Source organism: Streptomyces sp. NPDC024632, from assembly GCF_055559175.1.
In genome coordinates this window covers 1-56,593 of record NZ_JBVHLD010000006.1, presented here as the reverse complement: position 1 = coordinate 56,593, position 56,593 = coordinate 1, and the positions used below count along the sequence as shown (strand labels likewise).

Genomic DNA, 56,593 nt, shown 5'->3' with positions numbered 1-56,593 from the left:
CCGTCGTCGTGCTGTCCTCGACCGCGGGCCTGGCCACGTACGAGGGCGGCGGCGGTTACGTGGCCGCCAAGCACGGCGCGCACGTGATCGCCGAGACGCTGCGCCTGGAACTGAACGGCAAGCCGGTGCGCGTCATCGAGATCGCGCCCGGCATGGTGCGTACCGACGAGTTCGCCCTGACCCGCTTCCGCGGTGACGCCGACCGCGCCGCCGCCGTCTACGCGGGCGTCGCCGAGCCGCTGACCGCCGACGACGTGGCCGACACCGTCTCCTGGGCGGTGACCCGGCCCGCGCACGTGAACGTCGACCTCCTGGTGCTGCGCCCGCGCGCGCAGGCCAGCAACTACAAGGTGCACCGCGAGGAGCCGCAGTGATATCCGAGCCGGAGCTGACGGGCGGCGGACCCCACGAGCGCGGCGAGCCGGACTACGGGGTGCTCGGCACGCCCGACGCCGCCGATACGGCCGACGGTCCCGGCGCCTCGGGCCGCACGGCCGACCTCGTCGTGGACTTCGAGGGCGGCCCGCCCCCGCCTCCGGCCGCCGCCTCCCGCGTACGACCGCCGTGGGTGTGGGTGCTCGGCGCGGCCGTCGTCACCTCCGCGCTGTGGGCGGGCGGCCTGTTCGTGTACGACCGGGGCCACAGCGACCTGCCGGACCTGCACGGTTACCACATCGCCGACAGCCCCTGCGAGGGCCCGACCCTCCAGCCGCTGACCGCCGCCGTTCGGGCCAACAGCCCGGGGAAGCTCTCGGTGGAGACGCCCGAGACGTCGTCGCCCGCGATGCAGCACCTCGGCCCCGCCCTCGACCAGGTCGCCTGCGACTTCTCCACCCAGGCGCCGTACGCGCGGGGCGCCACGATGTCCTACATCGTCGCCGTCGCCGTCGACCTGCACAAAAAGACCGATCCCCGCGTCGAGTTCGAGGACCAGGTGCGGATGATGACCGGCAGCCTCCAGGCCGCGAGCGAGGTCTCGTCGGTGCCGGGACTCGGCGACCAGGCGTACTTCCTCACGCGCAGCGACGAGGGCCAGGAGCTGAAGATCCTGCACGGCGGCGCGGTCATCTCGCTCACCCTCAACGCCTACAGCGACGTCAACGTCTCCGAGGACACCATCAACGGCCTCGACGGGGGCGGCTATCCGCTCTCCCCCGACCTCGTCCAGTACCAGCCCGCGCTGATCGAGACGGCGCGGAACATCATGGGCGTGCTCCGGAAGTAGCCGCGGGCCGCGTGTCGCCCTCATGACGTTCCCTGCGGGCACGGCGTACGCGGCGCGCGAGCCGTACCGCCCGCGCCGTCACCGGCTGCCCGATCAGGACACCGGCCAGGACGAGCGCCAGGCCGCCCCACTGCTGCCCGCCCAGCGTCTCGGCCGCGACCAGCGTCCCGAGCAGGACGCCGGTGACCGGGTTGAGCAGGCCGATCAGCCCGACCCCGGCCGCCGTGAGGTGCCGCAGCCCGGTGAACCAGGCGGCGAAGGCGACGGCCGTACCGACCGTGGTGACGTAGCCGAAGCCGAGCAGCGCGCGGCCGTCCAGGGCGGGCGGCGCGCCCTCGGCCGCGGCGGCGACCGGCAGCAGGACGAGCGCGCCCGCGACGAGCTGCCAGGCCGTGGAGGACAGGACGTCCACGGCGCCGCCCCAGCGCTTGGCCAGGATGTAGCCGATCGAGGACATCGTCATGGCGGCGACGGACGCGAGCAGGCCGAGCGGGTCGATGCCGTCCGAGCCGTCGAGCACCATCAGGCACACGCCCGCGATGCCGACGCAGGCGCCGAGCAGCGGCAGCGCGCGCGGGCGCTCGGACAGCAGCGGCCAGGCGAGCAGCGTCATCACGACGGGCGAGGTGGCCATGACGGTGGACGCGACGCTGGTCGGCAGGAGCTGCGCGGCGACGTACACGAGCGCGAAGAACGCGCCCATGTTGAGCGTGCCGAGCACCAGCGACTTCCACCACCACGCGCCGCGCGGCGCCCGCCTGCGGACCGCCAGCAGGAGCAGCCCGGCGGGCAGGGCGCGCAGCACCGCGCCGTACAGCGGGTAGTCGGCGGGCAGCGCCTCGCGGGTGACGTAGTACGTCGTGCCCCAGGCGACCGGGGCGACGGCGGTGACGAGGGACCACCGCACATTAGCTTCCATGGAAGCTAATGTAGCTTCCTCGGAAGGTATTGTGGAGGGCATGAGCGCACGCAGATCGCTGGACTCGCCCGAACCGCTCGATCACGTCGCCCGGATCCAGCGGGAGTGGGCCCGCGAACGGCCCGACGTGGACGTACGGCCGCAGGGCGTCATCGGCCGGCTGCACCGGCTCGCGGGCCGCCTCACCGAGGAGCTGTGCGTCGTCTACCGCGAACACGGCCTCGGCGAGGGCGACTTCGACGTTCTGGCCGCGCTGCGCCGCGCGGGCGCCCCCTTCGAGCGGGCGCCCTCGGAGCTGGCCGAGCACACCATGGTCACGACCGGCGCGATGACCAAGCGGATCGACCGCCTGGAGCGCGCGGGTCTGGCGACCCGGCGCCCCAGCGAACTCGACGGCCGGGGCCGGGTGGTCGCGCTCACCGCGCACGGCCGCGAGGTCATCGACCGCGCCTTCACGGCCCACATGGCCAATGAGCGCCGCCTGCTGGGCGCCCTGACCGGCGACGAGGCCGCGCAGCTCGAAGCCCTGCTGACGAAGTGGCTGGCCCGGGTCGAACCGCCCGGCGAGTGACCCGGCCGGTCCGTGGCGGACTCAGTCCTCCGGGTCGAGGTCGACGCGCATCGTGAGCAGGTTGGTCCCGAACGCCCGGACCGCCGCGCTGTTGAACTTCGGCAGCCGCTTCAGCCGCTCACGCGGGTCGTCGTCGTCCACGAGGGTGGCCGTGCCGGCGTGCCACTTGCCCTTGATCTGTACGCGGACGCGCGGGTCCGCCTCGATGTTCCGCACGTACTGCGACTGCCGGCCGAATTCGCTGACCCACCAGAAGGTGGTCCCCTCCAGCGCGCCCCCCACCGGCGTCCGCCGCGGCTTCCCGCTGACCCGCCCGGTCGTCTCCACCACCGCCGCCCCCGGCGTGAACGCCGCCGTCCGCCGCGCCACCGGATTCACCACCCACCGCTGCCCCCAGACCACCAGCCCACGACCCGCCACACCCACCACTCCCTCATCCACCCGCACCAACCCAACACCCCCACTTCTACCCCCCACCCACCCCAACCCCCCGCCGACCCCTCGGCACCCCCCCGCCTCCGGCGGACACCCCCGGCCGGGGCGGGGTTGCACAGGGTGGACACGGAACCGTCGCCGGATGGCGGGATGGTGCTGATGTGGTGTGGGTTGACGTGAGCATGTTTGGCGGAGCCACATCATTGGGGATGATTCCTGCGGCGTTCTTCGCGCGTAGATCCTTACGACAGCAGGGCCGTTGACGCTGGAGCCGCTTGATGCAACACCCTGTGCAGCCAGAGATCAGAGCGTTACCCCGTCCCCCCACTCACCCCCACACCCCCCACCCTCACCCCCCACCGTCACCGCCATCGCGGTCTACCGCTCAGAGCCATCTTGACATGTCCACCTCAGCGCACCCCGGCGCAACTCGTTGCTGAAGTGATCGCTGAAGCGATCGTCCCGCCGATGGAGGTTCCGTGAACCGCACCAAGTCCCTCTCCATGCTGGCCACGTTGGTCATGGGCGCCGCCCTGGCCCTCGTGGGCGTCAGCCCGGCCCACGCCGCAGGCCCCGCCTATGTCGCCCTGGGCGACTCGTACTCGGCCGGAAACGGCGCGGGAAACTACGACAGCGCCAGCGGCGACTGTCACCGCAGCTTCAGCGCCTACCCGTACCTGTGGAAGAACGCGCACGCCCCGTCCTCCTTCGCCGACACCGCCTGTTCCGGCGCGGTGACCTCGGACGTGCTGAACAACCAGCTCGGCCCCCTCAACTCCTCCACCGGCCTGGTCACCATCACCATCGGCGGCAATGACGCGGGCTTCTCCGACGTCATGACCGCCTGTGTGACCGGCTCCGACAGCGACTGCGTCAACCGGGTGAACACGGCGGAGAACTTCGTCAGGAACACGCTGCCCGCCCGCCTCGACGCGGTCTACAACGCGATCCACGCCAAGGCCCCCTCGGCGCACGTCGTCGTCCTGGGCTACCCCGACATGTACACCCTCAACACCTTCTGCGTCGGCCTCAGCGCCACCAAGCACGCCAAGATCGACGAGGCCGCCGACGTGCTCGACACCACCACCGCAGCCCGCGCCGCCGCGCACGGCTTCTCCTTCGGCGACGTCCGCTCCACGTTCAAGGGCCACGAGCTGTGCTCGGGCGACGCCTACCTCCACTCGCTGGTCATCTCGCCGAGCTGGGAGTCGTACCACCCGACCGCGACCGGCCACTCCAGCGGCTACCTGCCGGTGCTCAACGCCAACGACTGACGCCCGCCCCGACCCGGCCGAAGGCCCCCCGCCCGCTCAACCCCCCACCGGGCAGGGGGCCTTCGCGTACGCACGTCGCGGCAGCGGCGGCCTCAGAATTCGACGTCCTTCGTCGCGACCGTCCCCGCCGTGCGGCCGGGGGCCGCCTGGAAGCTCCAGTAGAGATTGGTGTGGGCGATCACCTGGGCCGGGGGCGGCGCGCCCCACTCGGTCAGATCCTCCGTCGTGTGGGCGTCCCCGACCAGCGTCGTGTCGTATCCCCGCACGAACGCGCCGTGCAGCGTGGAGCGGACGCACGCGTCGGTCTGGCCGCCGACGACGATCAGGCGCCCGACGCCGAGACCGGCCAGGACCTCCTCCAGGTCGGTGTCCTCGAAGGAGTCGCCGTACACCTTGTCGATGTGCGGCTCGGCGTCGTCCGCGCCCAGTTCTGGCGCGATCCGCCACGGCTCGCTGCCTTTCGTCCGGTCCTCGCCGGAGTCCTGGACCCAGACCACCGGGGCCTGTTTCTCCCGCGCCCGCGCGACCAGCGCGGCGATGTTGGCGACCACCGCGTCCCGTTCGTGGCAGCCGTCGAGCACGCCCACCTGCGAGTCCACCACGAGGAGTGCGGTGTGCGGCCGGTTCTTGAGAGTGGTCATGGTCTTTCCCCCTTGCTCACGCGCCGTTCTGCCCACGCCCTGTGTCGCACAGAGCGTCACGTCGGGCGTCACGTCCTGCGTCACGTCCTGCGTCACGCTCCGTGCCGGTCTCCGCCACCGTAACCCCCGCCACTGACAACGGGCCCGACGATCTCTTTGCCGTATCGAGCCGCGCATTCAGGTGATTCCGGTACGAAGGGCGATTTTCAGCCACCTAGTATCTGGTTCCGTGACAGACGGGAAGAGCCGGCGGCGACCGGCCGACCACACCAGCGGGACGGGCGGCAGCGCGACCGACGTGGTGGTCCTCGGGGCCGGTCCCGCCGGGCTCGTGCTCGGCAACATCCTTGTGGACCGGGGGATCGACTGCGTCGTGCTGGAACGGGCCGGGGCCGCGCGGGTGCGGACCCGTGCGCGCGCCGGATTCCTGGCGGCCAACACCGTACGGATTCTCGAACGGCACGGCCTCGCCGAGGGGTTGCGGCGGCGCGGGCAGCCCCACAGCACCTGCGAGTTCCGTACCGAGGACGGCCGGTTCCGGCTGGACTACGGCGCGCTCGGACAGCGCGAACCGCACACCGTCTACCCCCAACAGGACCTGGTGAGCGACCTGTTGACCCGGTTCCAGGAACGGGGCGGGCAGATTCGTTTCGGCACCGAGGCCGTGGCCGTACGCGACGCCGACGGCGAGCGGCCCGAGGTCGTCGTGCGCGAGGCCGACGGACGGCCGGGCCTGTGGCGGGCGCGGTACGTGGCCGGTTGCGACGGGCGGCACGGCGCCGCCCGGCGTTCGCTGCCGCCCGGCGCCGTCCGCCACCACCGCGATCACGGCGTGACCTGGCTCGGTCTGCTCGCCGAGGCGCCGCCCAGCCTGGACGCGGTCGGATACGCGGTGCACGAGCGTGGGTTCGCCGGGCACATGGCCAGGACCAGCGAGGTCACCCGCTACTACCTCCAGTACGAGCGCGGCGCCCCGGCCGACGCGTGGCCGGCGGAGCGGATCTGGGACGAGCTGGAACTGCGCATGCGGGCGCGGGAGTTCGGGCCGCTGCGGCGCGGCCGGTTCGTCCAGCGGTCCGTCGTCGACCTGGAGTCCGACGTGCTCGAACCCCTGCGCCACGGCGCGCTGTTCCTCGTCGGCGACGCCGCCGGTCTGATCAGCCCGTCCGCCGCGAAGGGCGCCAATCTGGCCGTACTCGAAGCGGCGGTCCTGGCCGACGCCCTGGCCGCCGCTCTCACGGCCGGGGACCCGCGCGGCCTCGACGCCTACTCGGCGCGCTGCCTGACGCACATCTGGCGGGCGCAGGAGTTCTCGCACTGGATGATCGGGCTGCTGCACGGCCCGACCGGCGCGGACGGCGAGTCGCTGTTCCACAACTCCCTGCGCCGCGCCCGCCTCGCCTCACTGCGCACGTCGCGCAGCCAGCAGGACTGGTTCGCCGAGCACTACGTCGGCGTCTAGCCGTTCCGGCCCGCCGCCCCAACCACCCGCCCGCACAACGCCGTTCACGCACGCCCGTACGTGCGGCCGTATCCCGCACCGCCGCATCCCGTACCGCCGCATCCCCGCACCCGTCTCGCGTACACCCGTACGCGGACGACCGAACCCCGGAACGAATGAGGGTCCCCCCGCACATGATCACGGCACTGTCGGGCGAGACGTCCGACGCGTCCCGCCTGCGCGCGACGGTCGACTTCGTCAAGGAGCAGGACACCGCCACGCTGCTCCGGCTCCTGCTTCCCGGGCTCGACGGCCCGGAGTTGCGGGCGCTGGCGGAGCGCTGCGCCTTCTCGCACGCGGCGCTGCTCGTCTTCCCGTCCGGCCGGGCGGAGTTGGAGGCCACGCTCGCCGACTGCGGGCTGGTCGCGGACGCGCCGCCGACGCCGAGCGTCGTCGTACGCGAGCGGCTGGCCGTACGGCACAAGCGGCGCGCGGCGGAGCTGGACGTCGCGATTCTGCGGCCCGCGGTGGAGTGCCGGGACGGGGTACGGCGGACGGTCGAGGTGTTCGCGCTGACCGTGCCACCGGGCTCCGGCCTCGGCGAGGTCGCGGCGTACGAGCGGGCGCGGCAGCACGAGACGCATGTCGCCTTCGAGGTCGAGGCGCCGGACCCGCTGGTGCTGCGCGGTCTGTGCGCGGCCTTCGGGCAGTACGGCGCGACGCCCGACGGCGGCGGCTACAACCCGCACGAGAACGGCACGGTGTTCTACTTCGCCGCGCCCGCCGAGGCCAAGGCCGGTTACGGGCGGGTGGAGTTGTACGTGCCGGGCGACCACCGCGACCTGCTCGACGCGCACTTGGAGGCGCATCGGGCGCGGCAGCCCGCCGAGACCTTGCTGCGGCTGCTGACCGGGGCGTGGACGACGCAGGCGCTGGCCGCGTTCGCGCGGCTGGAGGCGGCGGACGCGATGGACGGGGAGCGGGGCATCGGCCTGGCCGAACTGGCCCACACGGTCGGCGCGTTGGCACCCAACCTGGCCACCTTGCTGCGGTACCTCACCATGCTCGGCGTGGTGAGCGAGGACCGCGACGGCTTCCGGCTCACGGACACCGGCGGGCTGCTGCGGGCGGACGCCGAGGGGTCGATGCGGTCGCTGGCGCTGATGTACGGGGGGCCGTTCTACGCGTCCTTCGCCGGGCTCGACCACACCGTGCGCACCGGACAGGTCGCCTTCGAACGGCACTTCGGCGAGAACCACTTCGAGCACTTCGCCCGCGATCCCGAACTCGCCGGGCTGTTCGACCAGTCGATGGCCGCCGGCGCCCGGATGTTCGACCCGCTGCCCGACCACCCGGTCCTCGTCGCGGCGGCCGGAGGGGCGGCCGAAGCGGCGGCCGAAGAAGCCGAGGGAGCCGAAGGAGCCGCCGTGGTCGACATCGCGGGCGGCAACGGCGAACTGCTCGGCCGAATCCTTTCCGCACACCCCCGCCTGCGCGGTGTCCTGCTGGAGCGCCCGCACACCGTCGAGACCGCCCGCCGCCTGCTCGGCGCGGCCGGTCACACCGAGCGGTGCGCCTTCCTCCCGGGCTCCTTCGCCGACGTGCCCGCGGGCGGCGACGTCTACATTCTGTCCCGCGTCCTGCACGACTGGGACGACGACCGCTGCCGCGAGATCCTGCGGCACTGCGCCCGCGCGATGTCCCCGGCCGCCGAACTGCTCGTCGTGGAACGCGTCCTGCCCGACGACGGCTCGGCCTCCCTGGCCACCGCCTGGGACCTGCACATGATGTGCAACGTCGGCGGTCGCGAACGCCGCGCCGACCACTACGCCCGGCTGTTCGCCGACGCGGGCCTCACCCTTGTCGGCCGCTCGCCCCTCCCCCTGGACGGCACCGTCCTGCACGCCCGCAGGGCCTGAGCCGTGCCCCCGCACACGAAGCCATAGCCGTAGCCGAAGCCATAGCCGTAGCCGTAGCCGTAGGAAGGAACCCGCCACGGGGGCACGGCTCCAGGAGCCGTGCGCCCGACGCGTCAGCCCTTGACGCAGACGACCTGCTTCAGCTTGGCCACCACCTCGACCAGGTCGCGCTGCTGGTCGATGACCTGGTCGATGGGCTTGTAGGCGGCCGGGATCTCGTCGACGACGCCGGAGTCCTTGCGGCACTCGACGCCGCGGGTCTGGTCCTCCAGATCGCGGGTGGTGAAGCGGCGCTTGGCCGCGTTCCGGCTCATGCGGCGGCCGGCGCCGTGGGAGGCGGAGTTGAACGCGGCGGAGTTGCCGAGGCCGCGGACGATGTAGGAACCGGTCCCCATGGAGCCGGGGATGATGCCGTGGTCGCCGGAGCCCGCGCGGATGGCGCCCTTGCGGGTGACCAGGAGGTCCATGCCGTCGTAGCGCTCCTCCGAGACGTAGTTGTGGTGGCAGGAGATGACCTCGTCGAAGGTCGGCCGGGCCTTCTTGAACTCCTTGCGGATGACGTCCTGGAGGAGCGCCATCATGATGGCGCGGTTCTTCTTGGCGTACTCCTGCGCCCAGAACAGGTCGTTGCGGTACGCGGCCATCTGCGGGGTGTCCGACACGAAGACCGCGAGGTCGCGGTCGACCAGGCCCTGGTTGTGCGGGAGCTTCTGCGCCTGGCCGATGTGGAACTCGGCCAGCTCCTTGCCGATGTTGCGGGAGCCGGAGTGCAGCATCAGCCATACGGCGCCGGACTCGTCGAGGCAGACCTCCACGAAGTGGTTGCCGCCGCCGAGCGTGCCCATCTGCTTGGTCGCGCGGTCGGCGCGGAACCTCACGGCCTCCGCGAGCCCGTCGAAACGGTCCCAGAAGGAGTCCCAGCCGGAGGTCGCCATGCCGTGGAAGCGGCCGGGCGCGACCGGGTCGTCGTGCATGCCGCGTCCGACCGGAATCGCCTGCTCCACCTGGGAGCGCAGCCGGGAGAGGTCGCCGGGCAGGTCGTTCGCCGTCAGGGAGGTCTTGACCGCGCTCATACCGCACCCGATGTCGACGCCGACCGCCGCGGGGCAGACCGCGCCGTGCATCGCGATGACGGAACCGACCGTGGCGCCCTTGCCGTAGTGGACGTCCGGCATGACGGCCAGGCCCTTGATCCACGGCAGCGAGGAGACATTGCGGAGCTGCTGCATCGCGACGTCCTCGACCGTGGTCGGGTCCGTCCACATCCGGATCGGCACCCGGACACCCGGCACCTCGGTATAAGACATGACAATCCCCCGTAAACGGCAAAATCAAGGATGCCTCACGCGATAAAACCGCCCCAAGAGGTGGTTTGGGTGAAGCTTGCGGTAGACATTGTGTCCACGGCGCACCCGCTCACGCCAAAGGTTTAGCGCGCGGGAGCGGCAGAACCTGAGGGGAAGGGGGCCCGCCCAGTGCGGTCCACGCGAAGTGTCCCGGCGGCGCGAGGTGCCCAGGCGACGCGACGTGCTCCGGCGGCACGCGGCCTCCCGGCCGCCGTCGGCACGGCCGTGACCGCGGTGGCGCTGGCCCTGGCCACGCTCGGCGCGTGCACCGGCGGCGGGGACTCGGCGGGTTCCGCCTCGGACCAGAAGGCGCAGCTCGCGGGCGGCGGCAGTGCGAGCACGGTCTCGCCCGCGCCGCCCGGCAAGTACCAGACGCTGCCCGCCCCCTGCACGGCCGTCGGCCAGGAGCTGCTCAAGTCCCTGGTCCCCGCCGTCCCCGACGTCGCGGGCTCGGAGTCGCTCACGTACGACACGGACCGCCGGGTCGGCTGCTCCTGGCGCGGCACCCGGGCCGACGGCACGTCGAACACCCTGAAGATCGACCTCGAACGCGTCGTGTCGTACGACCCGGCCGTCAGCGACGAGGTCCAGGCCGACCTCGACTTCTCCAACGAGGCGACCGACGCCTCGATCCCGCCGCTGTCGTCCTCCGCCACCCCGAGCGGCCAGCAGACGACCGCCACGCCGACCGGCGGTACGACGAACGGCAACAATTCCACCACCGGCAGCGGTACGAACGGCGGCAACGGTACGAGCACGGGGTCGGCGACGAGTTCCGGCACGGCCGGTGGCGGCGGCACCGACCTCCTCCCCCGCCGCCTCACCGATGTGGGAAACGCCGCATTTATCAATGACGTCCTCAAGCCCCACGCACAGCCTCCCCGCCGCGACGTGACACTGGTTTTCCGCACCGCCAACGTCCTGGTGACCGTCACTTACGCGGAGTCGTCACCCCGTGGCAGTACGCCACCGGACAGCGCTGACCTGCAAAAAGGCGCCCAGCAGGTCGCGGAGCAGCTCCTGAGGAAAGTCAAGGACTGACCGGGGGCCGACAGCGCGGCCCTTTAGGGTGACCCCCATGGAACGTCGACACACCGCCTCCCGCCTCGCTCTGCTGCTCGCCTGTGCGGCCGTCCCCGCGATGGCTCTCGCGGGATGCTCGTCCGGTTCGGGATCATCCGACGCGAAGTCCTCGGCCTCCTCCTCCACGGGTTCCGGCCCGTCCGGCGGCTCGGCCACCCCGACCCTCGCGCCCGCGAAGTTCGCCGCGCTCCCGGCGTCCTGCAAGGCGATCACGCAGGCCACCGTGGACGCGCTGGTGCCGAAGGCCAAGACGCCCGGCGGCACCCCGGTGAAGTCCGACGACATCACCTCGCGCGCCGGCTGCTCCTGGACGGGCAACGGCAAGGACGGCTACCAGTACCGCTGGCTGTCGGTCACCCTTCAGCGCTTCACGTCCTCCACCGCGCTCGGCACGGCCGAGGACCAGGCGGAGAAGCGGTACACCGAGCAGGTCGGCACGTTGAACCAGGTCCCCGGCGCGGCCTCCGCCACCCTCACCGGCCTCGGCGACCAGGCGGCCTCGGTGGTCAGCAAGGCCACCGTCGCGAAGGTCACCTCGCAGAACGACTCGGTGGTCGTCCGCAGCGGCAATGTCGTGGTCCTGGTGGAGTTCAACGGCGCGGGCCTCGAAGGCAAGAAGAACCCGTCGGCCGGCGACGTACAGAGCGGTGCGCAACGGGCGGCGAAGGAGGCCGTCGCGGCGGTCGCGGCGGCGAACGCGTAACAACTCCCGCTCCCCTCGCCCCGGTATTCGCGCGTTTGTACGGCGTTCGTTCGTCAACGCCGCGCCTCTCCTTCTCACCCGTATGGCAGTCTGGGGCCCGCCGGAGCCGGTACGGCTCCGGTCCGCCAGTGAGGCTGGAGCCAAGGGGTAGGAGGGGTCGCGGGTGGCCGCGATACGTTTGACCCGGACGCACCGCATATTGATCGGCGTGGTCGTCACCGGAGCGGTGGTGATCGCGGGGATCGGCTTCGCCGGTTCGTACGCGGCCGTGCGCTCGCTCGCCCTGGACAAGGGCTTCGGCTGGTTCGCGAACGTCTTCCCGATCGGCGTGGACGCGGGCATCGTCGTCCTGCTCGCGCTCGACCTGCTGCTGACCTGGCTGCGCATCCCGTTCCCGCTGCTGCGGCAGACCGCGTGGCTGCTGACGGCCGCGACGATCGCCTTCAACGGCGCCGCCGCCTGGCCCGACCCGCTCGGCGTCGGCATGCACGCGATCATCCCGGTGCTGTTCGTGGTCTCGGTGGAGGCCGCCCGGCACGCGATCGGGCGGATCGCCGACATCACCGCCGACAAGCACATGGAGTCGGTGCGCATCACGCGCTGGATCCTCGCCCCCATCCCCACCTTCCGGCTGTGGCGCCGGATGAAGCTGTGGGAACTGCGGTCGTACGAGGAAACGATCCGGCGCGAGCAGGACCGCCTGGTCTACCGGGCGCGGCTGCGGGCGCGGTACGGCGTCGCCTGGCGTCGCAAGGCCCCGGTCGAGGCGATCATGCCGCTGCGGCTGGCGAAGTACGGGGTGCCGCTGGCGGAGACGGCCGACGCCGGACTCGAAGCGGCGGGCATCGAGATCACGCGCCCCGCCAAGGAGTTGACGGCCGGGCCCGAGTCGGCCGCGCCGACCGCGGCGGAGGCCGCGGAGCCGGTGACGGCGGCGCCGTCGAAGGCCGCCGCGAACGGGACGGTCAACGGGGCGGTGAACGGAGCCGTGAACGGGGCGGTGAACGGCCATGTGAACGGCCACGCCCTCCCGAACGGCGTTCCCGACCTCGCGGCCGAGGCGGCCGCGGCCCTCGCGGAGGCGGCCCGGCAGCAGCAAAGCGCCCAGCAGAACGGACTCGCGGGCGGACAACCGGGCGGACAGCAGGCGGGGCACCAGGACGGGCGGCAGTTCCAGCCGCAGTCGGAGTTCGAGCACCAACAGGCGTACGAGCAGCGGCAGTTCGAACAGTTCCAGCAGTATCAGCAGTACAACCAGCAGCCGTACCCGCAGGAGTGGCCCCAGCAGGACACGCCGGGCGCGCACGACAGCCCGTGGTTCGCCGCCGCCCAGCTCCAGGCCCAGCGCGAGCAGCAGGCGTTCATGGCGCAGCAGATGCAACAGGCCCAGCAGCAGGGGCAGCAAGGGCAGCAGGGCCAACAGATCCAGCAGCAGCCGGAGCCGGAGCAGCCGCAGATCATGGTCCCGGCCGGCCCCAACCGGTCGCGCCCGCTGGGCGGTTCCGGACTGAACGGCAGCGCCGCCGCCGCGCAGCAGCGCTTCCAGCAGGGCCCCGAGCCGCAGTACGCCGCTCCGGAGCCGGAAGCGGTGCCCGCACCCGAGCCGGAGCAGCCTCCGGCGCCGGAATTCGTCTCGGGCCTCGAATTCCCCGACGGCATCTCGCAGGACGAGGCGTTCTTCGGCGCCTACCGCCGCTACGTCCGCGAATTCGGCACCTTCCCCAACGCCCGGCAGTTCGCCCGCTACCTCTCCGACATGTACACCGGTACGCCGCCGGAGGAGCGCGAGCTGGTCCCGTCCCTGCGCGACCTGCGCTACCGCTTCCAGTCCGAGTCGGACACCGAGCACATCCCGTAGACCGGGGGCCGTGAACCACAGGCCGCAGGCCGGGGGCCACGCATACGACGGGGGCGGAACCGCGGTCGCGGTCCCGCCCCCGATGCCGTACGAGCCCTTACGCGCCCGCGCCCTCGCCCGCGCCCAGCAGCGTGCGGACGCGGTCGGCGCCCACCGCGAGGAGCAGCGTCGGAAGGCGCGGACCGGTGTCGCGGCCGACCAGCAGCTCGTAGAGCAGGGCGAAGAACGACCGCTGGGCGACCTTCAGCTCAGGAGTCGGCTTGGCGTCCGGCTCAAGACCGGCCAGCACCTTGGGCACGGCGTAGACGAGGGTCGTCAGACCGTCCAGCGACCAGTGCGAGTCGAGGCCGTCCACCAGGAGCTTGAGCCCGGCGCGCTCGCTGTCGCCGAGGGCGGCGAGGCGGGCGGTGTCGGGCTCGGCGCGCACCACGGTGCGCTGCTCGGCGGGCACCTGGGTGGTGATCCAGGACTCGGCGCGGTCGAGCCGGGGCCGCACCTCGTCCAGCGAGCCGATCGGCCGGTCCGGGTCCAGCTCGGTCAGGATGCGCAGCGTCTGGGCCTCGGCGCCCGCGGTGATGTCGGCGACGGACGCCAGCGTGCGGTACGGCAACGGCCGTGCGGTACGCGGCAGCTCACCGGCGGCGGTGCGGGCGGCCCTGCTGTGCGCGGCGACGTCGGCCGGGAGCGCGGTGCCCTCGGCGACCTTCCGCTCCAGCGCGTCCCACTCGTCGTAGAGCCGCTGGATCTCCTGGTCGAAGGCGATCTTGAAGGACTGGTTGGGGCGGCGGCGGGCGTAGAGCCAGCGCAGGATCTGCGGCTCCATGATCCGCAGCGCGTCGGCGGGGACGGGCACACCGCCCTTGGACGACGACATCTTGGCCATGCCGGAGATGCCGACGAAGGCGTACATCGGGCCGATCGGCTGCTTCCCGCCGAAGATCGGGCCGACGATCTGCCCGCCGACCTGGAACGACGAGCCCGGCGAGGAGTGGTCGACGCCCGACGGCTCGAAGATCACGCCCTCGTACGCCCAGCGCATCGGCCAGTCGACCTTCCACACCAGCTTGCCGCGGTCGAACTCCTCCAGCCGGACCGTCTCCCCGTGCCCGCAGGCGCAGGTGTACGTCAGCTCGGTCGTCTCGTCGTCGTACGCGGTGACCGTGGTGAGGTCCTTGCCGCAGACCGCGCAGTACGGCTTGTACGGGAAGTAGCCCACGCCGGAGCCGCTGCCGTCGTCCTCGCCCGCCGCGCCCGAGCCCTCGGCGGCCTCCAGCTCGGCCGCGTCCACCGGCTTCTGCGACTGCTGCTTGGCCGGGGCCTTCTTCGTCCGGTACTGGTCGAGGATCGCGTCGATGTCGGCGCGGTGCCGCACCGCGTGCAGGATCTGCGCGCGGTAGGCGCCCGCCTGATACTGGGCGGTCTGGCTGATGCCGTCGTACTCCACGCCCAGCTCGGCCAGCGACGCGGCCATCTGCGCCTTGAAGTGCTCCGCCCAGTTCGGATACGAGGACCCGGCGGGCGCGGGCACCGAGGTCAGCGGCTTGCCGATGTGCTCGGCCCACGACTCGTCGACCCCGGGGATGCCGACCGGGACCTTGCGGTACCGGTCGTAGTCGTCCCAGGAGATCAGGTGCCTGACCTCGTGCCCGCGCCTGCGCACCTCGTCGGCGACCAGGTGCGGGGTCATGACCTCGCGCAGATTCCCGAGGTGGATCGGGCCCGAGGGGCTGAGCCCGGACGCGACGACAACGGGTTTCCCGGGTGCGCGGCGCTCCGACTCGGCGATGACGTCGTCCGCGAAACGGGAGACCCAGTCGGCCTCGTTGCTCTCAGCCACGGTCCTCTTCTTCCTGAGGGTTCGATGGGGGTGTTCCGACGGCTCCGATTCTCCCAGACATCCGGCCCCCGATCGCCAGCGGATAACCCGGCCTGTGGATAACTCGCCTGCTCCGTCCCCACCTGTGGATAACCGGCTCGGCCCATCGGGGCTCGCGTGGGACACTGGGACCTCGCCTCACCGCGAGGCGAAGTCCGCTATCCACGACACACGGAACGGCACACCCATGGCCTCGGTCACCTCCCTGTCCGCTTCACTCCAGCAGCGTGTCTCGGCCGCCCTCGCGGCCGCCGTGCCGTCGGCCGACGGTGCCGACCCGCTGCTGCGCCGAAGCGACCGGGCCGACTTCCAGGCCAACGGCGTGCTGGGCCTCGCCAAGAAGGCGAAGGCCAATCCCCGGGAGCTGGCCGCCGCCGTGCTGGCCGGGCTGCCCGCGGACGGCCCCGACGGGCTGATCGGCGAGATCGAGGTGTCAGGACCCGGCTTCCTCAACATCTCGGTCACGGACACCGCGATCACCGCCAACCTCGCGCTGCGGGCCGCGGACGACCGGCTCGGCGTACCCCTGGCCGAGCACCCCGGCACCACCGTCATCGACTACGCGCAGCCGAATGTCGCCAAGGAGATGCACGTCGGGCACCTGCGGTCCTCCGTCATCGGCGACGCGATCGTGCGGATTCTGCGGTTCAGCGGCGAGACGGTGATCCCGCGGCACCACATCGGCGACTGGGGCACCCAGTTCGGCATGCTCGTCCAGTACCTAATGGAGCACCCGGACGAGCTGGAGAGCACGCAGATCACCGCGGACTCCGCGGTGGCCGGTGAGGCGTCGATGTCCCGGCTCGACCGGCTCTACAAGTCGTCGCGGACGCTCTTCGACTCCGACGAGGCGTTCAAGGACCGGTCCCGCAAGCGGCTGGTCGAGCTCCAGTCGGGCGACGCGGAGACGCTGAAGATCTGGCAGTGGCTGGTCGACGAGTCGCTGATCTACTTCCACTCCGTCTACGACAAGCTCGACATCGCGATCCAGGACGAGGACATCGTCGGCGAGTCCGGGTACAACGACATGCTGGTGGAGACCAGCGACCTGCTGGAGAAGTCCGGTGTCGCGGTCCGGTCCGACGGCGCGCTGTGCGTGTTCTTCGACGACATCAAGGGCAAGGACGGCGAGCCGGTCCCGCTCATCGTCCGCAAGTCCGACGGCGGCTTCGGCTACCCGGCCACCGACCTGTCGGCGGTGCGGGACCGGACGCAGAATCTGCACGCCACCACCTTGCTGTACGTGGTGGACGCCCGGCAGGCGCTGCACTTCCGGATGGTCTTCGAGACCGCCCGGCGGGCGGGCTGGCTGACCGACGAGGTCACCGTCAAGCACATCCCGTTCGGCACGGTGCTCGGCAAGGACGGCAAGCCGTTCAAGACCCGGGCGGGCGAGAGCGTCAAGCTGGAGGACCTGCTGGACGAGGCGGTGGAGCGGGCGACGGCCGTCGTCAAGGAGAAGGACACCAAGGGCGAGCTGTCGGACGCGGAGGTCGCCGAGCGCGGCGCCGAGGTCGGCATCGGCGCGGTGAAGTACGCGGACCTGTCCACGTCCCTGGGCCGGGACTACGTCTTCGACCTGGACCGGATGGTGTCGCTCAACGGCGACACGAGCGTGTACATCCAGTACGCGTACGCCCGGATCCAGTCGATCATCCGGCGCTCGGGCGACGCGCGGCCCGCGGCCCACCCCGAGCTGCCGCTGGCACCGGCCGAGCGCGCGCTGGGGCTGCTGCTCGACGAGTTCGGCGAGGCGCTGGCCTCGACGGCGGAGACGTACGAGCCGCACAAGCTCGCCGCGTATCTCTTCTCGGTGGCCTCGGCGTTCGCGACGTTCTACGAGCAGTGCCCGGTCCTCAAGGCGGACAGCCCCGCCGTGGTGGAGAACCGGCTCTTCCTCTGCGACGTCACCGCTCGCACCCTGCGGCAGGGTCTGACGCTGCTCGGTATCCGTACCCCCGAGCGCCTCTAGGAGCTAGGACCCCTCGGGCCCCTCCGGCTCGCGGAAGATCGCCGCTGTGTCGAAGTCCCCCTGGACGACGTCGTAGGCGAGCGCCGCGAGCCGCAGGTGGTGCGCGCGGGCGTAGCGGCGGAAGGCGCCGAAGGCGTCGTCCACCGACAGACCCCAGCGCTCGGCGAGCACGCCCTTGGCCTGCTCGATCACGATCCGGTTGGTCAGCGCGGTCTGGAGCTGCACGCGCTCGACCTGGCTGCGCTCCAGGGTCCGCTGCTGGAGGATCGCGATCGTGGCGATGTCCGCGAGCGCCTGCGCCAGCAGCCGGTCCTCCTCGCTGATCGGCGTCGACTCGCGCTGGAAGAGGCTGAGCGCGCCCACCACCCGCTGCCGCAGCCGCATCGGGAAGGCGTGGGTGCGGACGAATCCGGCCTCGGTGGCCCGCGTGGTGAAGTGCGGCCAGCGGGTCCGGGTGATCGGCGCGGTCAGGTCCACGTCGATGCGGGCGTCGCCGGTGCGGAAGCACTCCACGCACGGGCCCTGGTCGTGCTGGGACGCGAAGAGTTCCAGCAGCCGGGTGCTCTCGTCGGACGCGGCCAGCGGGTGCAGCGTGCCGTGCTCGTCCACGAGCAGGATGCCGACCGTCGCGATGTCCAGCAGTTCCGCGCAGCGCTGGGCGAGCCGCTGGAGGAAGTCGATGATGTCGAAGTCGTCGGTGAGCGAGTCGGCGACCTCCACGAAGACTTCGGTGAGGCGTTGCACACGCGTCATGGGGATCAGTCCTTGTCTGCTGCGGTGGAGGGGAGGGTGCCGTCGCCGTTGACATCGAGGCGCAGCCGTCTGGCCACCACATCATGCGCCACGACGCGGATGGGCCGCCCGCTCCGGAAGGCGTGCGCCCGCAGCCGCAGGAGCGCGTCCGCGAGCGGGAGGCCGAGTTGCACGCTCGCCATGCCCGCCGCCTGGTGGACGACGGCGCTGTACAGCGTGCCGGGCAGTTCGGCGCCGCCCTCGTCCCCCAGGTAGCGGGCGGCCAGCGCGTCGGCGAGGACGAGGGCGTCGCCGGTCTGTTCGGTGCCGAGCGCCCCGGCCGTGGCGCGTACGGCGGTCAGCACGCCGATCCGGATGGCGCCGAGCGCGATCGGGAAGCAGAACACCGCGCGGACCGGCAGCCGTTCGGCCTCCGGCACCAGCGCGGGCCAGCGGTCGGCGCGCACGCGGCGCAGGTCGGGTGCCAGGACGGCGTGGCCGGTACGTACGGCGTCGGCGGCCGGGCCCTCGCCGACCGTGTACTGCAAGTCCTCGAAGGCACGGCTCAACGGGCCGGAGCACCAGAGCACTTCGGCCGCCTCCCGGCTCCCCGGGGTCTTCCGCGGCGAGGTGTCCCCCGCCAGGGCCGTCGACACGCCGTCCACCCCGAGCGCCACGGCCGCGAGACGCGCCCGCTGCGGCCACTCGCCCCGGCGCAGCGACACCAGTGCTTCCGCCATCGCGTCACTGATCACGGCTCAGCGCCCAACACCCTTTGTCCTGCGGCTGATCTGTCCGAGCGGCCACCCGCATGGCGTCCCCTCAGCCGGGTGTTGTACGGACGACGGACGCCGTGCGCCCGCCGACCTTATCCCCTGCGTGCGCGATCGCCCCGTTTTCCGGAGGTCACGGGCGCACGCCACGTTGACGGTGTACGTCGTCGGGGCCGCGCGCGCCGCGAAACCCCCGGCTCGGGGAGTCCCGGCTCCGTTTGACGCGGGTAGTTATACGACCCACAATCATTGTTATGACTACAACCAATTCGGCATCCGGCAAGCGCGTCCTGCTCATCGGCGCCTCCCGCGGCCTCGGCCTCGCCCTCGCGCGGGAGTGGCAGCGCGAGGGGTGGCACGTCGTCGCGACCGTGCGCGGCACCCGGCGGACGGAGCTGCACGACCTCGCCGAGGCGCACCCGGACAGCGTCGAGATCGAGACGGTGGACGTCACGGTCCCCGAGCAGGTCACGGCGGTGCGCGAGCGGCTGGAGGGGCGCGTCTTCGACCTCCTCTTCGTGAACGCGGGCGTCACGAACGAGCCCGAGGGGACGGTGGCGGAGACGTCGACCGAGGAATTCGTGCGGGTCATGGTGACCAACGCGCTGAGCCCGCTGCGGGTCGTCGAAACGCTCTCGGACCTCGTGACCGGGACCGGCACCATCGGGGTCATGTCCTCGGGCCAGGGCAGCGTGGCCAACAACGAGCGCGGCGGGCACGAGGTGTACCGGGGCAGCAAGGCCGCGCTGAACACTTTCATGCGCAGCTACGCGGCGCGGCACGAGGGCGAGTCCCGGCCGCTGGTGCTGATGGCGCCCGGCTGGGTACGCATCGGCGTCGGCGGACCCGGCGGGCGGCTGACCGTCGAGGAGAGCATTCCGAACGTCGTCAGGACGCTCGACTCCCTCCGGGACAGCCCCGGCCTGCACTACGTCGACTACCTCGGCAACACCGTCGCATGGTGACCCCGCCCCCGGACGCGGAACCCGCCGCCCCCTCCGCCGAGACCGTCTGGGCCCTCATGCACGGCTTCGTCGAGGCCCACAACCGCCACGGCGAGCTGGCCGAAGCCCTCGGGTTCCGGCTCGGCGCCGGACGCGGCAAGGCCCTCTTCCTCCTGCGCGACGCGCCCCTGACCCTCACCCAACTCGCCGCGTCCATCGGCGCCGACGCCCCCTACACCACCCTGATCGTCGACAAACTCGAATCCCACGGCCTGGTCGAACGCCTCCCCCACCCCGCCGACCGCCGCCGCAAGCTCGTCACCCTCACCCCGGCGGGCCACGACGCCATCGCCACCGCCGACGCGATCCTCCACCGCCCCCCGCCGGCCCTCTCCGCCCTCTCCCGGAAAGACCTCGCCCACCTCACCGCCCTCCTGACCCGCCTCACCTCCGCGACCGAATCCGCCGAACCAGCCGACCCCGCCGAACCTCCGCGATGAGTTCCGGGCCCGCCCCGAGTCTCCTGTAGTGACCGCCGCCGGAAATCCGGCGCCGGACACGGCCGAAAGCACGGCCGACGACACGGCCGAGAACACTCACGACAGAGCGCGGAGGACATCGTGACGAGCACCCAGGGCGAAGCGGGCGGCGGACGGCCGCCGGTGGTGGACATGGAGACGTGGCAGGCGGCGCGGGACGAGCTGCTGGTCAGGGAGAAGGCCCATACGCGCGAGGGGGACGCCATCGCGGCGGCGCGGCGCCGGTTGCCGATGGTGGAGTTCGACGGGTCGGTGGAGGTGACGGGCGCGCAGGGCCCGGTGCCGTTCAGGGACCTGTTCCAGGGGCGCAACGAGCTGCTGGTCTACAAGCACATGTGGCACGACGGGGCGCCGCACCAGGGCCAGTGCGAGGGGTGCACGGTCACGGCGTGGCACATGAAGGACGCCGCGTATCTGAACGCGCGCGGCATCTCGTGGGCCGTGCTGACGACGGGACGCTGGGAGGAGGTCCCGCCGTTCATGGAGTTCATGGGCTACACCGAGCCCTGGTACTCGGTGCGCGACGTGGCCGCGCCGGTCGGCGGGGCGATGGGCCACCTCACCTCCTACCTGCGCGACGGCGACCGTACGTTCCTCACGTACGACACGACGGGCCGTGGCACCGAGGCGGCCAGCGGGAGCTTCGCGCTGCTGGACATGACGCCGTACGGGCGGCGCGAGGCGTGGCAGGACACGCCGGAGGGCTGGCCCGAGGGGAACGGTCCGTGCTGGTACTGGCGCGCGGACGTGGACGGGAACGCGACCTGGGGCCCGACCGGCCGGCCCGTACCGCAGTGGACGCGTCCCGGCGTGACCGCCGAGCAGACCCTGGGCCGCGGCGGCGAACACCACTGACGCGCCGCGGACGCCGTTGACGCGCCCGCCCGCCCGCACGCCACCCCGCCCCCGCCCTCACTTCCGTGAGACGAAAAACAGATAAGGCAGGTTGATAAGGTAGCCTTAGCACATGAACGAGGATCTGGACCCCGCAGCCGTCGCCGCCTCCCTCCTGACCGGCGTCGGCGCACTGGTGCGCCGCGCCCGGCAGGTGCCCACCGGCGGGGGCCTCACCATGCCCGAGCGGACGGCGTTGTCGCTCCTGAACCGCTCGGGCCCCACGACCTCCTCCGCCCTGGCCCGGCAGGTGCAGATCACCGCCCAGGCCATGGGCACCACCCTCGCCGGACTGCGGGACCGCGGCCTGGTCGACCGCGGCCAGGACCCGGACGACGGCAGGCGCGTGGTGCTGACGGTGACCGAGGCGGGCCGACGGGCGCTGGAGGACAAGCGCAACGCGCGCACCGAGCAGATCACCCGGGCCCTGACCAGCGGCGCGTTCACCCCGGCCGAACTGGCACAGCTCGCGGCGGCGGCACCCCTGCTCGACCGGCTGGCCCAGGCCGTCTGACGCGACGGACCCCGCCCGAGGACCCGTCGGGAAGCCCCCGGACGCGACAGGAAGCGAGCCGATGTCCCATCCCTCCCAGGCGCTGGGCGACCGGTACAAGTGGACGGCGCTGACCAACACCACCGCCGCCGTCTTCATGTCCGCGCTCGACGGCTCGATCGTCCTGATCGCGCTCCCCGCCATCTTCCGCGGCATCCACCTGGACCCGCTCGCGCCGGGCAACATCGCGTACCTGCTGTGGATGATCATGGGGTACCGGCTGGTCCAGGCCGTCCTCGTCGTCACCGTCGGCCGCCTCGGCGACATGTACGGCCGGGTCCGTATCTACAACTCCGGTTTCGCCGTCTTCACCTTCGCCTCGATCCTGCTCTCCTTCGACCCGTACGACGGCGGCCACGGCGCGATGTGGCTGATCGGCTGGCGGGTGCTGCAAGCCGTGGGCGGCTCGATGCTGACGGCCAACTCCGCCGCGATCCTGGTCGACGCCTTCCCCAGGGAACAGCGCGGCTTCGCGCTCGGGATCAACCAGGTCGCGGCCCTGGCCGGGATGTTCATCGGCCTGGTCGCGGGCGGCCTGCTCGCCGCGTGGGACTGGCGCGCGGTGTTCTGGGTGAACGTGCCGGTCGGCGTCTTCTTCACCCTGTGGGCGTACCGCACCCTGCGCGACACCGGAAAGCGCGGCGGCGGCCGTGTCGACTGGTGGGGCAACATCACCTTCGCGGTGGGCCTGAGCGCGGTGCTGATCGCGGTCACCTTCGGCCTCCAGCCCTACGGCGGCCACACCATGGGCTGGACGAATCCGCTGGTCGTCGCCCTGGTCGTGGGCGGCCTCGCCCTGCTGGCGGCGTTCGTCGTCATCGAGAGACGCGCCACCTCGCCGATGATCCAACTGGGGCTGTTCCGGCTGCGGGCCTTCACCTTCGGCAATCTGGCGGGCCTGGCCATCTCGATCGGCCGCGGCGGCATGCAGTTCGTGCTGATCATCTGGCTCCAGGGCATCTGGCTGCCGCTGCACGGCTACGACTACAGCGACACACCCCTGTGGGCGGGCATCTTCATGCTGCCGCTGACCGCCGGTTTCCTCGCCGCGGGCCCGGTCTCCGGCTATCTGTCGGACCGGATCGGCTCCCGCGGCCTGGCCACCGGCGGCGCGCTGCTGTTCGGCGCCAGCTTCCTCGGCCTGATGCTCCTGCCGATCGACTTCAGCTACTGGATCTTCGCGCTGCTGATCGCGCTCAACGGGATCGCGAGCGGCATGTTCGCCTCCCCCAACTCCTCCTCGATCATGGGCAGCGTGCCGGACGAGCTGCGCGGGGTCGCGTCCGGCATGCGGGCGACCTTCCAGAATTCGGGCACCGCCGTGTCCATCGGCGTCTTCTTCTCCCTGATGATCGCCGGACTGGCCAGCAGCCTCCCGCACACCCTCACCAGCGGCCTCCAGCAGCAGGGCGTACCGGCGCACGTCGCGGCCCAGGTCGGCGGCCTGCCCCCGGTCTCGTCCCTGTTCGCCGCGCAGCTCGGCGTCAACCCGGTGCAGCACCTGCTCGAACCCACCGGCACCCTGGCACGTCTGACGGCGGCGCAGCGGCAGACGCTGACCGGACACGAGTTCTTCCCCGACCTGATCTCGGGGCCCTTCCACTCCGGCCTGGTCATCGTGTTCGCCTTCGGCGCCGTCCTCGCCTTCCTCGCCGCCGTCGCCTCGATGCTGCGCGGCGCCAACCCCGCCGCTCCCGGCCGCGAGCGCCGGAAGCGCGAGCACCAGCCGTCCACGGCTCCCTGACGCCGCCGACGGCCCCTCACTCCAGGAGAGACACATGCCCCTGCTCGGCCGACTCCTCAGCAACCGCAAGTCGGGCGACGCCCACGCGGCGTGGCACCTGCCCAACCTCCAGGGCCCCGACCTGCTGACCCTCACCAGCGAGGACTTCACGGACGGCGGCCCCCTGCCGCTGGAGCAGTGCGCGAAGAACGTCGGCGGCGCCGACCTCTCCCCGCGCCTGGCGTGGACCCCGCTGCCGGACGGCACCGCCCAACTCCTGCTGTCCGTCGAGGACATCGACGTCCCCATGTCCAAGCCCGCCGTGCACTGCCTCGCCCTGATCGACCCGGCGACGGCCGGCCGCCTGGACACCGGCGCCCTGTCCGCGCGTCAACCCGCCCCGGGCGTACGGGTGCTGCGGTCGACCATCGGCCGCGGCTACCACGGTCCCGCGCCGATCAAGGGCCACGGCCCGCACCGCTACGTCTTCCAGCTCTTCGCCCTCGCCGCCCCCGTGACCGACGGCGCCCCGACCACGAAGGACCTGACCCGCGCCCGCCCCCGTACCGTCCTGCCCGCCGTCGCCTCCCCCGTCCTCGCCCGCGGCCGGCTGACCGGGGTGTACGAGCGCTGACCCCGGCCGGCCGCGGCCTTGTGATCCACACTCTTGACGGCATATCGGCGCGTCATATGCGCATTTCGGGCGAACGGCTGTAATTCTGGCGGCCGTTGCGTCGCTCTCCGTCTCCCCCCGCCCGGACCGTCCCGTCCGGGCGGCGAGCGACGCGTGCCCGCCTCACCCAAGGAGCGCAGATGTCCCTGTCCCGTGCCGTGTCCCGCACCCGGTCCCGCCTTCTGGCGGTGCTCAGCGCCGCAGCCGTCGCGAGCGGGCTCGCGGTCGCCGTTCCGGCGGCGCCCGCCGCGGCGGCCGGTTCGTTCGTCGTCAGCGAGGCCCAGTTCGGCCAGATGTTCCCGGCGCGGAACTCCTTCTACACCTACCAAGGCCTGGTCCGCGCGCTGGACGCCTACCCCGGCTTCGCCCGCTCCGGCGACGGCTCGGCGCGCAAGCGCGAGGCGGCGGCCTTCCTGGCCAACGTGAGCCACGAGACCGGCGGCCTGCGGTACGTGGTCGAGCAGAACACCGCCAACTACTCCCACTACTGCGACCGCGGCCAGCCCTACGGCTGCCCGGCCGGCACCGCCGCCTACTACGGGCGCGGCCCTCTCCAGTTGAGCTGGAACTTCAACTACAAGGCCGCCGGTGACGCCCTCGGCATCGACCTGCTGCACAACCCGTCCCTGGTGCAGCGCGACGCCGCCGTGTCCTGGAAGACCGGGCTGTGGTTCTGGAACACCCAGAGCGGCGCCGGAAGGATGACCCCGCACAACGCGATGGTCAACGGCAAGGGCTTCGGTGAGACCATCCGCAGCATCAACGGCGACCTCGAATGCAACGGCAAGAATCCGGACGAGCGCAACGACCGCATCAACCTCTACAAGAAGTTCACCCGCCTCCTCGGCACCGACGTCGGCGGCGGCAACCTCTCCTGCTGACCCCCTTGCCGGGGCGGCTGGCCGGTCTTTTCAGGGGCGCGCCCCTCGGCGGTTCCCCTGCCAAGACGGCTGGCCGATCTTTTCAGGGGCGCGGGGAACTGCGCGACCAGCCCCCACCGGGCTGTCAGCCCGAAAACAACAGCGTCTGCCCCGCTGGGGCCGGTTCTCAAAGGCGCACCACCGCGCGGGCTGAGCGCGCAGTTCCCCGCGCCCACGGTGGGCAACCTCCTGGCGCAAGGGGAGGGCACAGGGGCCGCGCCCCCAAAAGCATGGCCCTGCGCAAGGGCACCGTGGGGCTACTTGGGGGAAAGGTGGCATATGCGCGTAGGGGAGGAGGCCGGGGTGGTAGGGATCAGGCGTCCCTGTCCCCCAGGTCAACAGGAGTTTGAGCATGCGGAAGTTGCTCGGTCGGACGGCTGCGATCACGGCGCTGGCAATACTTTTGCTCGCCTCTGTGCCAGGCCCGGCCTCGGCCGCCGGACCCGCACGACAGGGGCGGCCCTCGGCGATGGCCGACGAGTGCTACCGGCACCACGGCGTCTGGTACTGCGCGGACGGCTGGGACTGGTATCCCGACCGCCACAGCACGGGCCCGGTCCTCTGACGAGGCCCCGCGGAGCCGGGCCGGGGCCCGGCGCCTGACCGCCGGGAAAGCCCGGCCCGCAGGGCCGCACCGTACGTCCCGGATCCCGTCCCCACGGTCCGGGACGCACGGCTGTCCGGCTGTCAGTGGTCGCCCCTAGAGTCGGGCGCATGGCGATGCTTCCTAACCCCCTGCCGCGACTCGCGGAGTTGGACCTGCGGCTGCCCGCGGGCACATTGGTCGACACGACGTTCGAGGGCCGCTGGCACGAGCCGCTGCTGTGGATGGCGGACGGCCCCGCGGCGGACGGCGCGTGGGCGAGTCTGCTGCCCGCGCGGGCGGCGGGCCTGCAACCGCTGCTGATAGAGGCGAGCGCGCCGTACTCGAAGGGCCCGGTGGACTGGCAGTTGATGCCCGACCACGCGTCGTACGCCGGGGACCACGACGCCGAGGAAGTGCTCGCCGAGTTCTGGGCGGGCCTGATCGAGGAGGACGCCGAGGACGTCGAGGAGGACGACGTCCTCGCGCCGTACGGCGCGGCGTGGCCGGGCCTGGCCCCCGCCGCGAAGGCCGTGGACGACCCCGACGACCTGGCCGCCGAGGTCACCGCCGACATGGTCGGCTCCGGCTGGCTGGAGAATCCGCGCGCGGCCCTGGTCCACGCCCGCCGCAGCGCCGACATACCCGCAGCGATCGGCTGGAGCGGCCCGCTCAACTACGAGAGCGACCCCGCCCGCCTGTGCGCCGTGCTCCGCTCGTGGGAGGACCGGTTCGGCATACGAGTCATCGCCCTCGCCTTCGACCGCCTCACCGTCTCCGTCGCCGCGCCCCCGAGCACCCGGGAAGAAGCCGAGGCCGTCGCCGCCGAGCACTACGCCTTCTGCCCGGACAACATCGACCAGGGCACCTACGAGACGCTGCGCGAGTACGCGGAGAAGGCCGTCCTCGACGTCCACACGTGGTCCTTCTGGTGGGACTGACGCCCGGTCAGCGGGCGGCGAACTCGCACCACACGATCTTGCCGGGGTTCCGCTCCCCCACGTCCCACTTGTCGGCCAGCGCGTCGACCAGGACGAGCCCGCGCCCGGACTCCTCCTGATCGCGCTCACGCCCCGGCCGGTCGGCCAGGTGCGGACGGCCGCCGCCGCTGTCGTGCACCTCGACCCGCAAGGTGGTGCCGAGGTCGCGGCGCAGCAGTAAGAGGAAGCCGCGCCCCGGGGGCACGCCGTGCAGCAGCGCGTTGGTCGCCAACTCGCTCACACACAGGAGGACTTCGTCCTCCCGGCTCTCGAACCCCCACGCGGTGAGAGCTTCCCGCGCGAACTCCCGCGCGGCGGGGACCGAGCGCCGTTCCCGACGGTAGAACCGCTCCCGGCGGTCCAGGTGCTGGACGTCTTCGTTCATGAAGCTCAGCGTCGCGCAGCGTGTTCGGGGTGTACTAGACCTGTTACTCGTACACGTCCTGTGTACGAGTAACAGGCGATACAAGTCGGGCAGGAGTGGGGTATTTCAGGTCCATGGCACCACGCAAACGGCAGCAGCCGAAGAAGCCGAACCGGACCGTCTTCCAGTTGATCGGCGCGCAATTAGCCCTGTTCCGCGTCGCGAAGGGTTATACGCAGGCCGAGTTGGCTCCCCTCGTCATCATCAGCGAAAGCAAGCTCGCCTCGATAGAGCAGGGTCGGCGCCCCCTCACCCTCGCCCTGGCCCAGGAACTGGACCGTGCCCTGGAGACCAAGGGTGCGCTGGAGGTGGCCGTGAACTACACGCCGGACATCGACGTCTACCCGACGTGGGCGGCGGAGTACATGGACCACGAGCGCGACGCCCTTGCCATCTCCTCATACGAGAACCAGGTGCTGCCCGGTCTCTTGCAGACCAGGGAGTACGCATGGGCGGTGTTCCGGAGCCGACTGCCCATCCTCAGCGAGGAGGAGATCGAGCTCCAGGTCTCGGGCCGCATCGAACGACAGGCGGTCCTGCACCGCAAGGAGCCCGTGTCGGTTTCCTTCGTCATCTCGGAGGCCGTTCTGCGCGACCGTCTCGGCGGCGAACAGGTCTACCGAGACCAGCTCCGGCATCTGCGCGAGTGCAGCGATCTCCCCGGCGTCACGATCCAGATCCTGCCGCTCGCCCAGCAGTCCCACCCTGCGCTCGACGGGTCGTTCGTCCTCTTCGAGACCCGTCAGCACGAGCATCTCGCCTACGCTGAAACCCAGCGCGGCAGCCTCGTCATTTACGACCCGGACGAGGTGAGCATCCTCGCAATGAGGTATGCCATGCTGCGCACGCAGGCCCTCAACCCCTATGACACACAGGGCCTGTTGGACCGGCTGCTAGGAGAGTAATGAGCGCCCCACTGAAGTGGTTCAAGTCCAGCTACAGCGGAAGTGACGGCGGGAACTGCGTCGAGATCGCCTACGCGTGGCGTAAGTCCAGCTACAGCGGAAGTGAAGGCGGCGAGTGCATCGAGGTCGCGGCTCACCCGGCCGCCGTGCACGTGCGGGACTCCAAGGACCCCCAGGGTCCGAGCCTCACGTTCACCCCGGCCGCATGGGCGGCCTTCGCCACCTTCGCCGCGACCGCCACCGCCACGGCGGCGCCGGGTTCCGATATGACCGATAAAACGCCACTTCTTTAGGACATTCCTAAAAATTACCCGGGGGTAAGGTGGGCGGAATCCCCAATTCGCCTCAGTTCACCTCTAGGACACCCCACCTATGAGCACCGTTGTTCGCGGAGATGCCGCCCCCACCGGCTCCGCGCCGCTGCCCGACCTCGCACCGGTTCCTGAGCCCGCCGCCGGAGGCAAGGCCGGGAGCGGGGCACCGCAGCCGAAGAAGCGGCTGTACGTGCTGGACGGTCTGCGGCTGATAGCCGCGCTCATGGTGGTCGCCTACCACTACATGGGCTTCGACGACTGGTTCGAGTCCCCGTGGGGGAAGTCCTCGCGCGCGGTCTTCCCCGGCGTCCACGAGGTGGCCGGGTACGGATGGCTGGGCGTCGAGCTGTTCTTCCTGATCAGCGGGTTCGTCATCTGCATGTCGTGCTGGGGGCGGACGCCGAAGCAGTTCGCCGTGTCGCGGTTCGTCCGGCTCTATCCGGCGTACTGGTTCGCCATCGCGGTGACCACGACGGTGCTGGTGACGCGGCCGGGGGGAACGACCCTTGCCGCGAGCGACGTGCTGACGAATGTCACGATGTTCCAGGAGCTGCTGGGCGCGCAGGACGTGGACGGCGTGTACTGGTCGCTCTGGGTGGAGCTGCGGTTCTACCTGCTGTTCATGGTCGTGGCGATGATGGGGCTGACCTACAGGCGAGTGGTCACCTTCTGCATCGCCTGGCTGTTGCTGGCCGGAATCGCGCCGCAGTCGGGGATCGATCTGCTGCAGTTGATGATCGTTCCCCAGTACGCGGCCTTCTTCGTCAGCGGCATCGTGATCTACCTGATGCACCGGGTGGGGCCCACGCCCATACTGTGGCTGCTGCTGGGGGCGTCCTGGCTGATGGCACAGAACCAGCTCACGGATCTGGTGGCCAGCGCCGAGGCGTCCACGCACACCAATCTGTCGTGGTGGTGGTCGCTGGCCGTCGTGAGCATCTTCTACGGTCTCGTCCTGGGCGCCGCGCTCGGGAAGCTGAACTTCTTCAACTGGCGCTGGCTGACGGTCGCCGGTGCGATGACGTATCCGTTGTATCTGCTGCACGAAGACATCGGGTGGGAGATCATCCGGCACACGCACGGGGTGCTCCCGGCCCGCATCCTGGTTCCGGCGCTGGTCGCCGTGATGCTGCTGGCGGCCTGGCTCGTCCACACATACGTGGAGACGCCGCTGGCCAAGGCGCTGAAGAACTGGCTGCTACCCAAGAAGCCGGCCAAGCCGGCCAAGCCGGTCCCCGCGCCGACAACCGGGGCCGACTCGAAACCGCCCGCCGGGTAGCACCAGAAAACCCACCGGACTCGGGCGTATCTCCGCGTATCGCCTTGGACGAAACCGCGCACCGCCGGTTACCGGCGGTGCTACGGTCTGCCAATCGTCCGCCGCTTTCGGGGCGTACAGGCACCGGAGAGCACCAATGCAGAGCCGTATCTCCTCAGGTCCATTAGCCTCCACTCCCCTGCTCGAATCGGGCCCGCCTGCGTCCGATCACCTTCTGCGCGGATTTCGGCAGTCGGAGTTATCCCGAAGGGCCAGACCGCCCGCTTCCCGTTATGCCGTGGACTTCGCGGTACGGGTCGCGCTCATGTCCGCCGGATACGTTCTGGTACTCGCCTTCGCACGGTCGCCGTTCGTCTCGCCCGGCGGTATCGCGTGGTTCGGCGGAATCACGCTTTTCGCACTGGCGTCCGTTTCCATGGTCGGGTCCTGGTTCCACGACGCGGTGCACGGAAATGTGCGCGGCGGCCGGTGGAGGTCGGAAGCCGTACTGCGTGCGGGGTCGGCGGCGATCGGCCTCGGGCCGCGCTGGTGGTTTCACAAGCACGTGCGGTTGCACCACCGGTACGTGGGAAATCCGGCGTTCGACCCGGACATCCAGTTCGGCTGGTTCGGGCGGGTGACCGCCGAGCAGCCGTGGCACGCCCTGCACCGCGCGCAGCACCTCTACATGTGGCTGCTGCTGCCGTTCTCCACGCTGAACATGCTCAAGCCGAGCGAGCTGTGGACGACACGGCAGGCGGTCGTCCGGCGGGTGGTCGGGCCCCGGGGGCGCGGCTGGCCGTGGTTTCTGCTGGCCGACAAGTACCTGCCGCACGCCGTTGTCTGGATTCCGGTCTTCCTGGTGCTGCCGACGCGCCGGGCACTGCTGACGTATCTGCTGTTCCACCTGATATCCGGGACCTTCGTCTCGCTGATCACCCAGGTGCAGCACAATACGGATCTGGCCGAATACGGTCCTTCCGTCGACGGAACGGAATCGCTTTCCGCTCAGCTCTCCCGGTCCACCGACGTGGGCGGCGGCCGGGGATTCTGGTACTGGCTCAGCGGCGGCACGACGTATCACTGCGTCCATCACCTCGCGCCCACGCTGACCTTTCCCGAACTCCCGGCGGCGACGGAACGGCTCGTCGCCCTGCTCGCCGGAACCGAAATGACGGTACGGACGCATCCGTCCATGTGGGCGGCCGTGAAATCGCACGGCCGGCTCATCCGGGCGCTTTCCGTGCCGGAGAGCGGCACGGGACAGAGCGGCACGGGACAGAGCGGCACGGGACAGAGCGGCACGGGACAGAACCGCGCCGGAAAGAACTCCGCAGGACAGAACCCGGCACCGCAGGACACCGCTGGACACGGGGGGAAACTGTGACCGCACCGACCACCGGACCGATTCCCGCGCCGACCGCCGGAGGCGCCGGAGGCGCGGGGGGGCCGACCCCGGTACCGCCCCCTGGCCCGCCTCCCACGCCCGTCCCGATCACCTCCGAAGCGCTGAACATCAAGCCCTTCCTCGTCGAGCCGATCCTCGTCTCGCGGCTGCTGAAGAAACGGTCCGTGACGCCGGGCCCCGTCGGCAGCCCCGAGGACGAGCGGTCGCCGTACGTCGTCGCGATCTGGGCGGTGCTCCTCGCCTGCCTGCTCGTGTCCTGGTCGGCGCTGATCATGAACTCGTTCTACCGGCCGCACTGGGACCTCAGCGTGCTCTCGGACGTGTGGTCGTTCCTGTCGCGGCGCGAGAGCGCGGACCCGGACGCGAACGCCGTACCGTTCCTGCGCGACTACCCCTCCTGCATCCTGACCTTCTCGATCGCCTGGTCCGTCCCGCTGGTCTACGGCATCTTCCGCAGCCTCCAGACCCTCCACGAGAGCCTGGACAAGTCCGGCTGCATCCGCTGCGACGACCAGGCGCGCGCCCACCTGAAGTCGGCCGTGGACGACCTCAACGCCAAATACGCCAAGCACGGCAAATACTCCTGGCTGGTGCTGCTCGGCATCGTCGCCGTCGTCACCGGCATCAACCTCCGCCTCCAGGGCCACCTCTTCCACTTCCTGGGCTCCGACGCGCTGTACGACCAGTGGTGGGGGCGGGCCGCGCCGGTCACCTTCGGCGGTGTGGTGTGGATCTTCATGGGCACGGTCGGGATGTACATGGCGTACGCGGAGGGCGTCGTCGGCATCCACTACGTCAAATTCCTCAAGCAGTTGAAGAACGAGTACAAATTCGGCACCAACCCGCTCAACCCCGACAACTTCTACGGCTGGGCGAAGCTGCGGCAGGCGGTGTCCAACCTCCAGGGCGGACTCACCTGCACCTTCGCGACGTCCTTCGCCATGTTCTTCTTCCTCCAGCCGGCCATCGGCACCTATCCGACGCTGTTGTGCCTGGCGGCTTTCGTGGGCATGGTGCTCTATGTGTTCATCGGCTCGATGACGCACATCAGGCGGCAGGTGCGGGTCGACCGCAAGGAGCAGATCGACCAGATCATCGCCGCCATGCCGGACCCCGACTCGACCGATCCGTCCGCCGGGGTGCGCTACCTGGTGGCGCTGCAACGCCTGCGCGACGTACAGAAGTTGCCGTCCATGCCGATCCGCAACGGCCTGCTGTTCGCGGGCGCGTTGTCCGTCCTCGCGCCGACGGTCGCCATCGCCGTCCAGGTCATCAAGCTCATCAAGCCGTAGCCGTAGCCGTAGCCGCTGGCCGTGGTCGCCATCCCCGCGATCACCGTACTCACCGTAGTCAAGGAGCCCCGATGCTTTCGGTCGCTGTTCAAGGTGGCGCGATGCGGTCCATCTACGCGCTGGGGGTCGTCCGCGGCATGGTCGACCTCGGCATCCACAGCAAGGTGGGTTCCGTGCACTCCTCCAGCGCCGGGTGCGTGGCCGGGGCGGTGCTCGCCGGGCAGGCGCGGGCCGACGACGCGCCGGACCTCACCGGGCTGGTGAAGACGTTCCTGGACGACCTCAGCGGCCGGAACTTCATCGACAGCAGGCGCGTGACGAAGATGGTCGACGTCGACCTGCTCGTCTCCGTCATCCGCGAGCAGACCGGGCTCTCGGTGGCCAGCCTGACCAAGCACGCGCTGACCTTCGAGGTCGCCGTCACCAACGCGGTCACGTCCATCGCCGAGTACTTCGACCTCGGCCGGTGCACCTCGGACGCCGAACTCTTCGAGGTGCTGCGGGCCACCATGGCCATCCCGGTGCTCTACCACCGGCGGGTCCGGCTGCGGTCCCAGACGTACGTGGACGGCGGCATCTCCGACCCGCTGCCGCTGCTGCGCGCGCTGGCGCGCAATCCGAGCGCCGTCATCGCCGTCTCCACGGTCGGCGCGGGCTCGCTCGGCCACCACCTCAGCGGCAAGGAGGCGCTGGTCATCCGTACCGCGCCCGGCATATCCGCCCCGGTGCGCGGCCTGATGCTCGCCTACAACCCGCTGGCGCGGGTCTCCGAACAGATCATGGTCCAGGGCTCGTTCGGGTCCGTCCCGATCCACCGCGTCACCCCGTCCGACCCGGACGTCCTGACCAGCCGGACGGAGACCGACCGCAAACGGCTGCTGCGGGCCGAGGAGTTGGGGTACGCCGACGCCCTGGCGGCGCTGTCCGACTGCGAGTTCGAGGACTTCTCGGAGGCAGGGGCGGGCTAGGGCCTGTCCGGCCCTAGAGCCGCTGGGCGGCCTCGGTCGCCCAGTACGTGAGGATCATGTTCGCGCCCGCCCGGCGGATGGACGTCAGCGTCTCCATGATCGCGCGGTCGCGGTCGATCCAGCCGTTCGCGGCGGCGGCCTCGACCATCGAGTACTCACCGGAGATCTGGTACGCGGCGACGGGCACGTTCACCTCGTCGGCGACGCGGCGCAGCACGTCCAGGTAGGGCAGCGCGGGCTTGACCATCACCATGTCGGCGCCCTCCTCCAGGTCCAGCGCCAGCTCGCGCATCGCCTCACGGAGGTTGGCCGGGTCCTGCTGATACGTCTTGCGGTCGCCCTTGAGCGAGGAGTTGACGGCCTCGCGGAAGGGGCCGTAGAAGGCGGAGGCGTACTTCGCGGTGTACGCGAGGATCGCCACATCCTGCTTGCCGATCTCGTCCAACGCGTCGCGTACGACGCCGACCTGACCGTCCATCATGCCGGAGGGGCCGACCACGTGGACGCCCGCGTCGGCCTGGACCTGGGCCATCTCGGCGTAGCGCTCCAGCGTGGCGTCGTTGTCGACGCGGCCCTCGGCGTCGAGCACGCCGCAGTGACCGTGGTCGGTGTACTCGTCCAGACACAGGTCGGACATCACCACGAGCGCGTCGCCGACCTCGGACACGACGTCGCGGATGCCGAGTTGGAGGATGCCGTCGGGCTCGGTGCCCTGGCTGCCGACCGCGTCCTTCACCTCGGGCACGCCGAAGAGCATGATGCCGCCGACCCCGGCCGCCGCCGCTTCCGCCGCCGCCTTGCGCAGCGAGTCGCGGGTGTGCTGGACGACGCCGGGCATGGAGGAGATCTCCTGCGGCGCGCTGATGCCCTCGCGGACGAACATCGGCAGGATCAGCTCCGCCGGGGACAGCCGGGTCTCGGCGACCATGCGGCGCATCGCCGGGGTCGTCCGCAGACGTCGCGGGCGCGCGCCCGGAAACTCGCCGTATTGGCTGCTCATGGCTGCGCCGCCTTCCCGTGGGTCCGAACCCGTGGAGATCGAGGCACCCTCACGATCGAGGGCTCTCTCCCACGGTACGCCCGCTCCCGGTGTGCTTTTCCCGACGCCCAGTCGGCTCCGCAAAGGCCCGCGGCAATGCGGAGGAGAAGAAGATCCGTTCGCTTCCGCGCCGCGCAATTCGTCGGCCGCCGCCGTATCCGCGGAAAGGCGCCCACCGGAAATTCGGGCGTTGCCGACGGGCCATCGGCGTCGCGGCCCAGGGGGTGTCGCGGCCTGGTGAATGCGCCTTGCCGATGCGGGCCGGGCTCACCCGGAGAAGAAGCGCGCCTCCGGGCAGCGGTGCGAGGGGCGGTCGTAGCCGCGCGAGGCGAGGTCGTCGTAGAGCTTGGTGCCCATCGAGCGCGGGTCGCCCGCGCCGGGCGAGCAGAGGACGACCGGGTACGGGCCGCGGGGCACGAGAAATCCCCGGTGGGCAATTGCCGACCGGGGATCGCCACGCGTATATTGGTTTCTTCTGCGCGCATTCAGCGCACATGGGAAAGGCCCCGATCACGGGGCCAACAAGAAGAACCATATCCGACGGGGAGCCGTTTTGTCAAATCGGGAAAGCGTCGAATTGCGGGAAGAGCAGGAATTCATCGACCGCGTCCACGCGCGGGTCGACGCGCTGCGCGGTGTCGCGGCGCAGGGCGTCGAGGACGCGCTGACGCCGGTCGGCACCGGCCTCCAGGCGCGGCTCGAACGCGACATCCGGGTCGCGGAGCGCTCCGGCCTGCTCGCGGCGCTGAACGCGGTCGACGGTTCGCTGTGCTTCGGCCGCGTCGACCGCTCCGACGGTGCCACGCACCACATCGGCCGGATCGGCATCCGCGAGGACGACGCCGACCGTACGCCGCTGCTCATCGACTGGCGCGCGCCCGTCGCCCGCCCCTTCTACCTCGCCACCGGGCACACCCCGATGGGCCTGCGGCGCCGCCGCCACATCGCCAGCGAGGGCCGCACCGTCACCGAGCTGCACGACGAGATCCTGGACCTGGCCGACGGCGAACGCACCGGCTTCGAGGACCCCAACGGCGACAGCGTGCTGCTCGCGGCGCTCAACTCCGCGCGCACCGGCCGGATGGGCGACATCGTGCGGACCATCCAGGCCGAGCAGGACACCATCATCCGCGCCCCGCACCGGGGCGTCCTGGTCGTGGAGGGCGGCCCCGGCACCGGCAAGACCGCCGTCGCCCTGCACCGGGCCGCGTTCCTGCTGTACGAGCAGCGCGAACTGCTCTCCAAGCGCGCGGTGTTGATCGTCGGCCCCAACCCGGCGTTCCTGCGCTACATCGAAGAGGTGCTGCCCGCGCTCGGCGAGACCGGCGTCCTGCTCGCCACCCAGGCCGAACTCTTCCCCGGCGTCCACGCCACCGGCACCGACACGCCGCGCGCCGCCGCCGTCAAGGGCGGCGAGGAGATGGCCGAGGCGCTGGCGACGGCCGTCCGCGACCGGCAGCAACTGCCCGAGCCCGGCGCCCCGTTGATCATCCGGCACGACGACGGCGACCTCATCCTCGACTGGGAGATCGCGTACGAGGCCCGGCAGGCGGCCCGCGACACCCTGCTGCCGCACAACCTCGGCCGCCCGCACTTCGTCTTCCGCGTGATCGACGCGCTGACCGCGCAGCTCGCCGAGCGGATCGGCGCCGACCCGTACGGCGGGCCCAACTTCCTCGGGCCCGACGACATCGCGCTGCTCGGCCGGGCCATCGCGGCGAGCAAGGAAGTCCACGCCGCCGTCGACGAGTTGTGGCCGCCGCTGACCCCCGAGGCGTTCCTGGCCGACTATCTGGCCGCGCCGGTGTACCTGCCCGCCGAGGACGCCGACGCGATCCGGCGCCCGCGCCCCGACAACCCCCTCGACGCCCCGTGGACGCCAGCGGACGTCCCCCTGCTGGACGAGGCCGCCGAACTCCTCGGCGTGGACGACAGCGCCCGGCTGGCGGCCGAGGAGGCCGTACGGCAGGAGCGGATCGCCTACGCGCAGGGCGTGCTGGAGCTGTCGCGGGGCTCGGAGTCGTACGAGTTCGAGGACGAGGAGTCCGAGGTCCTGGCCGCGCACGACATCATCGACGCCGAGCGGATGGCGGAGCGGCACGAGGAGGACGACCACCGCAGCGCGGCCGAACGCGCCGCCGCCGACCGCACCTGGGCGTTCGGGCACATCATCGTGGACGAGGCGCAGGACCTGTCGCCGATGGCGTGGCGGCTGCTGATGCGCCGCACCCCGACGCGTTCGCTGACGCTGGTCGGCGACCCGGCGCAGACGTCGGAGGCGGCGGGCGTCGGCTCGTGGGAGAACATCCTGCGGCCGTACGTCGGGGACCGCTTCGAGCACGTCACGCTGAAGGTCAACTACCGTACGCCCGCCGAGATCATGGAGCTGGCGGCCAGGGTCGTACGGGCGCAGGACCCGCAGTACGTCCTGCCGGTGTCGGTGCGGTCGACCGGCGAGCGGCCGTGGACGCGGGACGCGGGCGGGGACCTGGCGGGGACGGTCGCCAAGGCCGCCGCGGAGCTGACGCCGCTGCCGGGGCAGGGCCGCCTGGCGGTGATCGCGCCGCGCGAGCTGCACGAGGAGATCGCCGCCGCGCTGGACGGTGTCACGGCGGGCGAAGCGCCCGACCTGACCCGGCCGTTGGTGCTGCTGGCCCCGCGCCAGGCCAAGGGCCTGGAGTTCGACCATGTGCTGGTCGTGGAGCCCGCCCGGTTCGGATCGAGCGACCTGTATGTGGCGCTCACCCGCGCCACGCAGCGCCTGGGCGTCGTCCACCGGGAGCAACTGCCCCCGGCGCTGCGGTAGTCGTGGGCCCGTGGGGCCCACCAGGTCCTCGACGCGGGCCCTGGGTCCGGGCCCTGGGTCCGGGCCCTGGGTCCGGGCCCTGGACGCGGGCCTCAGATCCGGGCCCTAGACGCGGGCCCTTCTGCGCGAGCCGGGACGGCGCTCGCTGGGACGGGTCACCGGGTCGCCCGCCTCCTCGGCCGCGACCCGGCGGGCCGTACCGAAGTCGGCGAGGGCCTGCGCGAGGGCGAGCACGGACGGCTCGGGCGACATGACGTCCACCCGCAGCCCGTGCTCCTCCGCCGTCTTGGCGGTGGCGGGCCCGATGCAGGCGATCACGGTGACATTGTGCGGCTTGCCCGCGATGCCGACGAGATTGCGTACGGTCGAGGACGAGGTGAACAGCACCGCGTCGAATCCGCCGCCCTTGATGGCCTCACGGGTGTCGGCGGGCGGCGGCGAGGCGCGCACGGTCCGGTAGGCCGTCACGTCGTCCACCTCCCAGCCCAGCTCGACCAGTCCGGCCACCAGCGTCTCGGTGGCGATGTCGGCGCGCGGCAGGAAGACGCGGTCGATCGGGTCGAAGACCGGGTCGTACGGCGGCCAGTCCTCCAGCAGCCCGGCCGCGGACTGCTCGCCGCTGGGCACCAGGTCCGGCTTGACGCCGAACTCCACCAGCGACTGGGCGGTCTGCTCGCCGACCGCGGCGACCTTGATACCGGCGAAGGCCCGCGCGTCGAGCCCGTACTCCTCGAACTTCTCGCGCACCGCCTTGACGGCGTTCACCGACGTGAAGGCGATCCACTCGTAGCGTCCGGTGACCAGGCCCTTGACGGCCCGCTCCATCTGCTGCGGGGTGCGCGGCGGTTCGACCGCGATGGTCGGCACCTCGTGCGGCACGGCGCCGTACGAGCGGAGTTGGTCGGACAGCGACGCCGCCTGCTCTTTCGTGCGCGGCACCAGGACCCGCCAGCCGAACAGCGGCTTGGTCTCGAACCACGACAAGTGCTGGCGCTGGGCGGTGCGTTCGCCGACGACGGCTATCGCGGCGATCGGTCCCTCGGGCGTCGGCAACGCCTTGGTCGCCTTCAGCTCCGCGGCGATGGTGGCCAGCGTCGCGGTCCAGGTGCGCTGCCGGGTGGTGGTCCCGGCGACGGTCACCGACAGCGGGGTGTCGGGCTTGCGTCCGGCGGCGATGAGTTCCGCGGTGGCGATCGCGACGGTCTGGAGCGTGGTGGAGACCACCAGTGTCGCGTCGCTCGCGCCCACCTCGTTCCAACAGCGGTCGCCGGCGGTGGCCGCGTCCACGAAGCGCACGTCACTGCTCAAGTGCACGCCCGCGTAGGCGGGTACGCCGACGGCGGCGGCCACGCCGGGCACGACCTCGAAGGGGATGCCCGCGTGGGCACAGGCCAGCATCTCCTCGGCCGCGGACGAGTCGAGGCCGGGGTCGCCCGCGACCGCACGGACGACCCGCTTTCCGGTCCGCGCGGACGCCATGACAAGCTGGGTGGCAGCAGCCGAGACAGCGGAGATGTCCAACACCTCGCCGTCTGCGGCGGGTTGGGCCGTGCCCACGTCCGCGCGGGCGTGCGTGCGGACCACGTCGAGCACCGGCGCGTCGCCGACCAGCAGGTCGGCACGGGCCAGCGCCTCCACAGCGCGCAAGGTCAGCAGCCCGGGGTCTCCGGGCCCGGCACCGAGGAAGGTGACGTGGCCGGAAGAAGGTCGGTTGGAACCGGCGGTCCCGGCGGTGTTCGTCGTTGCAGCGACGGCGGCGGGGTTCAAAGTGCGCGCTCCCCCATAAGACCGGCCGCACCCTTGGCGAGCATCTCGACGGCCAACTCGCGCCCGAGGGCACGCGCTTCGTCGTCGGACGCCGGTACGGGGCCGGTGATGGACATCTGCACCAGTGAGGCGCCGTCGGTCGTGCCGACGACACCGCGCAGGCGCAGCTCGGTAGTCTGCCCGTCGGCCACGAGGTCGGCGAGCGCGCCCACAGGGGCGGAGCAGCCGGCTTCGAGGGCGGCGAGCAGGGATCGCTCGGCGGTCACGGCGACCCGGGTGAACGGGTCGTCGAGCTCGGCGAGCTGTGCGGCCAACTCCTGGTTGGAGGCGGCGCATTCGACCGCCAACGCTCCCTGGCCGGGAGCGGGCAGTACGGCGTCGGCAGCGATCAGCTCGCTCGCCTCCGCGAGCCTGCCGATACGGTTCAGCCCGGCGGCGGCCAGTACGACCGCGTCGAGCGTGCCGGAAGTAACGTACCCGATGCGGGTGTCAACATTGCCACGGATCGGCACCGTCTCCACGGCCCTGCCGTGTGACCGTGCCCACGCGTTGAGCTGCGCCATCCGTCGCGGGGAGCCCGTGCCGACCCGCGCTCCGTCGGGCAGCGTCTCGAACGTCAGGCCGTCGCGGGCCACGAGTGCGTCCCGCGGGTCCTCCCGTACCGGGATCGCCGCGAGCGTCAGGCCGTCCGCCGCCGCGGTGGGCAGGTCTTTGAGGCTGTGCACCGCGAAGTCGATCTCGCCGGCCAGGAGGGCGTCCCTCAGGGCCGACACGAAGACGCCGGTGCCGCCGATCTGGGCCAGATTCTCGCGCGAGACGTCGCCGTACGTGGTGATCTCGACCAACTCGACCGGGCGGCCGGTCAGTTCCGTCACCTGGGCGGCGACCATGCCCGACTGCGCCATCGCCAGCTTGCTCCGCCGGGTCCCCAGCCGAAGGGGCTGCGCCCCGTGCGAGGAGGGTGCCCCCTCGACGGCTTCCTCGCGCACGGAGGGTGCCCCCTCGGGGGCGTGGGGCACCGCGGCCTCAGCCGCGGCGGCGCCGCTCGTCTGCGCCGGGTCCAGCGGGGCACTGCCGGTTGTTCCCGGACCACCGGCCGTCACCGGCCGGCCGCGCAGTTCCCCGCGCCCCTGCGGGGCACGTCCAGCCGCGTCCGGCACCGCCTCAGACACCTCGCGCCCACCCGGCGGCAGCCGCACATCAGACACAGGCCCGCGCCCCTGCGGGGCACGTCCAGCCGCGTCCGGCACCTCGCGCCCACCCGGCGGCAGCCCCAGATCAGACACAGCCCCGGGCTCGTGCGGGGCACCCGTCTCGTTCATTCAGCGGCCTCGATTCGGTTCTGGGACGCCCAGGGTGGTGCGGGTCGGCGCGGAGCGGACGGCGGCTACGGCCTGCGGGTCGAGGTCGAAGAGCTCGCGCAGGGCGTCGGCGTAGCCCGCGCCGCCCGGTTCGCCCGCGAGCTGCTTGACCCGCACGGTGGGCGCGTGCAGGAGCTTGTCGACGACGCGGCGCACCGTCTGGGTGATCTCGGCGCGCTGCTTGTCGTCCAGATCGGGCAGCCTACCTTCGAGGCGGGAAAGTTCACCCGCCACGACGTCGGCGGCCATGGCGCGCAGCGCCACCACGGTGGGCGTGATGCGAGCGGCACGCTGAGCCGCGCCGAAGGCGGCGACCTCTTCGGAGACGATGCCGCGCACGGCGTCGACGTCGGCGGCCATGGGCGCGTCGGCGGACGCGGCGGCCAGCGACTCTATGTCGACCAGGTGCACGCCGAGCAGGGCGTGCGCGGCCGAGTCGATGTCGCGCGGCATGGCGAGGTCAAGCACGGCGAGGTCGGTGCCCGCCGGGCGCTCGGCGAGGGCGGCGCGCAGGTCGTCCGCGCTCAGCACCAGGCCGGTCGCGCCGGTGCAGGACACCACGACGTCGGCGGTGCGCAGCGCGGCGGACACCTCGGACATGGTGATCGCGCGGCTGTCGAGAGCGCCGTTGTCGGAGGCCAGGGTCGCCGCGAGGCGCTCGGCCCGGTCGACCGTGCGGTTGGCGATGGCCAGCTCGCGCACACCCGCGCGCGCGAGCGTGGCGGCGGCCAGGGAGGACATGGAGCCCGCGCCGACGACGAGGGCGCGGCGGCCGGCGAGCGGTCCCGTCGTCACGGCGAGCTGGTCCAGGCCGAAGGTGACCAGGGACTGGCCCGCCCGGTCTATCCCGGTCTCGGAGTGGGCGCGCTTGCCGACCCGCAGGGCCTGCTGGAACAGGTCGTTGAGCAGCCGCCCCGCGGTGTGCAGCTCCTGCCCCGCGGCCAGCGCGTCCTTGATCTGGCCGAGGATCTGGCCCTCGCCGACGACCATGGAGTCCAGCCCGCAGGCCACGGAGAGCAGGTGGTGGACGGCCCGGTCCTCGTAGTGCACGTACAGGTGCGGGGTCAGCTCTTCGAGGCCGACGCCGCTGTGCTGGGCGAGGAGCGTGGACAGTTCGGCGACCCCGGCGTGGAACTTGTCGACGTCCGCGTACAGCTCGATGCGGTTGCACGTCGAGAGCACCACCGCCTCGGCCGCGGGCTCCGCGGCGAGCGCGTCCTGGAGCAGCTTGGCGCGGGCGTCCCCGGTGAGCGCGGCCCTTTCCAGGACGCTCACGGGTGCGCTGCGGTGGCTGAGTCCGACGACGAGAACGCTCATGCGGGCATCACGGCGGGTACGTCACCGTCCGGGTCCTGGCGGTCCTCGCCCGCCTTGCGCTGCTCGTGGAAGGCGAGGATCTGCAGCTCGATGGAGAGGTCGACCTTGCGTACGTCGACGCCGTCCGGAACGGTCAGCACGGTCGGCGCGAAGTTGAGGATCGAGGTCACACCGGCGGCCACGAGGCGGTCGGTGACCTCCTGGGCGGCGCCGGCGGGCGTGGCGATGACGCCGATCGACACCTGGTTGTCGTCGACGATCGACTCCAGCTCGTCGATGTGGCGGACCGGGAGCCCGGCGACCAGACGGCCCGCGAGGGCGGGGTCGGCGTCCAGCAGCGCGGCGACCCGGAAGCCGCGGGAGGCGAACCCGCCGTAGTTGGCGAGCGCGGCGCCGAGGTTGCCGATACCGACGATGACGACCGGCCAGTCCTGCGTGAGGCCCAGCTCACGGCTGATCTGGTAGACGAGGTACTCGACGTCGTAGCCCACGCCACGGGTCCCGTAGGAGCCGAGGTAGGAGAAGTCCTTGCGCAGCTTGGCCGAGTTGACCCCGGCGGCGGCGGCGAGTTCCTCCGACGACACGGTGGGCACCGAGCGCTCGGAGAGTGCTGTCAGTGCCCGCAGGTACAGCGGAAGTCTGGCGACGGTGGCCTCGGGAATCCCTCGGCTGCGGGTCGCCGGTCGGTGAGATCGGCCAGTTGCCACGGTGCTCCTGCGGGTAGAGCTGGGCTGAAGACGACCACGGTCTTTGGGGCCGCCCCGTGGACAGCAGGCTATGTCTTTGTGAACGCGTGCACAAAGATGGTGTCCGATTTGCCCGGCGGACGTGACCGGCATCACGCGCTCCCATTACGGACATTGGGCACCATTCGCCGTGCGGAATCGTTGCTGCGGCGCTTCCAGAGTGCGTCAACGACCCCCGGTAGGCCAGTGGCCTGCGGCCATTCCACCGCGGCGGCCTGCGCCAGCCGCTCGTCCAGAACGGCGGATTCCGCAAATTCGACCGATTCCGCACCCCGAACGTAGTGCGAGAACAGCTCAGCCGTCGCACGGGCGTCACCCAGCGCGGTGTGCGCGTGCCACTCCGTGACGCCCGCTGCCTCGGCGCAGTCGCGCAGTGACAGTCCGTGCGGAACGGGCAAGCGGGCGGCGGCCATCCGCATCGTGCAAAGTTCTGGTATAGACGGCAGCCGCACCCCGACGCGGGCGTACTCGGCGGCCAGGAACGAGCGGTCGCACCCCACGTTGTGCCCCACGAGCACCCGGCCGCGCAGCAGGCTCAGCAGCCGGGCCGCGATGCCGTCGAACGAGGGCGCCCCGCCGAGGTCGCCGCCCTCGATGCCGTGGATGTGCGTCGGGCCGACCGGACCGTGCGGATCGACGAGCGTCGTGAACTCGCCCTGCGGAGTCAGGTCCTTGTCCAGCAGTACGACCGCCAGCTCCACCACCCGGTGCCGCCGCGACGACGAACCGGTCGCCTCGACGTCGACCACGGCAAAGCCGTACGCCGAAGCCTGGCTCGGAGCCGAGAGCACGCGGTCACACTCCTCACGCATCGCCCCCGGCCGTACAAAACGACCTCGATCGTAATCGAATGTGCGCGAGTGCGAGTAACGCCCGCATATCGCCTGTGACACAGGTGCAGTACGGCCGCACGGAGGGTCACGGGTGACAGGTGGTGCGACCCGGCGCCGTACGGGCGCCCGGACCGTCCGGCGCACAATGGCCCGTATGACGAACGACGACACCGCGGCGGCGGCCGTGCGCACGGTCACGCTCATCGGCAAGCCCGGCTGCCACCTGTGCGACGACGCGCGCACCGTGATCGAGAAGGTGGCGGGCGAGACCGGCGCGGCCGTGGAGGAACGGGACATCACCCGGGACGAGGCGCTGTACGCGCGGTACTGGGAGCAGATCCCCGTCGTCCTCATCGACGGCGAGCAGCACACGTTCTGGCGTGTGGACGAGAAGCGGCTGCGCGCGGCGCTCACCGCGGGCTGACCCGGCCGGGACCCGCAGCCGGTCACTGTCCGGTCGTGCGGCGTTCACGCCCCCGCATCGTGCGCGAACAGGGCTTGACGCGCCGGGTGGTTATGCTCGCGGTATGGCCGCACGCAGATGGCTCACCCCCCGTAGGCAGGCCGGCACCGAGCGCAGTGTGCTGGCAGGCGAGGCCGCGGCACTGGCCGCGGAGGCCGCCCTGGCCACCAAGACCCGGCCGCGGGACGCGGTTTCCGCCGGGCCGGAGGAAACCGTCACGTCCGCGAGATCCGCGGCGTCCGCGAAATCCGCCAGGACGGGGAAGCCGGACGAGCCCGCGGAACCTGAGTTCCCGGCCCACGACCAGCCCCGCGCGGCGGCCTTCTTCGACCTCGACAACACCGTGATGCAGGGCGCCGCGATATTCCACTTCGGCCGCGGCCTGTACAAGCGGAAGTTCTTCGACACCCGCGACCTGCTGCGCTTCGCCTGGCAGCAGACGTACTTCCGCATGGCGGGCAACGAGGACCCCGAGCACATGCGGGACGTGCGCGAGAGCGCGCTGTCCATCATCAAGGGGCACCGCGTCGAGGAACTGATGTCCATCGGCGAGGAGATCTACGACGAGTACATGGCGGGCAAGGTCTGGCCCGGCACCCGCGCGCTCGCCCAGGCCCACCTGGACGCCGGGCAGCGCGTCTGGCTGGTGACCGCCGCACCCGTCGAGACCGCCACGATCATCGCCCGCCGCCTCGGCCTGACCGGCGCGCTCGGCACGGTCGCCGAGTCGATCGACGGCGTCTACACCGGGCACCTGGTCGGCGAGCCGCTGCACGGACCCGCGAAAGCCGAGGCCGTACGCGCCCTGGCCGCCGCCGAGGACCTGGACCTGTCGCTGTGCGCCGCGTACAGCGACTCCTCCAACGACATCCCGATACTGTCCCTGGTCGGCCACCCCTACGCCATCAACCCCGACAGCAGGCTGCGCAAGCACGCCCGCGCCGAGGGCTGGCGGCTGCGCGACTACCGCACCGGGCGCAAGGCCGCCAAGATCGGCATCCCCGCCGCGGCCGGGATGGGCGCGGTGGCGGGCGGCGCCCTGGCCGCCGTCGCGATCAGCCGCCGCCGGCACTCCTGACGCAGCCGTCACGGGACGCCTGTGACCCCCGTGACGCCGCGGATCCGCCGCGCCGCGGGGCGTCCGAAGTGGCGGGAGCGACACGCGTGAACACGACCACAACACGCTCTCTCCGCGACCATTTCACGAGCAGAAGTGGTCAACTAAGGGCGCCTGTTCGATAATTGCTCGATCACCATTCCGCTTAGGAAGTGGCGGAAACGGCGATTTGAGCAACTCGGTGTAGCGTCGCCTGTACGAAGCGTTATTCTCCTCAGACGCATTCCGGTACCCACACGTCGCCACGACGAGTGAACGGTCCCGTACTGCACGTGATGGAAGTTCTGCCTCTGGGAGTCCCGTGTACCCACACGACGGGGTTGACACCTCTGGCCTGGCTGCGTTGCGCGCACTGGTGGTTGACCGCCTGATGCGCACAGTCCCCACGTACGCCGCGCCCGCCTTCGCCACGTCCGGTCCCACCGTCCCCGGCCACGCTTACGCGCTGGCCGAAGTCAGCACAGCCGCAGGCAGACGCACCCGCAGCAGCTCCACCAGCACCACCGGCGCGGGCAACGGCTCCGGCGGCGGTCAGTCGACCGCCACGACCACCGCCCGCCGCCCGGCCTCCGACACCGACAGCGGCCGGATGATGGACCTGGTCGAAAGGGCCCAGGAAGGCGAGACCGAAGCCTTCGGACGGCTCTACGACCACTACTCCGACACCGTCTACCGCTACATCTATTACCGCGTCGGCAGCAAAGCCACGGCCGAGGATCTGACGAGTGAGACGTTCCTGCGCGCCCTGCGCAGAATCGGTACCTTCACCTGGCAGGGCCGTGACTTCGGCGCGTGGCTGGTCACGATCGCCCGCAATCTGGTCGCCGACCACTTCAAATCGAGCCGGTTCCGGTTGGAAGTGACCACCGGTGAAATGCTCGACGCGAACGAGGTCGAGCGCAGCCCCGAGGACTCCGTTCTGGAGTCGCTGTCGAACGAGGCGCTGCTCCAGGCCGTGCGCAAGCTCAATCCGCAGCAGCAGGAGTGCGTGACGCTGCGGTTTCTCCAAGGTCTCTCGGTGGCCGAGACCGCCCGCATCATGGGCAAGAACGAGGGGGCGATCAAGACCCTCCAGTACCGGGCGGTCCGCACCCTGGCCAGGCTGCTACCGGAAGACGCCCGGTGAGTCCGCGTTGTCCCGTACCCCGGCAGGCCGTCATTCGGCCTATCAGTCCGATCATCAGAGCCGACCCGATCATCAGACCTGCGTAACCCAACTGGCCCGGCACTCGTTGCATCACATGCAGACATATCTGTGCCGCGCGCTGCCTGTTGCTGTTCACTCGATCGGGTGGACGGCAGCCGGGAACGCAACCTTCCGGGCGGCATGGGGAGTCGAGTGTGGATGACGAGAGGAGGTGCCGCCCGTGATCGGACAGGCAACGGCACACCGCCGGGCGAACGCCTTCGCCCAGGCCCTTGAGGACGCTGCTGTCCTCGACGAGACCACCGGCGAGCGCGGTGGCGGCGGTGCCGGACCGGCGAGCGGGCAGCACGGCAGCCATGCCGCGGCCCGGCACGCGGATCCCGAACAGGACTCGCTGCTGTCGCTCGCCGCGGCCATCGGCGACCGGCCGGCGCCCGTACTGGACGCCGAGAAGAAGACCGTCCAGCGCGCGCAGCTCATCGCCGCGATGGAACAGGCCATCGCCGACGGCAGTTTCGAGGTCACCGGCCGGGTTCCCGAGCAGCGCTCGGAGGGCACCGGCGGACACGGGGCCCACCGGCTGCGCAAGCTCACCCCGCGCTCCCGGCTGTCCCGGCGGCTCGCGGTCGGCGGCCTGTCCGTCGGCGTCGCCGCCGGTGCCTTCGGCGGAGTCGCGGCGGCCAGTACGAACGCGCTGCCAGGTGACACCCTCTACGGCCTCAAGCGGGGCATGGAGGACCTGAAGCTCGACATGGCGGGCAGTGACGCCTCCCGCGGCAAGGTCTACCTCGACATGGCCTCCACGCGCATGCAGGAGGCCCGGCGGCTCATGGACCGGCAGCGCGGCGGACAGCTCGACGACGAGTCCGTCGGCGATGTGCGCAAGGCGCTGTCCGGCATGCGGCAGGAGGCCGCCGAGGGACACCGGCTGCTCACCCAGGCGTACGCGAAGGACGGCTCGCTCCAGCCGATGGCGCTGCTCAACACCTTCGCCGCGTCGCACCGGCAGGGCTGGACCGAGATGCGGGGCAAGCTGCCCAGCCAGCTCACCGATGTCTCCGACCAGGTCTCGTCGGTCTTCGCCGCCATAGACGATGACGTCAAGCCGCTCGAATCCGTGCTCCCCAAGCCGAAGGACGACAGCTCCTCCGGCTCCCGGGGCCACCGGCGTTCCGGCGGCGGAAGCGACGACGGTACGGGCAGCGGTACGGGCTCCGGCTCCGGCACGCCGTCCGCGCCCGCGTCCGGGGACAGCAAGTCCGGGCAGGCGCCGAGCGGCAACCCGTCGGTGTCGCCCACCACCCCGCAGCACGAGGGCCTGATCGGCGGCCCGCTGCTCCCGCCCCCGCCGAACAGCACTCCCGGCAGCGGCAACGGCGCCACGGACACCCCGTCCACCTCCGCCACCCCGCCCCACTCCGTCACCCTCCCCCCGCTCCTGCCCGGTCTCCTCCCCGGCCTCGGCCTCGGCGTGGACGACTCGAACGACTAGCACCACCGCACACCCAAGGGCGGCCGGCTCCCCGCGAGGAGAACCGGCCGCCCTTTCACGTTCAGAAGAACACCGCCCGCCGCGTGGCGGGACCGCCCTCAGAAGAAGACGGACCGCCTGTCCACCAGCAGCTTGTACAGGGTGTGCTGGATCGTCTCGCGGACCTGGTCGGTCAGGTTGAAGACGAGCATGGGGTCCTCCGCCGCCTCGGGCGGGTAGGCGTCGGTGAGGATGGGCTCGCCGAACTGGATCGTCCACTTGGTGGGGAGGGGGACGAGCCCGAGCGGCCCCAGCCAGGGGAAGGTGGGGGTGAGGGGGAAGTACGGGACGCCGAGCACGCGCGCGAGGGTGCGGGAGTTGCCGACCATCGGATAGATCTCCTCGGCGCCGACCACCGAGCACGGAATGATCGGCACCTTCGTCTTCAGCGCCGTCGCGACGAATCCGCCGCGCCCGAACCGCTGGAGCTTGTAGCGCTCCGAGAACGGCTTGCCGAGTCCCTTGAAGCCCTCGGGCATGACCCCGACGACCTCACCGCGCTCCAGCAAGACCTCGGCGTCCTCCGCGCACGCCAGCGTGTGCCCGGCCTTGCGGGCGAATTCGTTGACCACCGGCAGCATGAAGACCAGGTCGGCGGCGAGCAGCCGCAAGTGCCGTCCCGCCGGGTGGTGGTCGTGCACGGCGACCTGCGTCATGAGGCCGTCGACCGGCAGCGTCCCGGAGTGGTTGGAGACCACCAGCGCCCCGCCCTCGGCGGGGATGTTCTCGATGCCCTTCACCTCGACCCGGAAGTACGTGTCGAAGAACGGCCGCAGCACCGACATCAGCACCTGCTCGGTCAACTCGGCGTCGTAGCCGAATTCGTCGACCTCGTACTCGCCGGTGACCCGGCGCCGCAGGAACGACAGGCCGGAGGCGACCTTCCGCTCCCAGTCCCCGCCGAGCAGCCGGTCGGCGACCCCGCCGAGCGCGGCGGCCAGCCCCGGCCCCTCGTCCCCCGCGGCGGAACCGGAATCGGAAGCGGACCCTGAGGCGGACCCGAAAGCGGACCCGGAACCGGAACCCGTACGCGCCCCCGTGGCGGATTCCGCTTCGGTCCCGCCGCCGCTTCCCTGCGCGGGGACCGCGGCGCCCGTACCGCCCGGCTCTGAGCCCGCCTCGGCCGTCTCTTGGGGCTCCGGCACCTCGGGCACCGCCGCCAGCGGCTGCGTGCCCGGCCCGCCCGCGCCGGACGACGCGGCGCCGTCCTTCTTCCTGGCGCCCGCGGACCGGCCGCCGCGCGATCGGCCGGAACCCGAGCCGGACCCCGGACCCGAGCCGGAACCCGAGCCCGTACGCCGCGCCCGCGAATCGTCGCCGAACGGGATCACCTTGGCGTCTGCCATGGTTCGACTCCTTCTGCCTGGTGCGGTCACGCGTGGTCGGCGTCGGTGGCGTCCGCGGCGTCGGGCGTCAGCGCCGCCGCGGCGAGCCGGTCGACGGCGCGCGCCATCCGGTCCGGCGGCAGCAGCCCGGGCCCGCGGCTGCGCGCGAAGTCGGCGAACGTCTCGGCCGTCGTGTACGCCGGCACGAAACCGAGCGTCTCACGCATCTGCCGGGTGTCCACCACCCTGCCGTGCGTCAACAGCCGAATCTGTTCGCGCGAGAAGTCGGTGACGCCCGCGGCCTTCAGCGTCCGCCCGATCCAGGTGACCGCGGGCAGCAGCACCGGCACGGTCGGCTTGCCGAGCCGCCGCGCGGTCTGCGACAGCAGCAGCACCCCGTCGCCCGCGATGTTGAACGTCCCGCTGTTGAGCGTCCCGCGCCGCGCGTCGAGCGCGGCCAGTACCAGCACCTCGTTCACGTCGTCCTCGTGGACGAACTGCAACCGGGGGTCGTAGCCGAGGACGGTGGGCAGCACGGGCAGCGCGAAGAACTCCGCGAGCGGGGTGTCGGCGTGCGCGCCGAGGATGTTCGCGAACCGCAGCACCGCGACCGCGACGTCCGGGCGGCGGCGCGCGAAGCCCCGCACGTACCCCTCGACCTCGACGGCGTCCTTCGCGAAGCCGCCGCTCGGCAGCGACTTGGCGGGCATCGTCTCGGTGAAGACGGCCGGGTCGCGCGGCGCGGCGCCGTAGACGCTGGTGGTGGACTTCACGACCAGGCGCCGTACGGTCGGGGCCTTCTGGCAGGCGCCCAGGAGCTGCATCGTGCCGATGACGTTGGTCTCCTTGACCTGCGTCCGGCCGCCGGAGCCCATCGTGGTGGTGGCGCTGACGTCCAGGTGCACGACGGTGTCGACCGACGTCTGCGCGAGGACCTTGGCGATCATGGGCTGCCGGATGTCGGCGCGGACGAACTCCGCGGCGCCCAGATCGTGCTCGGGCGGTACGGCGTCGACCGCGATCACCCGGTCGACCTCCGGCTCCCGCAGGACGCGGCGGACGAAACGGCCGCCGATCGGTCGCGCGACTCCGGTGACGAGCACCACCTTGCCCACGGTTCAGCGCCTTCCTACGGGGTTGTACGCACCGTACCCGTTCGTTGTTGCGCCGCAGTGACGGCCCGCTGTGCGGGCCGCCGACGTCACGCCGCTGCCCCCTCCGTCACACCTGCCCCGGAAAACGCCACTGCCCCCTCCGCCGCCTACGGGCGGTGGAGGGGGCAGGAAGAGCGGCGTACTGCGTCGAGCCCGCTTACTTCTTGTTGCGACGCTGAACGCGCGTCCGCTTCAGCAGCTTGCGGTGCTTCTTCTTGGCCATACGCTTACGCCGCTTCTTGATGACAGAGCCCACGACTACCCTCGCTTCGTTTTCACTCGGTGCGGGGCGTCCGAGCCCACACGACCTACGTCGGCCAAGCCTACCCGCCCGAGGCGGACGAGCATAAACCGAGCCCCACGCAGGCGGTCAGCGGCCCTCGGCGGGCGAGATCAGGCAGATTCCCCCACCCCCACCCCCACATAGGACTCACGCAGGTAGTCGTGGACGGCCTGCTCCGGAACCCGGAAAGACCTCCCCACCCGGATCGCCGGCAGATGACCGCTGTGCACCAGCCGGTACACCGTCATCTTGGACACGCGCATGACCGCGGCAACTTCGGCCACGGTAAGGAACACGACCTCGTTGAGAGGCCTGGTTTCGCTTGAAGCCATGACACACCTGAACTTTCCGCACCTGACGGCCACCGGCTTCCCCTCCGGCGACTCCAACAGTCAAGTGCGCTCCCCCTCAGATTAGGGGCGCATGATGCAAGTGGGGAAGAGGAGTTGCCAATAGTTGATTACTGTGACAGCCACGCCCGATGGAGTACGTAGCGGGTAAGCGGCCGGTAGTAATCGGACCGCACGGTGTCGTCCAGCGGTACCGCGACCGACACCCTGCCCTCCGCTTCCGCGACGAACACCGCGGGGTCGTCGGAGTCGGCGAGACCGATCGCCTCGATGCCCAACTGCCCTGCCCCGCATACGAATCCGTGGTCCCCGACCACCAGCCGCGGCAGCACTCCGCCCTGCTCCGCGGCTGCCGCGAGGGCCGCTCTGACGGGCAGCGGGGAGTGCGTATGAGCACCCGGTTCGCCCGCCCCCGCACCCTCCTGCGAACCCTCCGCACCAGGCACGGGGCGCACCACCGCGACACCTCCCACGTACCAAAGATTGTGACGCCGTACCCCGAACTGTGTCGGCATATCGACGTAGCCGCCGTACGCAGGGGTGAGAATCACACATCCCGCCGCCGACAGTGCGGCGGCCAAAGAGGCGTAGAAGCCCAACAGCCGATGAGGGTGGCCCGTCCCCAGCAGAACGGGGATACGATCCTGCGCCGCCCTGCCAAGACGCTCGGCGAAGGCGTCCAGCGCCGCCACCGTGCAGTCCGGGTCGATCGTATCCTGCCCCGAGGTGTCCGCCGGGTCCGGCGACACACCGCAGCGGTCGGCCATCAGCCGCAGCAACTCCGCCGTGCCCCACTCCCCTTCCGGATCCAGCCCCAGCGTCTGGCGCGGATCCCGCGCCGCGAAGAGCCGGTAACTGTGCAGACTTTTCTCCCTCGGGGTCGAGACCCGTCCCGCCAGCCCGGCCGCCACCAGATGCGCGCGCAGCGCGCCGACACTCAGCACCCCTTGATCGTCCCGACTCCCTCCGCCCGCCGGGTACGAAACCGCCAAAAACACCCCGTGCGGGTGACCCGCGCCGAGTGCGCTCCGGACGTAGAAGACCTACGCCACACGCGTACGCGCCCCGCTGTAACGGGTTACCGAACAACGCGGTGACGGCGTGTGCGAAATTGGGGGATTCCGTGGAGAAGGAGCGCCACGCTCGCCGGAAAAGGGGACAACGCGCTACGGCGTGCCGCCGGACAGGCCCTACGGCAGCAGGCCGTGGAGCGGGAAGACCGCGCGGCGGGTGGCGATCACGGCCTGGTCGAGCCGGTCCGCCGGGTCGTAACCGGAGTCGGCGAAGTCCGCCCAGTGCGGATCACGGCCGTCCGTCATCCGCAGCGGCCCCTGCTGCCGGGTCCGGGCGTAGACCTCGTGCCGCCACTCCTCGGGAACCGGCGTCTTCGGCGCCACCGGCGCGCCCGCCGCGATCCCCACCAGATGCGTCCACGTACGCGGCACCACATCGGCCACCGCGTAACCCCCGCCGCCCAGCGCGACCCAGCGGCCCTCCGCGTGGTCGTGCGCCAGCGCGTGACACGCCTCCGCGACCAGCCGCTGCGCGTCCAGCGACACCGCCAGATGCGCCAGCGGATCCTCGAAGTGGGTGTCCGCGCCGTGCTGCGAGACGACCACCTGCGGCCGGAACGCCGCCACCAGCTCCGGCACCACCGCGTGGAAGGCCCGCAGCCAGCCCGCGTCACCCGTCCCCGCGGGAAGCGCCACATTGACCGCGCCGCCCTCCGCGGACGGCCCGCCCGTCTCCTCCGGCCACCCCGTCTGCGGGAACAGCGTCCGCGGATGCTCGTGCAGCGAGATCGTCAGCACCCGCGGGTCGTCCCAGAACGCCGTCTGCACACCGTCGCCGTGGTGTACGTCCACGTCCACGTACACCACCCGCTCCGCGCCCAGCTCCAGCAGCCGGGCCACCGCGAGCGCCGCGTCGTTGTAGACGCAGAAACCCGCCGCCGCGCCCGGCATCGCGTGGTGCAGCCCGCCCGCGAAGTTCACCGCGTGCAGCACATCGCCCTGCCACACCGCCTCGGCCGCGCCCACCGACTGCCCCGCGATCAGCGCGGACGCCTCGTGCATCCCCGCGAACGCCGGATTGTCCTCGGTACCGAGCCCGTACGACAGATCCGCCGCGGCCGGATCGGCGGACGCCGCCCGCACCGCCGCCACGTAATCCGCCCGGTGCACCAGCGCCAGCGTCGAGTCACCGGCCGCGGGCGCCGCCACCACCGACAGCTCCCGGTCGAGCCCGAAGGCCCGCACCAACCCGCGCGTGAGCGACAGCCGCACCGGGTCCATCGGGTGGCCCGGACCGAAGTCGTACTTGGTTACCCGCTCATCCCACATCAACTGTGCTCGGCCGCTCATGGCCGACACCGTACCCGGCGGGCCCGGCCTCGAAGGACTTGGCGTACAACAGCGTGGCCCCCACCAGCACCATCGGCACGAGCATCGCCCCGCGGTAGCTCCACACATCGCCCAGCGCGCCCACCAGCGGCGAGCCGACCAGGAAACCCACGTAGTTGAAGATGTTCAGCCGCGCGATGGCCGAGTCCGAGGCACCGGGGAACATCCGCCCGGCCGCCGCGAACGTCTGCGGCACGATCACGCACAGCCCGAGCCCCAGCAGCGTGAAGCCCAGCATGCCCACCCACGCCCCCGGCGCCACCGCCACCACCGCGAAGCCCGCCATCGCCAGCACCGTCCCCAGCCGCACGACGGACGCGGCACCGTACCGCCGCACCCCGAAGTCACCCACCGAACGGCCGATCAGCGTCGTCACCATGTAGACGGCGTACGGCACGGTGGAGAGCTGCTCCGAGCTGTGCAAGGTGTCCTGGAGGTACTTCGCGCTCCAGTTGGAGACCGTCGAGTCACCGATGTACGCGAAGGCCATCACCAGACAGAGCGGCATCAGCAGCCGCATCACGACGGCCTGCTTCTCGCCCCCCAGCTCGGTGACGGACGGCTGCTCCTGGTCGGCGTACCAGCGGCTCGCCACCAGCGTCAGCGGGATCAGCAGCGCCACCACCGGCCCGTACAGCGCCACCAGCGAGATGTGCCAGTGCGCCCCCGACCACGCCAGACACGCCCCGACGATCCCGCCCAGGCTGTACGAAGCGTGGAAGCCGAGCATGATGCTGCGGCCGTAGGTGTGCTGGAGGCTCACCCCGAGCATGTTCATCGACGCGTCCAGACCGCCGACGCACACCCCGAACAGCGCCAGCGTCACCGCCGCCATCCACAACTGGTCGCCCGCGCCGAGCAGCAGCAGGACCAGGGCCACCACCGGCTGCACCCAGCGCAGCACCGCACTCGGCCTGATCCGCTGCACGACGTACTCGGTCGCCACGCTGCCCAGGCCCGCGAGGATCGGCACCGCCGCCAGGAACACCGGCAACAGCCCGTCGCTGATGCCGTACCGGTCCTGGATCGCCGGAATCCGGGTGACCAGCAGCGCGAACAGCGCGCCCTGCGCGAAGAAGCTGATCGCGAGCGCGGCCCGCCCGTGCCGCAGCCGGTCGTCCGGCTGCCGGTACTTCACGGGGGCGGCGGGCCCCCCGGGGGCGCTCTGCGCGGCTTCGTCCATGAGCGAGCAGCGTAAACGCGGAAGCTACGGATGAGTAGGTGGCGGGGGTCACAATTGTGATCAACCCGCGCCGGACGGCTCCCCGGACCGCTCCCGCTCACCTCAGCAGCAGGTCGGGCAGCCCTTCCATCGCACCGAACAGGGCCGTCGCGTCGGCCACCTTCTCCGCCGGGGTCATCGCCGTGAACGCGTACACGTCCATCCCCGCCGCGACCGCCGCCCGCACCCCCAACGGACTGTCCTCGACCACCGCGCACCGCTCGGGGGCCACCCCCATCACGGCCGCCGCGTGCAGGAACAGATCCGGCGCCGGCTTCCCCCGCCCCACGTCCTGCGACGAGAAGATCCGCTCCTCCCCGAACCGCTCGTACAGCCCGGTCCTGCGCAGCGCCACCCTGATCCGCTCATGGCTCCCCGACGACGCCAGGCAGTACGGCACCCCCTCCGCCACCAGCCGGTCCAGCACCCCGGCCGCCCCCGCCACCGGCTCCAGCTCCCGCTCGAAGGCCGCGAAGACCCGCGCGTGCAGCTCCTCGTCGAACCCCTCGGGCAGCCGCCGCCCCGACCGCTCCCACACCACGTCGTGCACCCGGTGCACCGCCGCGCCCATGTAGTCCCGGATCGAGTCCTCGTACGTCGTCGGATGCCCCACCTCCGTCAGGTGCCCGGCGAGAATCCGGTTGGATATCGGCTCGCTGTCCACAAGGACGCCGTCGTTGTCGAAGATGACCAGGTCATACCGCATACGGCCACTGTAGTTGGGGGCACGCATCCGGTAGCGTACGGGCCATGTCGAGCCCCGAGGCATCCAAGGCGGGGGCTTTCGGTCACGCCGTCAGCCCCCTGAACCACTGAGTTCGTAGCTCCCTTTCACCGTCCGCCTTTTTCGCACGCTCCTTTTGCGCGGCCTTTCGCGGCCCTCTCCGCGCTTTTGGGCGGCCCTCCGGGCTTTCGTGCGACTCTCCGCGCTTTCGTGCGACTCTCCGCGCGGCTCTTCGCGCGGCCATGGCTGGACGGCTGCCGCACCCCGGGTGCTGACCGCGGTGACGAGACGACGTTTTCACGTTTCCACTCGTGCATCTCCTCACCTCGGAGCCTTTCCCGATGCCTCTCCGTCTCCCTGTTCCGCTGTACCTGCTCGCCATGGCCGTCTTCGCCATGGGCACCTCCGAATTCATGCTGGCCGGCCTCCTGCCGGACATCGCCGCCGACCTCGACGTGACGGTCGGGACCGCGGGCACGCTCACCTCGGCCTTCGCGATCGGCATGGTCGTCGGCGCCCCGCTGATGGCCGCCCTCGCCCGCGCCTGGCCCGCCCGCAGCAGCCTGCTCGCCTTCGTCGCCGCCTTCGCGGCGGCGCACGCCGCGGGCGCCGTCACCGACAGCTTCCCGGTCCTGTTCGCCACCCGGATCGTCGCCGCGCTCGCGAACGCGGGCTTCCTCGCCGTCGCCCTCACCACCGCCGTCACCCTCGTGTCCCCCGACCGCAAGGGGCGCGCGCTGGCCGTACTGCTCTCCGGGACGACAGTGGCCACGGTCGCCGGGGTGCCCGCGGGCGCGGTGCTCGGCACCCTGCTGGGATGGCGGGCCACCTTCTGGGCAGTCGCCGCACTCTGCCTGCCCGCCGCCGCCGGAATCCTCAAGGGCGTTCCGGCCCGGCCGTCGGCCCGTACGTCCAAGGCCGGACCCGGCCTGCGCACCGAGCTGGCACTGCTCACGTCCCCGCGCCTGATGACGAGTCTGCTGCTCGGCGCCCTGGTGAACGCGGCCACCTTCGCGAGCTTCACCTTCCTCGCACCGGTCGTCACCGACACCGCGGGCCTCGGCCGCCTGTGGATCTCGGTGGCCCTGATGCTCTTCGGCGCCGGTTCCTTCGCCGGAATCACCCTCGCGGGCCGCCTCGCCGACCACCGCCCCGGCCTGGTCCTCACCACCGCGGGCCCCCTGCTGCTCCTCGGCTGGCTCGCCCTGGCCCTCCTGGCCGACCGACCGGCCGCCCTGCTCCCCCTCGTCCTCCTCCAGGGCGCCCTGTCCTTCCTCCTCGGCGGCACCCTGATCACCCGCGTCCTCTACGAAGCAGCCGCCGCCCCCACCATGTCCGGCTCCTACGCCACCGCCGCCCTCAACCTCGGCGCGGCCCTCGGCCCCCTGGCCGCCGCCGCCACCCTCCGCACAAGCGCCGGTCCCCTCGCCCCCTTCTGGACCAGCGCCCTCCTCGTCCTCCTCGCCCTCCCGCTCCTCCTGTCCTCGACGCCCGGCTGATAGGCGGACTCGAAAACCGGTTTTTCGGTGGGTGGCGGAGAACGCAAAAGAGGCCCGGCGTCAGATCCTAAGATCCGAGGCCGGGCCTCTTCCATAAAAATTGTTCGGCGGTGTCCTACTCTCCCACAGGGTCCCCCCTGCAGTACCATCGGCGCTGAAAGGCTTAGCTTCCGGGTTCGGAATGTAACCGGGCGTTTCCCTAACGCTATGACCACCGAAACACCATGAAACACACACCCCACACCCCCGGTGAAGGGGGCATGGTGGTGGGCTGGTTGTTTCAGAACCACACAGTGAACGCGAGCAACAATGGACAAGCCCTCGGCCTATTAGTACCAGTCAGCTCCACCCCTCACAGGGC

53 protein-coding genes and 1 rRNA gene (1 of these 54 cut by a window edge) are annotated in these 56,593 nt (G+C 71.3%); 30 read left to right on the top strand and 24 right to left on the bottom strand.

What is annotated here, in order from left to right; translation table 11 throughout:
• A protein-coding gene (locus ACZ37P_RS14050) for an SDR family oxidoreductase (protein WP_355340578.1) crosses the window boundary here: on the top strand, positions 1 to 374 show its 3' end. The gene continues 397 nt to the left of window position 1, outside the view; only the last 374 of its 771 coding nucleotides appear in the window; its start codon lies beyond the left edge, outside the window; it ends in the stop codon at positions 372 to 374.
• Positions 371 to 1,225, top strand: a complete 855-nt coding sequence (locus tag ACZ37P_RS14045) for a hypothetical protein (RefSeq protein WP_355340581.1) — start codon at positions 371 to 373, stop codon at positions 1,223 to 1,225. The genes ACZ37P_RS14050 and ACZ37P_RS14045 overlap by 4 nt, the downstream gene beginning before the upstream one ends.
• Here ACZ37P_RS14045 and ACZ37P_RS14040 read toward each other — a convergent pair.
• The gene (locus ACZ37P_RS14040) at positions 1,203 to 2,144 is read right to left on the bottom strand and encodes an EamA family transporter (RefSeq protein WP_467346605.1); all 942 of its coding nucleotides are present in this window, start codon (positions 2,142 to 2,144) and stop codon (positions 1,203 to 1,205) included. The genes ACZ37P_RS14045 and ACZ37P_RS14040 overlap by 23 nt on opposite strands.
• A gap of 40 nt (positions 2,145 to 2,184) precedes the next feature.
• On the opposite strand from ACZ37P_RS14040, the gene ACZ37P_RS14035 reads away from it, so the two are divergent.
• Positions 2,185 to 2,715 carry a MarR family winged helix-turn-helix transcriptional regulator gene (locus tag ACZ37P_RS14035; protein WP_402711249.1) on the top strand — a complete coding sequence of 177 codons (531 nt, stop codon included), beginning with the start codon at positions 2,185 to 2,187 and terminating at the stop codon, positions 2,713 to 2,715.
• A gap of 21 nt (positions 2,716 to 2,736) precedes the next feature.
• Here ACZ37P_RS14035 and ACZ37P_RS14030 read toward each other — a convergent pair whose 3' ends face one another.
• Complete coding sequence (locus ACZ37P_RS14030; RefSeq protein WP_391052078.1) at positions 2,737 to 3,144, bottom strand: nitroreductase/quinone reductase family protein; 408 nt, start codon at positions 3,142 to 3,144, stop codon at positions 2,737 to 2,739.
• Between the two features lie 509 nt (positions 3,145 to 3,653).
• On the opposite strand from ACZ37P_RS14030, the gene ACZ37P_RS14025 reads away from it, so the two are divergent.
• Positions 3,654 to 4,424 carry an SGNH/GDSL hydrolase family protein gene (locus tag ACZ37P_RS14025; protein ID WP_391123983.1) on the top strand — a complete coding sequence of 257 codons (771 nt, stop codon included), beginning with the start codon at positions 3,654 to 3,656 and terminating at the stop codon, positions 4,422 to 4,424.
• A gap of 92 nt (positions 4,425 to 4,516) precedes the next feature.
• Here ACZ37P_RS14025 and ACZ37P_RS14020 read toward each other — a convergent pair whose 3' ends face one another.
• On the bottom strand, positions 4,517 to 5,065 hold the full coding sequence (locus ACZ37P_RS14020; RefSeq protein ID WP_401308997.1) for an isochorismatase family protein: 549 nt from the start codon (positions 5,063 to 5,065) through the stop codon (positions 4,517 to 4,519).
• Positions 5,066 to 5,363: 298 nt separating this feature from the next.
• Between ACZ37P_RS14020 and ACZ37P_RS14015 the strand changes: the two genes are divergently transcribed.
• Positions 5,364 to 6,527: a 4-hydroxybenzoate 3-monooxygenase gene (locus ACZ37P_RS14015; RefSeq protein ID WP_467346840.1), complete on the top strand. Its 1,164-nt coding sequence runs from the start codon at positions 5,364 to 5,366 to the stop codon at positions 6,525 to 6,527.
• 173 nt (positions 6,528 to 6,700) lie between these two features.
• A complete protein-coding gene (locus tag ACZ37P_RS14010) occupies positions 6,701 to 8,425 on the top strand; it encodes a methyltransferase (RefSeq protein ID WP_467346602.1) in 1,725 nt (574 codons plus the stop codon).
• A gap of 113 nt (positions 8,426 to 8,538) precedes the next feature.
• Here the strand turns inward: ACZ37P_RS14010 and ACZ37P_RS14005 are convergent, their stop codons facing one another.
• Entirely contained in the window at positions 8,539 to 9,732 is a 1,194-nt protein-coding gene (locus tag ACZ37P_RS14005) for an RtcB family protein (RefSeq protein WP_355340599.1), read from the bottom strand.
• Positions 9,733 to 9,900: 168 nt separating this feature from the next.
• Between ACZ37P_RS14005 and ACZ37P_RS14000 the strand changes: the two genes are divergently transcribed.
• The 3 genes from ACZ37P_RS14000 to ACZ37P_RS13990 all read left to right on the top strand — a co-directional run bounded on the left by ACZ37P_RS14000 (position 9,901) and on the right by ACZ37P_RS13990 (position 13,415).
• Positions 9,901 to 10,812, top strand: a complete 912-nt coding sequence (locus ACZ37P_RS14000; protein ID WP_467346600.1) for a hypothetical protein — start codon at positions 9,901 to 9,903, stop codon at positions 10,810 to 10,812.
• A 37-nt stretch (positions 10,813 to 10,849) separates the two neighbouring features.
• Complete coding sequence (locus ACZ37P_RS13995; protein ID WP_467346599.1) at positions 10,850 to 11,557, top strand: DUF3558 domain-containing protein; 708 nt, start codon at positions 10,850 to 10,852, stop codon at positions 11,555 to 11,557.
• Positions 11,558 to 11,720: 163 nt separating this feature from the next.
• Positions 11,721 to 13,415: a DUF2637 domain-containing protein gene (locus ACZ37P_RS13990; RefSeq protein WP_467346597.1), complete on the top strand. Its 1,695-nt coding sequence runs from the start codon at positions 11,721 to 11,723 to the stop codon at positions 13,413 to 13,415.
• 97 nt (positions 13,416 to 13,512) lie between these two features.
• On the opposite strand, the gene lysS is transcribed toward ACZ37P_RS13990, so the two are convergent.
• Positions 13,513 to 15,252: a lysine--tRNA ligase gene (gene lysS, locus ACZ37P_RS13985; RefSeq protein WP_355340610.1), complete on the bottom strand. Its 1,740-nt coding sequence runs from the start codon at positions 15,250 to 15,252 to the stop codon at positions 13,513 to 13,515.
• A gap of 226 nt (positions 15,253 to 15,478) precedes the next feature.
• Here lysS and argS point away from each other — a divergent pair, with 226 nt between their 5' ends.
• Positions 15,479 to 17,263, top strand: coding sequence for an arginine--tRNA ligase (argS, locus tag ACZ37P_RS13980; RefSeq protein WP_467346595.1), 1,785 nt, complete (start codon positions 15,479 to 15,481; stop codon positions 17,261 to 17,263).
• A gap of 3 nt (positions 17,264 to 17,266) precedes the next feature.
• Here the strand turns inward: argS and ACZ37P_RS13975 are convergent, their stop codons facing one another.
• Entirely contained in the window at positions 17,267 to 18,016 is a 750-nt protein-coding gene (locus ACZ37P_RS13975; protein ID WP_355340616.1) for a GAF and ANTAR domain-containing protein, read from the bottom strand.
• A gap of 5 nt (positions 18,017 to 18,021) precedes the next feature.
• Positions 18,022 to 18,735, bottom strand: a complete 714-nt coding sequence (locus ACZ37P_RS13970; protein WP_401308983.1) for a GAF and ANTAR domain-containing protein — start codon at positions 18,733 to 18,735, stop codon at positions 18,022 to 18,024.
• A gap of 287 nt (positions 18,736 to 19,022) precedes the next feature.
• On the opposite strand from ACZ37P_RS13970, the gene ACZ37P_RS13965 reads away from it, so the two are divergent.
• The 8 genes from ACZ37P_RS13965 (at position 19,023) to ACZ37P_RS13930 (ending at position 26,538) form a co-directional block, all read left to right on the top strand.
• Positions 19,023 to 19,733, top strand: a complete 711-nt coding sequence (locus tag ACZ37P_RS13965; RefSeq protein WP_355340621.1) for an SDR family oxidoreductase — start codon at positions 19,023 to 19,025, stop codon at positions 19,731 to 19,733.
• Positions 19,727 to 20,212, top strand: coding sequence for a MarR family winged helix-turn-helix transcriptional regulator (locus ACZ37P_RS13960; RefSeq protein ID WP_467346593.1), 486 nt, complete (start codon positions 19,727 to 19,729; stop codon positions 20,210 to 20,212). The genes ACZ37P_RS13965 and ACZ37P_RS13960 overlap by 7 nt, the downstream gene beginning before the upstream one ends.
• 120 nt (positions 20,213 to 20,332) lie before the next feature.
• Positions 20,333 to 21,106, top strand: a complete 774-nt coding sequence (locus ACZ37P_RS13955; protein ID WP_467346592.1) for a DUF899 family protein — start codon at positions 20,333 to 20,335, stop codon at positions 21,104 to 21,106.
• A gap of 112 nt (positions 21,107 to 21,218) precedes the next feature.
• Positions 21,219 to 21,659 carry a MarR family winged helix-turn-helix transcriptional regulator gene (locus tag ACZ37P_RS13950; protein WP_391163538.1) on the top strand — a complete coding sequence of 147 codons (441 nt, stop codon included), beginning with the start codon at positions 21,219 to 21,221 and terminating at the stop codon, positions 21,657 to 21,659.
• A 61-nt stretch (positions 21,660 to 21,720) separates the two neighbouring features.
• Positions 21,721 to 23,442 (top strand): MFS transporter, encoded by a 1,722-nt coding sequence (locus ACZ37P_RS13945; RefSeq protein WP_467346590.1) that lies wholly within the window; start codon positions 21,721 to 21,723, stop codon positions 23,440 to 23,442.
• 34 nt (positions 23,443 to 23,476) lie between these two features.
• Entirely contained in the window at positions 23,477 to 24,055 is a 579-nt protein-coding gene (locus ACZ37P_RS13940) for a YbhB/YbcL family Raf kinase inhibitor-like protein (protein WP_355340636.1), read from the top strand.
• 179 nt (positions 24,056 to 24,234) lie between these two features.
• Positions 24,235 to 24,975: a chitinase gene (locus ACZ37P_RS13935; RefSeq protein WP_391163539.1), complete on the top strand. Its 741-nt coding sequence runs from the start codon at positions 24,235 to 24,237 to the stop codon at positions 24,973 to 24,975.
• Between the two features lie 753 nt (positions 24,976 to 25,728).
• Positions 25,729 to 26,538, top strand: a complete 810-nt coding sequence (locus tag ACZ37P_RS13930) for a DUF4253 domain-containing protein (RefSeq protein ID WP_391163540.1) — start codon at positions 25,729 to 25,731, stop codon at positions 26,536 to 26,538.
• Between the two features lie 7 nt (positions 26,539 to 26,545).
• On the opposite strand, the gene ACZ37P_RS13925 is transcribed toward ACZ37P_RS13930, so the two are convergent.
• Entirely contained in the window at positions 26,546 to 26,962 is a 417-nt protein-coding gene (locus ACZ37P_RS13925) for an ATP-binding protein (RefSeq protein ID WP_355340645.1), read from the bottom strand.
• A 113-nt stretch (positions 26,963 to 27,075) separates the two neighbouring features.
• Between ACZ37P_RS13925 and ACZ37P_RS13920 the strand changes: the two genes are divergently transcribed.
• The 6 genes from ACZ37P_RS13920 (at position 27,076) to ACZ37P_RS13895 (ending at position 33,146) form a co-directional block, all read left to right on the top strand.
• Positions 27,076 to 27,906, top strand: coding sequence for a helix-turn-helix domain-containing protein (locus ACZ37P_RS13920; protein ID WP_467346588.1), 831 nt, complete (start codon positions 27,076 to 27,078; stop codon positions 27,904 to 27,906).
• Entirely contained in the window at positions 27,906 to 28,199 is a 294-nt protein-coding gene (locus tag ACZ37P_RS13915; RefSeq protein ID WP_467346586.1) for a DUF397 domain-containing protein, read from the top strand. Before ACZ37P_RS13920 ends, ACZ37P_RS13915 begins: the two co-directional genes overlap by 1 nt.
• Positions 28,200 to 28,278: 79 nt before the next feature.
• Positions 28,279 to 29,499, top strand: a complete 1,221-nt coding sequence (locus tag ACZ37P_RS13910) for an acyltransferase family protein (RefSeq protein ID WP_391163541.1) — start codon at positions 28,279 to 28,281, stop codon at positions 29,497 to 29,499.
• A gap of 277 nt (positions 29,500 to 29,776) precedes the next feature.
• A complete protein-coding gene (locus ACZ37P_RS13905; RefSeq protein WP_467346584.1) occupies positions 29,777 to 30,865 on the top strand; it encodes a fatty acid desaturase family protein in 1,089 nt (362 codons plus the stop codon).
• A complete protein-coding gene (locus ACZ37P_RS13900) occupies positions 30,862 to 32,178 on the top strand; it encodes a hypothetical protein (protein WP_401723155.1) in 1,317 nt (438 codons plus the stop codon). Before ACZ37P_RS13905 ends, ACZ37P_RS13900 begins: the two co-directional genes overlap by 4 nt.
• Before the next feature lie 71 nt (positions 32,179 to 32,249).
• On the top strand, positions 32,250 to 33,146 hold the full coding sequence (locus tag ACZ37P_RS13895) for a patatin-like phospholipase family protein (RefSeq protein ID WP_355340662.1): 897 nt from the start codon (positions 32,250 to 32,252) through the stop codon (positions 33,144 to 33,146).
• A gap of 13 nt (positions 33,147 to 33,159) precedes the next feature.
• Here ACZ37P_RS13895 and hemB read toward each other — a convergent pair whose 3' ends face one another.
• Entirely contained in the window at positions 33,160 to 34,146 is a 987-nt protein-coding gene (hemB, locus tag ACZ37P_RS13890) for a porphobilinogen synthase (RefSeq protein ID WP_401723152.1), read from the bottom strand.
• A 306-nt stretch (positions 34,147 to 34,452) separates the two neighbouring features.
• Complete coding sequence (locus tag ACZ37P_RS13885; protein ID WP_467346582.1) at positions 34,453 to 34,602, bottom strand: hypothetical protein; 150 nt, start codon at positions 34,600 to 34,602, stop codon at positions 34,453 to 34,455.
• A gap of 160 nt (positions 34,603 to 34,762) precedes the next feature.
• Here ACZ37P_RS13885 and ACZ37P_RS13880 point away from each other — a divergent pair, with 160 nt between their 5' ends.
• Positions 34,763 to 36,991 (top strand): HelD family protein, encoded by a 2,229-nt coding sequence (locus tag ACZ37P_RS13880; RefSeq protein ID WP_467346839.1) that lies wholly within the window; start codon positions 34,763 to 34,765, stop codon positions 36,989 to 36,991.
• A gap of 105 nt (positions 36,992 to 37,096) precedes the next feature.
• Here the strand turns inward: ACZ37P_RS13880 and ACZ37P_RS13875 are convergent, their stop codons facing one another.
• From ACZ37P_RS13875 to ACZ37P_RS13855, 5 genes are all read right to left on the bottom strand, one after another.
• A complete protein-coding gene (locus ACZ37P_RS13875; protein ID WP_355340670.1) occupies positions 37,097 to 38,758 on the bottom strand; it encodes a bifunctional uroporphyrinogen-III C-methyltransferase/uroporphyrinogen-III synthase in 1,662 nt (553 codons plus the stop codon).
• Positions 38,755 to 39,747 carry a hydroxymethylbilane synthase gene (hemC, locus tag ACZ37P_RS13870; RefSeq protein WP_355340673.1) on the bottom strand — a complete coding sequence of 331 codons (993 nt, stop codon included), beginning with the start codon at positions 39,745 to 39,747 and terminating at the stop codon, positions 38,755 to 38,757. The genes ACZ37P_RS13875 and hemC overlap by 4 nt, the downstream gene beginning before the upstream one ends.
• 333 nt (positions 39,748 to 40,080) lie before the next feature.
• Positions 40,081 to 41,436 carry a glutamyl-tRNA reductase gene (locus ACZ37P_RS13865; RefSeq protein ID WP_355340676.1) on the bottom strand — a complete coding sequence of 452 codons (1,356 nt, stop codon included), beginning with the start codon at positions 41,434 to 41,436 and terminating at the stop codon, positions 40,081 to 40,083.
• The gene (locus ACZ37P_RS13860) at positions 41,433 to 42,143 is read right to left on the bottom strand and encodes a redox-sensing transcriptional repressor Rex (RefSeq protein WP_188281706.1); all 711 of its coding nucleotides are present in this window, start codon (positions 42,141 to 42,143) and stop codon (positions 41,433 to 41,435) included. The genes ACZ37P_RS13865 and ACZ37P_RS13860 overlap by 4 nt, the downstream gene beginning before the upstream one ends.
• A gap of 131 nt (positions 42,144 to 42,274) precedes the next feature.
• Positions 42,275 to 42,973: a 3'-5' exonuclease gene (locus tag ACZ37P_RS13855; RefSeq protein ID WP_355340679.1), complete on the bottom strand. Its 699-nt coding sequence runs from the start codon at positions 42,971 to 42,973 to the stop codon at positions 42,275 to 42,277.
• 196 nt (positions 42,974 to 43,169) lie between these two features.
• On the opposite strand from ACZ37P_RS13855, the gene ACZ37P_RS13850 reads away from it, so the two are divergent.
• From ACZ37P_RS13850 to ACZ37P_RS13835, 4 genes are all read left to right on the top strand, one after another.
• On the top strand, positions 43,170 to 43,439 hold the full coding sequence (locus ACZ37P_RS13850) for a glutaredoxin family protein (RefSeq protein WP_401308940.1): 270 nt from the start codon (positions 43,170 to 43,172) through the stop codon (positions 43,437 to 43,439).
• 103 nt (positions 43,440 to 43,542) lie between these two features.
• Positions 43,543 to 44,556 carry an HAD family hydrolase gene (locus ACZ37P_RS13845; RefSeq protein ID WP_467346579.1) on the top strand — a complete coding sequence of 338 codons (1,014 nt, stop codon included), beginning with the start codon at positions 43,543 to 43,545 and terminating at the stop codon, positions 44,554 to 44,556.
• Between the two features lie 340 nt (positions 44,557 to 44,896).
• Complete coding sequence (locus ACZ37P_RS13840; protein ID WP_355340688.1) at positions 44,897 to 45,721, top strand: ECF subfamily RNA polymerase sigma factor, BldN family; 825 nt, start codon at positions 44,897 to 44,899, stop codon at positions 45,719 to 45,721.
• Between the two features lie 241 nt (positions 45,722 to 45,962).
• Positions 45,963 to 47,234 carry a DUF5667 domain-containing protein gene (locus ACZ37P_RS13835; RefSeq protein WP_355340691.1) on the top strand — a complete coding sequence of 424 codons (1,272 nt, stop codon included), beginning with the start codon at positions 45,963 to 45,965 and terminating at the stop codon, positions 47,232 to 47,234.
• A gap of 98 nt (positions 47,235 to 47,332) precedes the next feature.
• On the opposite strand, the gene ACZ37P_RS13830 is transcribed toward ACZ37P_RS13835, so the two are convergent.
• From ACZ37P_RS13830 to ACZ37P_RS13795, 8 genes are all read right to left on the bottom strand, one after another.
• On the bottom strand, positions 47,333 to 48,619 hold the full coding sequence (locus tag ACZ37P_RS13830; protein WP_467346576.1) for a lysophospholipid acyltransferase family protein: 1,287 nt from the start codon (positions 48,617 to 48,619) through the stop codon (positions 47,333 to 47,335).
• A gap of 26 nt (positions 48,620 to 48,645) precedes the next feature.
• Entirely contained in the window at positions 48,646 to 49,713 is a 1,068-nt protein-coding gene (locus tag ACZ37P_RS13825) for an NAD-dependent epimerase/dehydratase family protein (protein WP_467346574.1), read from the bottom strand.
• Between the two features lie 196 nt (positions 49,714 to 49,909).
• Positions 49,910 to 50,008 carry a 30S ribosomal protein bS22 gene (locus ACZ37P_RS13820; RefSeq protein WP_003948845.1) on the bottom strand — a complete coding sequence of 33 codons (99 nt, stop codon included), beginning with the start codon at positions 50,006 to 50,008 and terminating at the stop codon, positions 49,910 to 49,912.
• 137 nt (positions 50,009 to 50,145) lie between these two features.
• Entirely contained in the window at positions 50,146 to 50,367 is a 222-nt protein-coding gene (locus tag ACZ37P_RS13815) for a helix-turn-helix domain-containing protein (protein WP_188281714.1), read from the bottom strand.
• Positions 50,368 to 50,495: 128 nt separating this feature from the next.
• The gene (locus ACZ37P_RS13810) at positions 50,496 to 51,329 is read right to left on the bottom strand and encodes a phosphatase (RefSeq protein ID WP_391052069.1); all 834 of its coding nucleotides are present in this window, start codon (positions 51,327 to 51,329) and stop codon (positions 50,496 to 50,498) included.
• A gap of 246 nt (positions 51,330 to 51,575) precedes the next feature.
• On the bottom strand, positions 51,576 to 52,748 hold the full coding sequence (locus ACZ37P_RS13805; protein ID WP_355340703.1) for an acetoin utilization protein AcuC: 1,173 nt from the start codon (positions 52,746 to 52,748) through the stop codon (positions 51,576 to 51,578).
• On the bottom strand, positions 52,717 to 53,898 hold the full coding sequence (locus ACZ37P_RS13800; RefSeq protein WP_467346837.1) for an MFS transporter: 1,182 nt from the start codon (positions 53,896 to 53,898) through the stop codon (positions 52,717 to 52,719). Before ACZ37P_RS13800 ends, ACZ37P_RS13805 begins: the two co-directional genes overlap by 32 nt.
• Before the next feature lie 169 nt (positions 53,899 to 54,067).
• Positions 54,068 to 54,715 carry an HAD family hydrolase gene (locus ACZ37P_RS13795; protein WP_355340706.1) on the bottom strand — a complete coding sequence of 216 codons (648 nt, stop codon included), beginning with the start codon at positions 54,713 to 54,715 and terminating at the stop codon, positions 54,068 to 54,070.
• Between the two features lie 359 nt (positions 54,716 to 55,074).
• Between ACZ37P_RS13795 and ACZ37P_RS13790 the strand changes: the two genes are divergently transcribed.
• Positions 55,075 to 56,232 carry a Cmx/CmrA family chloramphenicol efflux MFS transporter gene (locus ACZ37P_RS13790; protein ID WP_467346573.1) on the top strand — a complete coding sequence of 386 codons (1,158 nt, stop codon included), beginning with the start codon at positions 55,075 to 55,077 and terminating at the stop codon, positions 56,230 to 56,232.
• Between the two features lie 102 nt (positions 56,233 to 56,334).
• On the opposite strand, the gene rrf is transcribed toward ACZ37P_RS13790, so the two are convergent.
• Positions 56,335 to 56,451, bottom strand: a 5S ribosomal RNA gene (rrf, locus tag ACZ37P_RS13785).
• Positions 56,452 to 56,593: the final 142 nt, after the last annotated feature.

What these genes read in the sequence shown, in the direction of transcription:
- ACZ37P_RS13950 (WP_391163538.1), top strand. Translation starts at nt 21,219, where the DNA reads ATGAACGAGGATCTGGACCCCGCAGCCGTCGCCGCCTCCCTCCTGACC.
- hemB (WP_401723152.1), bottom strand. Translation starts at nt 34,146, where the DNA reads ATGAGCAGCCAATACGGCGAGTTTCCGGGCGCGCGCCCGCGACGTCTG.
- ACZ37P_RS13895 (WP_355340662.1), top strand. Translation starts at nt 32,250, where the DNA reads ATGCTTTCGGTCGCTGTTCAAGGTGGCGCGATGCGGTCCATCTACGCG.
- ACZ37P_RS13845 (WP_467346579.1), top strand. Translation starts at nt 43,543, where the DNA reads ATGGCCGCACGCAGATGGCTCACCCCCCGTAGGCAGGCCGGCACCGAG.
- ACZ37P_RS13920 (WP_467346588.1), top strand. Translation starts at nt 27,076, where the DNA reads ATGGCACCACGCAAACGGCAGCAGCCGAAGAAGCCGAACCGGACCGTC.
- ACZ37P_RS13940 (WP_355340636.1), top strand. Translation starts at nt 23,477, where the DNA reads ATGCCCCTGCTCGGCCGACTCCTCAGCAACCGCAAGTCGGGCGACGCC.
- argS (WP_467346595.1), top strand. Translation starts at nt 15,479, where the DNA reads ATGGCCTCGGTCACCTCCCTGTCCGCTTCACTCCAGCAGCGTGTCTCG.
- ACZ37P_RS13965 (WP_355340621.1), top strand. Translation starts at nt 19,023, where the DNA reads ATGACTACAACCAATTCGGCATCCGGCAAGCGCGTCCTGCTCATCGGC.
- ACZ37P_RS14040 (WP_467346605.1), bottom strand. Translation starts at nt 2,144, where the DNA reads ATGGAAGCTAATGTGCGGTGGTCCCTCGTCACCGCCGTCGCCCCGGTC.
- ACZ37P_RS13995 (WP_467346599.1), top strand. Translation starts at nt 10,850, where the DNA reads ATGGAACGTCGACACACCGCCTCCCGCCTCGCTCTGCTGCTCGCCTGT.
- ACZ37P_RS13970 (WP_401308983.1), bottom strand. Translation starts at nt 18,735, where the DNA reads ATGGCGGAAGCACTGGTGTCGCTGCGCCGGGGCGAGTGGCCGCAGCGG.
- ACZ37P_RS13935 (WP_391163539.1), top strand. Translation starts at nt 24,235, where the DNA reads ATGTCCCTGTCCCGTGCCGTGTCCCGCACCCGGTCCCGCCTTCTGGCG.
- ACZ37P_RS13795 (WP_355340706.1), bottom strand. Translation starts at nt 54,715, where the DNA reads ATGCGGTATGACCTGGTCATCTTCGACAACGACGGCGTCCTTGTGGAC.
- ACZ37P_RS13830 (WP_467346576.1), bottom strand. Translation starts at nt 48,619, where the DNA reads ATGGCAGACGCCAAGGTGATCCCGTTCGGCGACGATTCGCGGGCGCGG.
- ACZ37P_RS14005 (WP_355340599.1), bottom strand. Translation starts at nt 9,732, where the DNA reads ATGTCTTATACCGAGGTGCCGGGTGTCCGGGTGCCGATCCGGATGTGG.
- ACZ37P_RS14025 (WP_391123983.1), top strand. Translation starts at nt 3,654, where the DNA reads ATGCTGGCCACGTTGGTCATGGGCGCCGCCCTGGCCCTCGTGGGCGTC.
- ACZ37P_RS13925 (WP_355340645.1), bottom strand. Translation starts at nt 26,962, where the DNA reads ATGAACGAAGACGTCCAGCACCTGGACCGCCGGGAGCGGTTCTACCGT.
- ACZ37P_RS14035 (WP_402711249.1), top strand. Translation starts at nt 2,185, where the DNA reads ATGAGCGCACGCAGATCGCTGGACTCGCCCGAACCGCTCGATCACGTC.
- ACZ37P_RS13790 (WP_467346573.1), top strand. Translation starts at nt 55,075, where the DNA reads ATGCCTCTCCGTCTCCCTGTTCCGCTGTACCTGCTCGCCATGGCCGTC.
- ACZ37P_RS13815 (WP_188281714.1), bottom strand. Translation starts at nt 50,367, where the DNA reads ATGGCTTCAAGCGAAACCAGGCCTCTCAACGAGGTCGTGTTCCTTACC.
- ACZ37P_RS14010 (WP_467346602.1), top strand. Translation starts at nt 6,701, where the DNA reads ATGATCACGGCACTGTCGGGCGAGACGTCCGACGCGTCCCGCCTGCGC.
- ACZ37P_RS13805 (WP_355340703.1), bottom strand. Translation starts at nt 52,748, where the DNA reads ATGAGCGGCCGAGCACAGTTGATGTGGGATGAGCGGGTAACCAAGTAC.
- ACZ37P_RS13960 (WP_467346593.1), top strand. Translation starts at nt 19,727, where the DNA reads ATGGTGACCCCGCCCCCGGACGCGGAACCCGCCGCCCCCTCCGCCGAG.
- ACZ37P_RS13975 (WP_355340616.1), bottom strand. Translation starts at nt 18,016, where the DNA reads ATGACGCGTGTGCAACGCCTCACCGAAGTCTTCGTGGAGGTCGCCGAC.
- ACZ37P_RS13910 (WP_391163541.1), top strand. Translation starts at nt 28,279, where the DNA reads ATGAGCACCGTTGTTCGCGGAGATGCCGCCCCCACCGGCTCCGCGCCG.
- ACZ37P_RS13865 (WP_355340676.1), bottom strand. Translation starts at nt 41,436, where the DNA reads ATGAGCGTTCTCGTCGTCGGACTCAGCCACCGCAGCGCACCCGTGAGC.
- ACZ37P_RS13850 (WP_401308940.1), top strand. Translation starts at nt 43,170, where the DNA reads ATGACGAACGACGACACCGCGGCGGCGGCCGTGCGCACGGTCACGCTC.
- ACZ37P_RS13945 (WP_467346590.1), top strand. Translation starts at nt 21,721, where the DNA reads ATGTCCCATCCCTCCCAGGCGCTGGGCGACCGGTACAAGTGGACGGCG.
- ACZ37P_RS13930 (WP_391163540.1), top strand. Translation starts at nt 25,729, where the DNA reads ATGGCGATGCTTCCTAACCCCCTGCCGCGACTCGCGGAGTTGGACCTG.
- ACZ37P_RS14020 (WP_401308997.1), bottom strand. Translation starts at nt 5,065, where the DNA reads ATGACCACTCTCAAGAACCGGCCGCACACCGCACTCCTCGTGGTGGAC.
- ACZ37P_RS13915 (WP_467346586.1), top strand. Translation starts at nt 27,906, where the DNA reads ATGAGCGCCCCACTGAAGTGGTTCAAGTCCAGCTACAGCGGAAGTGAC.